Annotated in this window: 56 protein-coding genes and 1 riboswitch (2 of these 57 cut by a window edge); of the genes, 23 read left to right on the top strand and 33 right to left on the bottom strand. The window is 44.5% G+C overall.

Features of this window, described 5'->3' with window-relative positions:
* The 4 genes from L1D15_RS06100 to L1D15_RS06115 form a co-directional block, all read left to right on the top strand.
* A protein-coding gene (locus L1D15_RS06100; protein WP_239835791.1) for a DCC1-like thiol-disulfide oxidoreductase family protein crosses the window boundary here: on the top strand, positions 1-43 show its 3' end. 344 nt of this gene lie to the left of the window's left edge; the window shows 43 of its 387 coding nt (coding positions 345-387); the start codon falls outside the window, past its left edge; the stop codon is at positions 41-43.
* 233 nt (positions 44-276) lie between these two features.
* Positions 277-1,938, top strand: coding sequence for a methyl-accepting chemotaxis protein (locus L1D15_RS06105; protein ID WP_239869584.1), 1,662 nt, complete (start codon positions 277-279; stop codon positions 1,936-1,938).
* A 431-nt stretch (positions 1,939-2,369) separates the two neighbouring features.
* Positions 2,370-3,950, top strand: a complete 1,581-nt coding sequence (locus L1D15_RS06110; RefSeq protein WP_239875011.1) for a S8 family peptidase — start codon at positions 2,370-2,372, stop codon at positions 3,948-3,950.
* Positions 3,951-4,175: 225 nt separating this feature from the next.
* Positions 4,176-5,606: an amidohydrolase gene (locus L1D15_RS06115; protein ID WP_239875012.1), complete on the top strand. Its 1,431-nt coding sequence runs from the start codon at positions 4,176-4,178 to the stop codon at positions 5,604-5,606.
* A 63-nt stretch (positions 5,607-5,669) separates the two neighbouring features.
* Here the strand turns inward: L1D15_RS06115 and L1D15_RS06120 are convergent, their stop codons facing one another.
* Entirely contained in the window at positions 5,670-6,200 is a 531-nt protein-coding gene (locus L1D15_RS06120; RefSeq protein WP_239875013.1) for an AAA family ATPase, read from the bottom strand.
* Positions 6,201-6,403: 203 nt separating this feature from the next.
* On the opposite strand from L1D15_RS06120, the gene L1D15_RS06125 reads away from it, so the two are divergent.
* The 5 genes from L1D15_RS06125 to guaD all read left to right on the top strand — a co-directional run bounded on the left by L1D15_RS06125 (position 6,404) and on the right by guaD (position 13,533).
* Entirely contained in the window at positions 6,404-7,135 is a 732-nt protein-coding gene (locus tag L1D15_RS06125; RefSeq protein WP_043009752.1) for a GntR family transcriptional regulator, read from the top strand.
* 312 nt (positions 7,136-7,447) lie between these two features.
* Complete coding sequence (gene xdhA, locus L1D15_RS06130; protein WP_275658288.1) at positions 7,448-8,893, top strand: xanthine dehydrogenase small subunit; 1,446 nt, start codon at positions 7,448-7,450, stop codon at positions 8,891-8,893.
* Positions 8,886-11,276 carry a xanthine dehydrogenase molybdopterin binding subunit gene (gene xdhB / locus L1D15_RS06135; RefSeq protein WP_239875014.1) on the top strand — a complete coding sequence of 797 codons (2,391 nt, stop codon included), beginning with the start codon at positions 8,886-8,888 and terminating at the stop codon, positions 11,274-11,276. Before xdhA ends, xdhB begins: the two co-directional genes overlap by 8 nt.
* A 37-nt stretch (positions 11,277-11,313) precedes the next feature.
* Positions 11,314-12,165 carry a xanthine dehydrogenase accessory protein XdhC gene (gene xdhC / locus L1D15_RS06140; protein WP_239875015.1) on the top strand — a complete coding sequence of 284 codons (852 nt, stop codon included), beginning with the start codon at positions 11,314-11,316 and terminating at the stop codon, positions 12,163-12,165.
* A gap of 30 nt (positions 12,166-12,195) precedes the next feature.
* The gene (guaD, locus tag L1D15_RS06145; RefSeq protein WP_239875016.1) at positions 12,196-13,533 is read left to right on the top strand and encodes a guanine deaminase; all 1,338 of its coding nucleotides are present in this window, start codon (positions 12,196-12,198) and stop codon (positions 13,531-13,533) included.
* Between the two features lie 39 nt (positions 13,534-13,572).
* Here guaD and L1D15_RS06150 read toward each other — a convergent pair whose 3' ends face one another.
* From L1D15_RS06150 to L1D15_RS06165, 4 genes are all read right to left on the bottom strand, one after another.
* On the bottom strand, positions 13,573-15,678 hold the full coding sequence (locus L1D15_RS06150; protein ID WP_239875017.1) for an ATP-binding protein: 2,106 nt from the start codon (positions 15,676-15,678) through the stop codon (positions 13,573-13,575).
* A gap of 5 nt (positions 15,679-15,683) precedes the next feature.
* Positions 15,684-16,184 carry a hypothetical protein gene (locus L1D15_RS06155; protein ID WP_239875018.1) on the bottom strand — a complete coding sequence of 167 codons (501 nt, stop codon included), beginning with the start codon at positions 16,182-16,184 and terminating at the stop codon, positions 15,684-15,686.
* A 235-nt stretch (positions 16,185-16,419) separates the two neighbouring features.
* Entirely contained in the window at positions 16,420-18,543 is a 2,124-nt protein-coding gene (locus tag L1D15_RS06160; protein WP_239875133.1) for a TonB-dependent siderophore receptor, read from the bottom strand.
* Between the two features lie 139 nt (positions 18,544-18,682).
* A complete protein-coding gene (locus L1D15_RS06165; protein ID WP_239869503.1) occupies positions 18,683-19,615 on the bottom strand; it encodes an AraC family transcriptional regulator in 933 nt (310 codons plus the stop codon).
* Between the two features lie 419 nt (positions 19,616-20,034).
* Here L1D15_RS06165 and L1D15_RS06170 point away from each other — a divergent pair, with 419 nt between their 5' ends.
* Positions 20,035-21,192 (top strand): hypothetical protein, encoded by a 1,158-nt coding sequence (locus tag L1D15_RS06170; RefSeq protein ID WP_239875019.1) that lies wholly within the window; start codon positions 20,035-20,037, stop codon positions 21,190-21,192.
* 187 nt (positions 21,193-21,379) lie between these two features.
* Positions 21,380-22,813, top strand: a complete 1,434-nt coding sequence (gene nhaD / locus L1D15_RS06175) for a sodium:proton antiporter NhaD (RefSeq protein ID WP_239875020.1) — start codon at positions 21,380-21,382, stop codon at positions 22,811-22,813.
* Between the two features lie 62 nt (positions 22,814-22,875).
* Here nhaD and L1D15_RS06180 read toward each other — a convergent pair whose 3' ends face one another.
* Genes L1D15_RS06180 through L1D15_RS06190 form a run of 3 tightly spaced genes read right to left on the bottom strand, consistent with a single transcriptional unit; the run spans position 22,876 to position 25,084 of the window.
* Positions 22,876-23,241: a hypothetical protein gene (locus L1D15_RS06180; protein ID WP_239835777.1), complete on the bottom strand. Its 366-nt coding sequence runs from the start codon at positions 23,239-23,241 to the stop codon at positions 22,876-22,878.
* Positions 23,232-23,723 carry a methylated-DNA--[protein]-cysteine S-methyltransferase gene (locus L1D15_RS06185; RefSeq protein WP_239869479.1) on the bottom strand — a complete coding sequence of 164 codons (492 nt, stop codon included), beginning with the start codon at positions 23,721-23,723 and terminating at the stop codon, positions 23,232-23,234. Before L1D15_RS06185 ends, L1D15_RS06180 begins: the two co-directional genes overlap by 10 nt.
* Positions 23,720-25,084: an AlkA N-terminal domain-containing protein gene (locus L1D15_RS06190; RefSeq protein WP_239875021.1), complete on the bottom strand. Its 1,365-nt coding sequence runs from the start codon at positions 25,082-25,084 to the stop codon at positions 23,720-23,722. Before L1D15_RS06190 ends, L1D15_RS06185 begins: the two co-directional genes overlap by 4 nt.
* Before the next feature lie 154 nt (positions 25,085-25,238).
* On the opposite strand from L1D15_RS06190, the gene L1D15_RS06195 reads away from it, so the two are divergent.
* On the top strand, positions 25,239-25,442 hold the full coding sequence (locus L1D15_RS06195; RefSeq protein WP_239835774.1) for a hypothetical protein: 204 nt from the start codon (positions 25,239-25,241) through the stop codon (positions 25,440-25,442).
* Between the two features lie 60 nt (positions 25,443-25,502).
* On the opposite strand, the gene L1D15_RS06200 is transcribed toward L1D15_RS06195, so the two are convergent.
* Positions 25,503-26,396 carry a LysR family transcriptional regulator gene (locus tag L1D15_RS06200; protein WP_239869469.1) on the bottom strand — a complete coding sequence of 298 codons (894 nt, stop codon included), beginning with the start codon at positions 26,394-26,396 and terminating at the stop codon, positions 25,503-25,505.
* Between the two features lie 192 nt (positions 26,397-26,588).
* Between L1D15_RS06200 and L1D15_RS06205 the strand changes: the two genes are divergently transcribed.
* Positions 26,589-26,945, top strand: a complete 357-nt coding sequence (locus L1D15_RS06205; protein ID WP_239875022.1) for a DUF413 domain-containing protein — start codon at positions 26,589-26,591, stop codon at positions 26,943-26,945.
* Between the two features lie 46 nt (positions 26,946-26,991).
* Here the strand turns inward: L1D15_RS06205 and L1D15_RS06210 are convergent, their stop codons facing one another.
* The 7 genes from L1D15_RS06210 to L1D15_RS06240 all read right to left on the bottom strand — a co-directional run bounded on the left by L1D15_RS06210 (position 26,992) and on the right by L1D15_RS06240 (position 32,142).
* Positions 26,992-27,243: a DUF3081 domain-containing protein gene (locus tag L1D15_RS06210; RefSeq protein WP_019277322.1), complete on the bottom strand. Its 252-nt coding sequence runs from the start codon at positions 27,241-27,243 to the stop codon at positions 26,992-26,994.
* A gap of 243 nt (positions 27,244-27,486) precedes the next feature.
* The gene (locus L1D15_RS06215) at positions 27,487-28,875 is read right to left on the bottom strand and encodes a DASS family sodium-coupled anion symporter (protein WP_239875023.1); all 1,389 of its coding nucleotides are present in this window, start codon (positions 28,873-28,875) and stop codon (positions 27,487-27,489) included.
* A gap of 161 nt (positions 28,876-29,036) precedes the next feature.
* Positions 29,037-29,885 carry an alpha/beta hydrolase gene (locus L1D15_RS06220; protein WP_239869451.1) on the bottom strand — a complete coding sequence of 283 codons (849 nt, stop codon included), beginning with the start codon at positions 29,883-29,885 and terminating at the stop codon, positions 29,037-29,039.
* A gap of 118 nt (positions 29,886-30,003) precedes the next feature.
* Positions 30,004-30,591 (bottom strand): TetR/AcrR family transcriptional regulator, encoded by a 588-nt coding sequence (locus L1D15_RS06225; protein ID WP_239869644.1) that lies wholly within the window; start codon positions 30,589-30,591, stop codon positions 30,004-30,006.
* A 231-nt stretch (positions 30,592-30,822) separates the two neighbouring features.
* A complete protein-coding gene (locus L1D15_RS06230) occupies positions 30,823-31,347 on the bottom strand; it encodes a DNA mismatch repair protein (RefSeq protein WP_239869642.1) in 525 nt (174 codons plus the stop codon).
* The gene (locus L1D15_RS06235) at positions 31,347-31,733 is read right to left on the bottom strand and encodes an MAPEG family protein (RefSeq protein WP_239875024.1); all 387 of its coding nucleotides are present in this window, start codon (positions 31,731-31,733) and stop codon (positions 31,347-31,349) included. The genes L1D15_RS06230 and L1D15_RS06235 overlap by 1 nt, the downstream gene beginning before the upstream one ends.
* Positions 31,734-31,830: 97 nt before the next feature.
* Positions 31,831-32,142, bottom strand: coding sequence for a metalloregulator ArsR/SmtB family transcription factor (locus tag L1D15_RS06240; protein WP_239875025.1), 312 nt, complete (start codon positions 32,140-32,142; stop codon positions 31,831-31,833).
* Positions 32,143-32,384: 242 nt separating this feature from the next.
* Here L1D15_RS06240 and L1D15_RS06245 point away from each other — a divergent pair, with 242 nt between their 5' ends.
* Positions 32,385-32,525, top strand: a complete 141-nt coding sequence (locus L1D15_RS06245; protein ID WP_239875026.1) for an entericidin EcnAB — start codon at positions 32,385-32,387, stop codon at positions 32,523-32,525.
* Between the two features lie 76 nt (positions 32,526-32,601).
* Here L1D15_RS06245 and L1D15_RS06250 read toward each other — a convergent pair whose 3' ends face one another.
* Entirely contained in the window at positions 32,602-33,507 is a 906-nt protein-coding gene (locus L1D15_RS06250; RefSeq protein WP_239875027.1) for an EamA family transporter, read from the bottom strand.
* Between the two features lie 549 nt (positions 33,508-34,056).
* On the opposite strand from L1D15_RS06250, the gene L1D15_RS06255 reads away from it, so the two are divergent.
* Positions 34,057-35,322: a RidA family protein gene (locus L1D15_RS06255; protein ID WP_239875028.1), complete on the top strand. Its 1,266-nt coding sequence runs from the start codon at positions 34,057-34,059 to the stop codon at positions 35,320-35,322.
* Positions 35,323-35,382: 60 nt separating this feature from the next.
* Here L1D15_RS06255 and L1D15_RS06260 read toward each other — a convergent pair whose 3' ends face one another.
* Positions 35,383-36,327, bottom strand: coding sequence for an NADP-dependent oxidoreductase (locus L1D15_RS06260; protein ID WP_239875029.1), 945 nt, complete (start codon positions 36,325-36,327; stop codon positions 35,383-35,385).
* A gap of 107 nt (positions 36,328-36,434) precedes the next feature.
* Here L1D15_RS06260 and L1D15_RS06265 point away from each other — a divergent pair, with 107 nt between their 5' ends.
* Positions 36,435-37,367 carry a LysR family transcriptional regulator gene (locus tag L1D15_RS06265; RefSeq protein ID WP_239875030.1) on the top strand — a complete coding sequence of 311 codons (933 nt, stop codon included), beginning with the start codon at positions 36,435-36,437 and terminating at the stop codon, positions 37,365-37,367.
* 68 nt (positions 37,368-37,435) lie between these two features.
* On the opposite strand, the gene L1D15_RS06270 is transcribed toward L1D15_RS06265, so the two are convergent.
* Positions 37,436-37,807 carry a nuclear transport factor 2 family protein gene (locus L1D15_RS06270; protein WP_006960034.1) on the bottom strand — a complete coding sequence of 124 codons (372 nt, stop codon included), beginning with the start codon at positions 37,805-37,807 and terminating at the stop codon, positions 37,436-37,438.
* A gap of 100 nt (positions 37,808-37,907) precedes the next feature.
* Between L1D15_RS06270 and L1D15_RS06275 the strand changes: the two genes are divergently transcribed.
* From L1D15_RS06275 to L1D15_RS06285, 3 genes are all read left to right on the top strand, one after another.
* On the top strand, positions 37,908-38,774 hold the full coding sequence (locus tag L1D15_RS06275) for a LysR family transcriptional regulator (protein ID WP_239875031.1): 867 nt from the start codon (positions 37,908-37,910) through the stop codon (positions 38,772-38,774).
* 103 nt (positions 38,775-38,877) lie between these two features.
* Complete coding sequence (locus tag L1D15_RS06280) at positions 38,878-39,168, top strand: hypothetical protein (RefSeq protein WP_239835753.1); 291 nt, start codon at positions 38,878-38,880, stop codon at positions 39,166-39,168.
* 24 nt (positions 39,169-39,192) lie between these two features.
* Positions 39,193-39,330 carry a hypothetical protein gene (locus L1D15_RS06285; protein WP_239875032.1) on the top strand — a complete coding sequence of 46 codons (138 nt, stop codon included), beginning with the start codon at positions 39,193-39,195 and terminating at the stop codon, positions 39,328-39,330.
* 81 nt (positions 39,331-39,411) lie between these two features.
* Here L1D15_RS06285 and L1D15_RS06290 read toward each other — a convergent pair whose 3' ends face one another.
* The 3 genes from L1D15_RS06290 to L1D15_RS06300 all read right to left on the bottom strand — a co-directional run bounded on the left by L1D15_RS06290 (position 39,412) and on the right by L1D15_RS06300 (position 42,973).
* Positions 39,412-40,656 (bottom strand): hypothetical protein, encoded by a 1,245-nt coding sequence (locus L1D15_RS06290; RefSeq protein WP_239875033.1) that lies wholly within the window; start codon positions 40,654-40,656, stop codon positions 39,412-39,414.
* Positions 40,657-40,892: 236 nt separating this feature from the next.
* On the bottom strand, positions 40,893-41,636 hold the full coding sequence (locus L1D15_RS06295) for a phosphatase PAP2 family protein (RefSeq protein WP_239875034.1): 744 nt from the start codon (positions 41,634-41,636) through the stop codon (positions 40,893-40,895).
* A 488-nt stretch (positions 41,637-42,124) separates the two neighbouring features.
* On the bottom strand, positions 42,125-42,973 hold the full coding sequence (locus tag L1D15_RS06300) for an NAD(P)H-binding protein (RefSeq protein WP_239835749.1): 849 nt from the start codon (positions 42,971-42,973) through the stop codon (positions 42,125-42,127).
* Positions 42,974-43,071: 98 nt separating this feature from the next.
* Here L1D15_RS06300 and L1D15_RS06305 point away from each other — a divergent pair, with 98 nt between their 5' ends.
* Positions 43,072-43,983, top strand: a complete 912-nt coding sequence (locus L1D15_RS06305; RefSeq protein ID WP_239875035.1) for a LysR family transcriptional regulator — start codon at positions 43,072-43,074, stop codon at positions 43,981-43,983.
* Between the two features lie 69 nt (positions 43,984-44,052).
* Here the strand turns inward: L1D15_RS06305 and L1D15_RS06310 are convergent, their stop codons facing one another.
* Positions 44,053-44,865 (bottom strand): helix-turn-helix transcriptional regulator, encoded by an 813-nt coding sequence (locus L1D15_RS06310; RefSeq protein WP_239869314.1) that lies wholly within the window; start codon positions 44,863-44,865, stop codon positions 44,053-44,055.
* 105 nt (positions 44,866-44,970) lie between these two features.
* Between L1D15_RS06310 and L1D15_RS06315 the strand changes: the two genes are divergently transcribed.
* A complete protein-coding gene (locus L1D15_RS06315) occupies positions 44,971-45,777 on the top strand; it encodes a sulfite exporter TauE/SafE family protein (protein ID WP_239869640.1) in 807 nt (268 codons plus the stop codon).
* Positions 45,778-46,143: 366 nt separating this feature from the next.
* Here L1D15_RS06315 and L1D15_RS06320 read toward each other — a convergent pair whose 3' ends face one another.
* The 6 genes from L1D15_RS06320 to L1D15_RS06345 form a co-directional block, all read right to left on the bottom strand.
* Positions 46,144-46,758, bottom strand: coding sequence for a YopT-type cysteine protease domain-containing protein (locus L1D15_RS06320; protein WP_239869312.1), 615 nt, complete (start codon positions 46,756-46,758; stop codon positions 46,144-46,146).
* A 151-nt stretch (positions 46,759-46,909) separates the two neighbouring features.
* Positions 46,910-47,572 (bottom strand): thiaminase II, encoded by a 663-nt coding sequence (gene tenA, locus L1D15_RS06325; RefSeq protein ID WP_239835745.1) that lies wholly within the window; start codon positions 47,570-47,572, stop codon positions 46,910-46,912.
* 36 nt (positions 47,573-47,608) lie between these two features.
* Positions 47,609-48,439, bottom strand: coding sequence for a bifunctional hydroxymethylpyrimidine kinase/phosphomethylpyrimidine kinase (gene thiD / locus L1D15_RS06330; RefSeq protein ID WP_239875036.1), 831 nt, complete (start codon positions 48,437-48,439; stop codon positions 47,609-47,611).
* Between the two features lie 109 nt (positions 48,440-48,548).
* A riboswitch (TPP riboswitch) is annotated at positions 48,549-48,646 on the bottom strand.
* 65 nt (positions 48,647-48,711) lie between these two features.
* Positions 48,712-49,515 carry a 2,5-didehydrogluconate reductase DkgB gene (gene dkgB, locus L1D15_RS06335; protein ID WP_239875037.1) on the bottom strand — a complete coding sequence of 268 codons (804 nt, stop codon included), beginning with the start codon at positions 49,513-49,515 and terminating at the stop codon, positions 48,712-48,714.
* A gap of 108 nt (positions 49,516-49,623) precedes the next feature.
* Positions 49,624-50,610, bottom strand: coding sequence for a zinc-binding dehydrogenase (locus tag L1D15_RS06340; protein ID WP_239875038.1), 987 nt, complete (start codon positions 50,608-50,610; stop codon positions 49,624-49,626).
* 58 nt (positions 50,611-50,668) lie between these two features.
* The gene (locus L1D15_RS06345; RefSeq protein WP_239835743.1) at positions 50,669-51,172 is read right to left on the bottom strand and encodes a lactoylglutathione lyase family protein; all 504 of its coding nucleotides are present in this window, start codon (positions 51,170-51,172) and stop codon (positions 50,669-50,671) included.
* Between the two features lie 215 nt (positions 51,173-51,387).
* Here L1D15_RS06345 and L1D15_RS06350 point away from each other — a divergent pair, with 215 nt between their 5' ends.
* Both L1D15_RS06350 and L1D15_RS06355 read left to right on the top strand, forming a co-directional pair.
* Positions 51,388-52,218 (top strand): HDOD domain-containing protein, encoded by an 831-nt coding sequence (locus L1D15_RS06350; RefSeq protein WP_239875039.1) that lies wholly within the window; start codon positions 51,388-51,390, stop codon positions 52,216-52,218.
* A gap of 105 nt (positions 52,219-52,323) precedes the next feature.
* On the top strand, positions 52,324-53,217 hold the full coding sequence (locus L1D15_RS06355) for a LysR family transcriptional regulator (protein WP_239875040.1): 894 nt from the start codon (positions 52,324-52,326) through the stop codon (positions 53,215-53,217).
* On the opposite strand, the gene L1D15_RS06360 is transcribed toward L1D15_RS06355, so the two are convergent.
* The 4 genes from L1D15_RS06360 to L1D15_RS06375 all read right to left on the bottom strand — a co-directional run.
* Positions 53,214-53,732 (bottom strand): VCBS domain-containing protein, encoded by a 519-nt coding sequence (locus L1D15_RS06360; protein ID WP_239875041.1) that lies wholly within the window; start codon positions 53,730-53,732, stop codon positions 53,214-53,216. The genes L1D15_RS06355 and L1D15_RS06360 overlap by 4 nt on opposite strands.
* A 365-nt stretch (positions 53,733-54,097) precedes the next feature.
* A complete protein-coding gene (locus L1D15_RS06365; protein WP_239869667.1) occupies positions 54,098-54,256 on the bottom strand; it encodes a hypothetical protein in 159 nt (52 codons plus the stop codon).
* 395 nt (positions 54,257-54,651) lie between these two features.
* Entirely contained in the window at positions 54,652-56,529 is a 1,878-nt protein-coding gene (locus tag L1D15_RS06370) for a PhoX family phosphatase (protein ID WP_239875042.1), read from the bottom strand.
* Positions 56,530-57,180: 651 nt separating this feature from the next.
* A protein-coding gene (locus L1D15_RS06375; RefSeq protein WP_239875043.1) for an arginase family protein crosses the window boundary here: on the bottom strand, positions 57,181-57,671 show its 3' portion. Its footprint extends 337 nt past the window's final position; only the last 491 of its 828 coding nucleotides appear in the window; its start codon lies off the right edge, out of view; the stop codon is at positions 57,181-57,183.

Raw genomic sequence — 57,671 nt, forward strand, 5'->3', positions numbered from 1 at the left:
GACTGGAAAGCGGAAATGCGATTCCGGTCAATGTTTCAGATAAAACATAACGAATACCAAGCATTAAACACTAATTAACCTATCAAGATTCACAGTCCTGCGTCGATAAATTGGCTAGTCTTAAAGAATAAACGTTTGGGCGAATACGCTTCTTCTGCTTGTTAATAAGCGTGATTTAGCGTGTATAGCCCAAATTAATAACAACAGGCGTTTCATGCCAGATGCAGCTCTGACAATGTAAAAACGCCAAAGACCTTTCAGAGACAGGATGTTTGTATGAGTCTAACGATTAGAAGTCGCCTATATATTTTGGCGCTTGTTCCTTTACTGGTCATCGCAATAGGCATGCTTGGATTTACTTATGTAAAAACCAGTGAACTCAATGATCAGCAAATCGAAGTTACCCGCACCAACATGATGAACATGAAGAAAGCGGAACTGAGAAACTATCTCCAAATGGCGAAATCTGCCGTTCAACCTTTTCTCGACAGAGGTGCCAGCTTAGAAGAAGCGTACCCGACTCTAAAAACATTAGAATACGGTAAAACTGGCTATGTATTTGGTTATGACTCTAAAGGTATCCGTAGAGTACAAGGTCAAAGTTCTAAAGGTATTGGTGATAGCTTCTGGAACCTACAGGACAAACAAGGTAATTACCTAATTCAAGATCTCATCCGTAACGCTAAAACAGGTGAGTTTACCACTTACTACTTCCCTAAACCGGGAGAAACCGAAGCATTACCTAAGCTGAGTTACTCTATATTTATTCCTGAATGGGATTTGATGCTAGGTACAGGTTTCTATACCGACGACATCGATGCCATTGTGGCTGAAATGGAGAATGCGACCACGGAAGCGCTACAGGAAACCCTTTCTGCCATCATTTTGTTCTGTATCGTGATCGCGGGTATCGTTGCCGCCTTCGCCGTGGCCGTGAACCGAACCATCCTGAAACCACTAGAACTGTTCGATGCTTCGATCAGTTCTTTTGCCAGCGGAGACGCTGACCTCACCGCCCGCATGGAAGACTTCAAAGCACCAGAGTTTTCCCAGCTTAGTAACAACTTCAATGCATTTGTTGCCAGCTTACAAACCATCATTCGCAGCGTGAGTGATGTCGGTCAGCAAGTCGTTGCAGAAACAAGCAACATGTCTAGCCGGGCCGCTAAAGTGGACGAGTTAGCATCAGGCCAACGTGAAGAAACCGAGCAAGTCGCCACCGCAATGACTGAAATGACGACAACGGCATCCGAAATCTCAAACAATGCTAGCCAAGCGGCACACTCTGCTAAAGAGGCCGATGACAACGCGAAAGAAGCTCAGGGAATAGTGAACTCTGCCGCGCAATCTGTTGAAGCCCTTGCCGAAGAAGTATCTCAGGCGAATGGTGTCATTTCACGTCTTGAAGGCGATGTGCAGAATATTTCCTCATCTCTTGAGGTGATTCAAGATATTGCCGAGCAAACCAACCTATTGGCACTCAATGCTGCAATTGAAGCCGCACGTGCTGGTGAGCAAGGTCGTGGCTTTGCCGTCGTCGCTGATGAAGTGCGTAAGTTAGCCAGTCGTACCCAAGACAGTACTGGTGAGATCCACCAAATGATTGAGCAATTGAAAGCGGCATCAGATGACGCAGTCAGAGCGATGGAGTCAAGCCAGAAAAGAGGGGCAAGCACCGTTGAAGAAGCGAACGCTGCGGCACGAGCACTGGTTCAAATTCAGGAGTCCATTGGAACCATCATGGATATGAACTCTTTGATCGCAACCGCAACCGAAGAGCAAAGCTTGGTTGGTCAGGAAATTTCACAGCGCATAGTGGTGATTTCCGACCAGAGCTCACAATCGGCTGAACTGGCCAACGAAAACCGCTCAGGCAGCCAAGAGTTGAATCAACGCGCCAACGAACTGTACGAATTGGTAGACCGATTTAAGGTGTAACTCAACAAACTAATTGCTTTATCAAAGCCAGTAGGGCCATCCTGCTGGCTTTTTCTTTTTGTACCACTTTCTACCATAAAACATCCAATTACCTACGCCCTAATCCCACTCTTACCACGCGCTCACCCTTATCTATGCAAAATAAATCACTATTGCCTTAGCACGTAGATCCCACCTGATAGAGCAAAAGCTCTCATTTATGACTCCTATCCCACCATTCAAGAAATAGTAATAAGTCAATTTCAATAATTTTATAAACCACACGCAGATTTCTAGATTAACTAAAACAACAATATGCAACAACATGAATAAATGCATAGTTTGAAAATTGTAATCAGGTTCTCTTCGAACCATGAGAACCCATTTTGCATGCTTGTAGTTTGTAGTAGGCCATGTTCAACACTCTCTTTTACAATTCAAAGGAAGACAATATGTTTAAGAAATTATTAAGTTGTTGTATCGCCTCGACTCTTACAGTGATCTCAACCTCGGGGCTAGCACAACAAAACGAGGGAGGAGCCATCACATCAGACAACCACATGCTCGCGCCTTTAGTCACAGCGTCAGCAAAGACCGCAATTAAAAACCAATACATCGTCGTGCTCAAGCAGCCGATGACGCTCAGCAATGACGCCCAAGCACTTCAACAGTTCACTCAGCAAACCGTTTCTGGTTTAGCCAGCCAACACGCTTTAAAGATCGATAAAGTCTATGATCGTTCTTTAAGCGGTTTTGTTGCAACCCTATCAGCTGAGCAATTGAAAGCCCTTCGTGCTGATCAACAAGTTGATTTTATTGAGCAAGACCAAGTCATCTCACTTGACCCAGTTGTCTCTGCCAATGCCACTCAAACCAATCCAGTTTGGGGGTTAGACCGAATCGATCAGCGTGATTTGCCACTCAGCAACAGCTACACCTACAACTACGATGGTTCAGGTGTGACCGCTTATGTGATCGATACCGGTGTGACCAACACTCACGTCGAGTTCGGTGGCCGCGCGAGTTCCGGTTATGACTTCGTTGACAATGACAATGATTCCACCGACTGTAATGGCCACGGTACTCATGTAGCGGGAACGATTGGTGGTTCACAATACGGTGTGGCGAAAAACGTCAATATCGTAGGTGTGCGCGTACTGAGTTGTAGTGGCTCAGGTACGACTTCAGGCGTCATTGGCGGTGTGGATTGGGTAGCGGCAAACGCTTCTGGCCCATCGGTCGCTAACATGAGCTTGGGTGGTGGTGTCTCAACCGCGCTTGATCAAGCAGTTGCCAGCGCTGTTCAATCAGGCATCAGCTTTATGCTCGCAGCAGGTAACTCCAACGCTGACGCTTGTAACTCCTCACCGGCTCGCGAACCTAGCGGTGTGACTGTAGGCTCAACCACCAGCAGCGATAGTCGTTCAAGTTTCTCCAACTGGGGGAGCTGTGTCGACGTATTTGCACCGGGTTCAAACATTAAATCCGCTTGGTACGATGGCGGATACCGCACCATCAGTGGTACATCCATGGCAACGCCTCACGTAGCAGGTGTCGCAGCTCTGTATCTACAAGAAAACAACTCACTGTCACCTGCTCAAGTATCAACACTGATCAGCGAACGTGCGAGCGTAAACAAAGTCAGTGATACTAAAGGTACCGTGAATAAGCTGCTATACAGCCAAACTGACAGTGGTTGTGAACCAGATTGTGGTACGCCTTCTCCAGATGGTGAACTGACTAACGGCACACCAGTGACTGGTATCAGCGGTAGCCGCGGTGAGCAGAAGCATTACTACATCGACGTGACCGCCGGTCAGACATTGACTGTCACCACTAGCGGTGGCACAGGTGATGCCGATCTCTACGTTCGCTTTGGCGCCAAACCAACGACTAGCTCTTGGGACTGCCGCCCATATCGCTACGGCAACAGTGAGACGTGTACAGTGTCTAGCACTCAAAACGGTCGCTACTACGTGATGCTTAATGGCTACACTAGCTTTAGCGGCGTCAGTGTCCAAGCTAACTACTAATTCAGCACCTCAACACATAAATGCCAGTCAGTGTTTGCTGACTGGCATTTTTTGATCCGATACATGGACAAGTCTGTTATTTTTAAGCAATGATAATTTACTTAATTCGGTAACCGCACTGACTTAAAACTGTCATATTTCAGTGTTAGGCTGGCGCGCTTTTTTACACACAGATAATTTTTCTCTTACTATCGATACGTTTCGAAAAGAGGTTTCAGGGCATCCATGAAAAAGCAAACACTCTCGATTGCTGTCGCAGCAACTCTTCTCTCTGGCTGTGCTCAATTAACACCAGAAAACCAAGTGGATCTGATGATCACCAACGGTCAAGTTTTGACCATTAACGCCGATATGGACGTGATCGACAATGGTGTCGTTGTCATTAAAGATGACACCATTGTGGCGATTGGTGGGCAGGAACTAATTGAACAATACCAAGCAAAACAAACTATTGATGCAGACGACGGTATTGTACTACCTGGTTTTATTAATGCTCATAACCATTTGCCAATGATAGCCTTTCGTGGCCTTGGCGAAGAAGGGATTTCCAATCGTCTGTTTGCCTACTTCTTCCCATTAGAAGGCGAAAAACTCAGCCGTGAATTGATTTATAACGCCACAAAACTCGGCACTATCGATCTCGCTCAAAGTGGCGTAACGACCTACGCCGACATGTATTACCATATGGATGAAATGGCCAAAGCGACCAAAGAAGTGGGGCTGCGCGCGGTATTAGGTGAGACAGTGATAAAGTTTCCCGTCGTTGATGCCAAAGAACCCTATGGTGGCATCGAATACGCGGAACACTTTATCGATACATACAAAAACGATCCACTGATCACTCCAGCTTACGCACCTCACGCCGTTTACACGGTCAGCAAAGAAAAGCTGCAACAAATCAATCAGCTGTCAAAACAACATGATGTTCCTGTACTAATCCATGTTGCCGAGTTCCCGAATGAGCAGGAGCGCATCAAAGAGGAGCACAACGCCAAGTCTCCGGTTGATTACTTGGCACAGATTGGCGCACTGGATGAACGCACCGTTCTGGCTCACGCCATCCACCTATCAGAACAAGATCAACAACTGATCAAACAGGCTGATGCAGGTGTGTCATACAACCCAATGGCCAACGCCAAAGGTGCAACAGGTATTGCCCCAGCATGGGAGATGTATCGATCTGGTATACGTATGGGGCTGGGTACAGACGGGCCAATGAGCTCCAATCAAGTCGATCTATGGCATACGCTCAGCTATTCCGCCAACATGCAAAGGCTGAAGCATAACGACCGTACCATCATGATTCCCCAACAAACCATTGAGCTGGCTACCATCGGCGGCGCAAGAGCCCTACATATGGAAGACCAAATCGGTTCATTGGAGAAAGGTAAAAAAGCGGACATTATTATTGTAGAAACACAGTCTGCGAACATGATGCCAAACTATGACCCGTACGCGACTTTGGTATACCAAGCTAACCCAAGCAATGTTTCAACTACCATCGTCAACGGACAGGTCGTCATGCATGAAGGTGAAATGGAAACCGTTCAGTTGGACGACATTCGCCATAGCGTTGAAGCCTTCGAAGCCGATATCAGTGAATTTGCTAAAGAACTGGCCAAGAAAGCGATTAAATCAAAAAGTTTAATGGACTAAATGTACTGGCAGGGCTTTGCGTAAGCCCTGCCCAAATCGAAATGAATTGATTCCTTTCGATGCTCAACTTAATTGCTGCAAAAACCGTTTTGCATGTCGAGGGCTAGTCAGACGAATAAAACGAATATGCTGGTAACGCGGGTTTGTCATATCTGCGAGATAGCGTTGGCGATTAGAATGGTACGTTTTCAATGTCCATAGAATGATTGAATCACGGCTGAAAAAGGATTTCACAATACTCTCGGTATTCCCTGTCCCGGGCCACAGCTCTTTTTGCGTCAAGCAGCGATACACTGCTCGTGTCACTGCTTGATACAGCGTTCTTAACCTTGAGTAATCAACCCAGATAACCGTGTCCACCTCTTTCCACTTTATTTCACGGCTACGATTGTAATTACCGTCCAGCACCCAATACGGCTGCTGAGTGGCCTCCTCTATCTGAGCAAAAAACTCATCATCACTCGACTCTTGCCAGTCGGCTTTCCAAAATAATCGGTCCATTTCGATGTACGGATAATTCAGTGTTTGTGCTAGTTGACGGCTGAAAGTTGACTTGCCGCTGCCACTGGTTCCCACAACATTTATCTTGTGCATAGCAACTCCCTGAATATCAGTTTCAAAAAAGGGGCGCGAGTAAAACACTTTATTAACAATCGCGCAAGAAAAATGGTTAGAATTTTGCGCCTTATACTTCACTTCTGTGGTTATCGACCTTGCCAATGCTAGCCACGTGTATACAAAGTGCAGTATCATTGTTTTATTAGGGAAATAAATAGGTTGAGGGTGACAAGCCGCCTATGGCAAATCTAAAAAATTCTGTGGCGAAAAACATTAAAACAAAAGTCGCCGGTCAAACGCAGGATGACGTGGTCTATTGCCACATCTTCGATGCGATACTTGAGCAACGGTTGCCACCAGCAACCAAACTGAATGAAGAAGCTTTAGCAGAGATCTTCAGCGTGAGTCGAACCATCATACGCCGAGCCTTGCTCCGATTGTCGATGGAACAGGTGGTCAGTATCAGGCCGAATCGCGGTGCGATGGTGTCTGCACCGACCAAAGAAGAAGCAAAACAAATCATCAAAGCGCGTGAAGTCATGGAGCTTGCCATTATTGAGCTTGCCGTTGAACATGCCACCAGCGCGAAGATAGAAGAGTGCCGACGCTTGGTAGAAAAAGAAAACGAGGCTTTCGATAACGGTGATTACGGTAAAGGACTTCGACTATCTGGGGAGTTCCACATTAAGCTGGCTGAGATGGCAAACAACGCCCCATTGCTCGCATTCCAGAGAAGCTTAGTGTCGCAAACATCACTGCTGATTGCCCAGTATGAAACTGGCAACCATTCAAACTGCTCTCAGGACGAGCATACCCAGTTGCTAGATACGATTGAATCTGGCGATACTGAGCAAGCTATCAGCCTGATGGAAGAGCACTTATCTCATATCCGTTCCAAGCTAAACCTTGATAGTAATGCTGCTTCAAACGACCTACATGTCGTCTTTTCGGATCTATTGAAGAACAAATAAGCAGCTAATTTTGCATTATCTAAGTCCGGCGCCTTGCCGGACTTTTTGTTTCTCACCATCAAGATTGTACACAAAATAAAATACAATATTAAATTTCTTTACGTTAAAATTTTTTACGTCAAAATAAACTTTAACATCATTAAATTCATAGACTTACTTTGCCACCACTCTTGTTAATGACACCTTTACCGGTCATCTAATGTTGCAATATTGTAAAATTAAAGTTGACCTTACAGTCAAATTATCCAATTATTGACCCAAAGGTCAGAAAATTATTATTGGAACAATAGTGTCAATGCACAAGGAGGTCTCTTGATTACTTTCCTACTCAATCAAGAACTCAGACAAGAGAGTGAGCTGTCACCAAATATGACAGTGCTGCAGTACCTGAGAACACATGTACAAAAAACAGGTACTAAAGAAGGCTGTGGCTCAGGTGACTGTGGTGCCTGTACCGTAGTACTAGGCGAAGTGATCGAAGGCCAACTTCAGTATCGCTCGGTGAATTCCTGTCTGACGTTCGTATCCGCACTACATGGTAAGCAGCTGATTACCGTTGAAGACTTGCAGAACAAAAACAAGCTTCATCCGACTCAGCAGGCGATGGTCGATTTCCACGGTTCTCAATGTGGTTACTGTACTCCAGGTTTTATCATGTCGATGTTTGCTCTGAGCAAGAACAAACCTGCGGCGAACAAGGAAGATGTCATGGAGTCTCTGGCGGGTAACTTATGTCGCTGTACCGGATACCGCCCTATTGTTGACGCCGCTTTGTCTCTGGCTTCTGATAAACCTTTGATGGACCAGTTTGTTGAGCTGGAAAAAGAGACCATTGCTCGACTAGAAGTTCTTCAAGGGCAACCCGCCAGTCTGAGCCAAGGCAACCTAACAGCCTATATCCCTCGTAGCATTGACGAACTGGCTCAAATTTACACTGCAAATCCAAAGGCCAAGCTGGTTGCTGGCGGTACTGATTTGGCTCTTGAAGTCACTCAATTCCACCGCGAGATTGAAACGTTGATCAGCGTAAATCTGGTTGAAGACATGAAAGTGTGTGAAGAAAGTGACGATGCTCTACACATTGGTGCTAACGTTGCGATCAGCGATGCCTACCAACTTCTGACTCAACATTTCTCTGATTTTGGTGAGCTGCTGCATCGCTTTGCTTCTCTTCAAGTCCGTAATCAGGGCACATTGGGTGGCAACATTGGTAACGCCTCCCCTATCGGTGATGCGCCGCCGCTTTTGATTGCACTGAATGCACAAGTGAAATTGCGCCGTGGTAAGCAGACCAGAATCTTGCCGATTGAAGACTACTTCATCAGCTATAAAGTCACCGCTCAGCAGGAAAGTGAATTTATCGAGCAAGTGATTATTCCTAAATCAAAAGCGAACGAAACCTTCCGTGCTTACAAGCTTTCCAAGCGTCTAGACGATGATATTTCTGCGGTTTGTGGCGCATTCAATATTGAGATTGAAGATAATAAAGTCATCAATGCCCGCATCGCTTTCGGTGGTATGGCGGCAACGCCAAAACGTGCAACGCACTGTGAAAATGCGCTATTAGGAAAAGAATGGACACAAGCAACCATTGATGCCGCGATGGCTAAAATCCATAACGATTTTGAGCCACTGAGCGACTTCCGTGCCAGCAAAGAGTACCGCTCAATGACAGCAGCGAACATGCTGCGTCGCTTCTACATCGAGCAGACTCATCACAACAACCAGATCGAAACAAGGGTAACGTCTTATGTCTAACGCACATCATCAGACCATGACTCAAGAAGAGATGGTCGCCATCGTAAAGCAGGATCTGAAAACCGGCGTTGGTAAAAGCGTAAAACACGACAGCGCTCCGAAGCAGGTCACAGGTGAAGCGGTTTACATTGATGACCGCTTAGAATTCCCTAACCAGTTGCACGTGTATGCACGTCTGAGTACGCAAGCTCACGCAAAAATCACCAAGTTGGACGTCTCGCCGTGTTACGAATTTGAGGGTGTTGCGATTGCCATCACCCACGAAGACGTACCGGGCCAGTTGGATATCGGTGCCATTCTACCGGGTGATCCTCTGCTTGCTGACGGTCTGGTTCAATACTACGGTCAGCCCGTACTTGCCGTTGCCGCGGATGATATGGAAACGGCACGCAAAGCCGCGCAAGCCGCCATTGTTGAGTACGAAGCCCTACCACCAGTACTCGACGTAAAAGAAGCGCTTGAGAAAGAGCTGTTTGTTACTGAAAGCCACCAGCAAAAACGCGGTGACTCAGCAGCGGCACTCGCCAAAGCAAAACACGTGATTGAAGGCGATCTGGAGATTGGTGGTCAGGAACACTTCTACCTTGAGACTCAGGTCAGCAGCGTGATGCCAACCGAAGATGGTGGCATGATCGTTTATACCTCGACACAAAACCCAACTGAAGTACAAAAGCTGGTCGCCGAAGTACTTGGGGTTTCGATGCACAAAGTCGTGATCGATATGCGTCGTATGGGCGGCGGTTTCGGGGGTAAAGAAACGCAAGCAGCAGCGCCGGCGTGTATGGCCGCAGTCATTGCGCACCTAACTAAACGCCCAACTAAGATGCGTCTACCTCGCATGGAAGACATGACCATGACGGGCAAGCGTCACCCATTTTATAACCAGTACAAAATAGGATTTAACGATGATGGCGTCATTGAAGGGGCTGACATCATCGTAGCGGGTAACTGTGGTTACTCTCCGGATCTGTCGAGCTCGATTGTCGACCGTGCCATGTTCCACTCAGACAACGCGTATTATCTGGGTGATGCTACAGTGACAGGTCACCGCTGCAAAACCAACACGGCGTCGAATACGGCTTACCGTGGATTTGGTGGCCCGCAGGGGATGATGACCATTGAGCATATCATGGATGAAATTGCCCGCTATCTGGGTAAAGATCCACTCGAAGTCCGTAAAGCGAATTACTACGGTGGTGAGGGGCGTAACGTCACTCATTACTACCAGACAGTTGAAGATAACTTCCTGCCAGAAATCACTGAGCAACTTGAACAAAGTAGTGACTATCACGCCCGTCGTAAAGCCATCGCTGAGTTCAACAAGCAAAGCCCGATCCTTAAGAAAGGTCTGGCGATCACACCAGTGAAATTTGGTATTTCTTTCACTGCGACTTTCCTGAATCAGGCTGGTGCGCTCATCCATATTTACACCGATGGCAGTATTCATTTGAATCACGGTGGTACGGAAATGGGTCAGGGTCTGAACATCAAGGTGGCGCAAATCGTTGCTGAGGAGTTCCAAGTAGATGTTGAACGTATCCAAATCACCGCTACCAACACAGACAAAGTACCGAACACATCACCAACCGCGGCCTCATCGGGCGCCGACCTCAACGGTAAGGCCGCCCAGAACGCCGCACTGACCATTAAACAGCGTCTGATCGACTTCGCAGCCAGTCACTACAAAGTGTCAGCAGAAGAAGTGGTGTTTAAAAACGGTATGGTCATGATTCGTGAAGAAATTCTGACCTTCGAAGCCTTTGTTCAGCTGGCCTATTTCAACCAAGTATCGCTATCGAGCACTGGTTTCTACCGCACACCAAAAATCTACTATGACCATGAAAAAGCGCGTGGCCGTCCGTTCTACTACTTCGCGTACGGTGCCTCTTGTTCAGAAGTCATTGTGGATACCCTGACAGGCGAATACAAAATTCTGCGCGCAGACATTCTGCACGATGTAGGGGCTTCTCTTAACCCAGCAATTGATATTGGTCAGGTCGAGGGTGGCTTCCTGCAAGGTGTAGGCTGGCTGACCACAGAAGAGCTGATCTGGAACGAACAAGGTCGTCTGATGACCAACGGGCCTGCCAGCTACAAGATTCCGGCGATCGCCGATATGCCTATCGAGTTCCACACTCACCTTCTGGAAAATCGAGCCAACCCAGAAGATACCGTGTTTAACTCCAAAGCTGTCGGTGAGCCGCCATTCATGCTCGGCATGTCAGTGTGGAGTGCACTGAAAGATGCCATTGCCTCAGTTGCCGTTGAAGGTGCTATACCTAAATTAGATACGCCAGCAACACCAGAGCGTGTGTTGATGGCAATCAATGAGGTAACGCAAACGCAACAACAAGTGGCAAAACAGAACACGCAAGAGGTTTAAGCGGTTATTCAAGGGGTTACCGTTCAAGGAGAGACGTATGTTTAAGGACAATTGGATTCATGAACTGGCACAGCTAGAGAAAAACAGTGAACCTTGCGTGATGGTGACCGTATTGGAAGACCGTGGCTCAGTGCCACGGGATGCGGGCACAAAAATGTTGGTCACTCGCGACCGTTTGATTGCCACCATTGGTGGTGGTCATCTGGAGCACATCGCCACCAAAATGGCGCGTGAAATGCTGCTCGCGGGTGAACGTTCACTGAAAGTAGAGCGCTTTAATCTCGGGGCTCGCTTAGGTCAGTGTTGTGGCGGAATGGCAACACTGAGCTTCGAGCCAATTGGCACCGCGCAAAAACATCTAGTGGTATTCGGTGCTGGCCATGTTGCCAAAGCCCTTTTACATATCGTCTCGACGCTCCCTTTCCGTGTCACTTGGATTGATGAGCGTGAAGACGTATTCCCTGACGAGATCCCTCGCAACGTAACCAAGTTGGTGAGCGATGATCCTGTCGCTGAAGTACGCGACATGTCACCAAATAGCTACTATCTGGTCATGACGCACAATCATCAACTCGATTTTGAGTTGGCAAAAGCCATCATCGATCGCGACGACAGCGCGTATTTCGGCATGATAGGTTCGCTGACCAAACGTAAAAAATTCGACATGCGTTTGGCGCAGCGCGGCTATAACCAGCAACAAATAAATACGATGATTTGCCCAATTGGAATCAGTATGGTGAATGGAAAACATCCTGCTGAAATTGCGGTATCGGTTGCGGGTGAATTAATCGCACACTATCAGGGAATTTCGCTTGAAGAAAAACGCCCTACGCCACACAGTAAAGAAGAACAACTGAGCGATTCATCATTGGAAGAGAAAATCGCCTAGCCCCAAAGAGGGCCTTTAAAGGAAGTAAACATGACAACTCAACGTAAAGCTTATCGTGCAAGCCTTCTGCACAGTATTGCTGACCCAAAAGACGTCGGACTGGAAAACTCGTATCAGTTTTTCGACGACGGTCTTCTCGTGGTAGAAGACGGCCACGTCGTCGATATCGGTGAGACAGAAGAGGTGCTTAAAAGGCAACCAAAGAACCTCAACATCACCGAATATGAAGACAAGCTGATCACATCAGGTTTTATTGACACCCATATTCATTATCCGCAAACAGGCATGATCGCCTCCTACGGTGAGCAACTGCTCGACTGGTTAGAAAACTACACCTTTCCAGAAGAAAGGCGTTTCAAAAATCCGGTTTACGCGCATAAAGTCGCGAAGCTATTCTTCAATGAGCTAGCGAGTAACGGCACCACCACAGCACTCGTGTTTGGTACGGTACATAAAGAGTCGGTCGACGTGTTCTTTGAAGAGGCAGAGCGCCGCAACTTGCGTATGATCGCAGGGAAAGTCCTAATGGATCGCAACGCACCACACTACCTGACCGATACGCCAGAATCTGGTTATGAAGCGTCTAAAGAGCTGATTGAAAAATGGCACAACAAAGGCCGACTGCTTTATGCGGTTACGCCCCGTTTCGCTCCAACCAGCACACCGGAACAGCTGGCGACTGTAGGTAAACTTCTGGAAGAATATCCAGATGTGTACATGCATACCCACCTTTCAGAGAACAAGAAAGAGATTGAATGGGTACTTGAGCTGTTCCCAGAGCGCGACTCTTATCTGGATGTCTACGACCATTACGGACTGCTGCATAAGCGCTCTGTGTTTGCTCACGGCATTCATCTCTCTGATTGTGAATGTCAGCGTTTGGCAGAAACTGAATCGGCAATTGCCTTCTGTCCAACATCGAATCTGTTCCTTGGTTCTGGTCTGTTCAAACTACCTAAACTGGAAGAACATGGGGTTCGCGTCGGTATGGGCACCGATGTCGGCGCTGGTACCAGCTTCTCGATTCTTGAGACAATGAGTGAAGCGTATAAGATCATGCAGCTTCAACAGGAGAAACTGCATCCATTGAAATCCCTGTTCTTAGCAACACTGGGCGGCGCACGTTCACTCCACCTTGAAGACAAAATTGGTAACCTTGAAATGGGTAAAGAAGCGGACTTTGTCGTGCTGGATTTACATGCAACTCAACTGATGCGTTTCCGAATGGAGCAGGCCAAAACCTTGGAAGAGAAGCTGTTTGTGCTGATGAGCCTTGGCGATGACCGCACTGTTTCTAAGACGTACATCTATGGCGAGAAAGCCTATGACGCAGAGGGACGTATCGACGCAAAAAAGTTCGCTAGTTAGCCTTTAGCGCCTCTGTGCCACAGAGGCGCTTACCATTCCTTATGCGTATCTCTCTAACATCCCCTTCAACCACTCCAACTTAAATGGTTTAGAAAGCACATTATCAAACCCTTGCTCTAAATAGTTTTGTACATCACTATCAAATGTATTGGCGGTCAAAGCAATAATCGCAGTGTCTGGAGCCAGGTTATCCTGCTTTATCTGTTTAAGAGCTTCTAACCCATCCATTATCGGCATTTGTATGTCCATGAATATTATGTCAAACCGCTCTCGGCTCAATAAATCGATGCACTCTTGGCCGTTATTAACGGTAGTCACATCGGCTTGTAAGGTCGCCAACATTTTTTGAGCAACAATTTGGTTCATGCGAATATCTTCAACCAACATGACGGATACCCCCGAAGCATTTTCCTCAGGTATCGTATTCTTTTGTGGTAGCAAATCCGCTTGATCAAGTACAGGGAGACTATGAAGCAAACTGAACAAGTCATAAGGTTTACTTAATAGGGTCATGTTTTTTCTCGTGGGCAGCGTTACATCAATGTTGCCATACACAATAAGCTTTGCGTCATCAGGGCAATTTGTGTGCTTCAATGTTGTTTCCAGCGTGTCATTTGAGCTCAGATAACACAACACCGTCGACCCTTGAGGATCGTACAACCCTGCCCTATTTAACTCTTCGATAATAAAATCAGCCGCATCATCGTTATCCGCAATCACTCTCACTGTCCCCGTTGCTCGGTTATCTTCTAATAGCGGAGTTGACTCAATGACATCAACGGGGATTTCCACCTTAAACTCACTGCCTTTCCCTAACGAACTCTCTACACTGATTTCCCCCCCTAATAAAGAAACTAGGGACTGGCATATTGGCAACCCAAGCCCCGTGCCTCCGTACTTTCGGGTAATAGAGTCATCAGCTTGAGTAAACTCTTGAAACACTTTGTCTAACTGCTCTTGGTTCATACCAATCCCAGTATCTCTGACAACAATATTCAATTTCTCAGCTTGCGAATTAAGGGATATTTGAATATCAACATGGCCTGACTCCGTAAACTTGAGCGCGTTGTAGCCGAGGTTGTTGATGATTTGTACAAGCTTGGTTTTATCCGACCTTATTTTGTAGTTTCGCTCTGAAAATGCTGAGAAAAATACATCCACACCTTGCTGCTTATCGAAGTTAATGAATACCGTTTTGGACACATCTATCAGTTCACTAATAAAGAACTCATCGCTTTCTAGCTTGGACTTCCCTTGCTCTATCTTGCTCAGGTCTAGAACGTTATTAATCAGCTTGAGGAGGTGCTCTCCCGAGCTATTAATCATTGAGAGAAAGTGTTGGGTTTGCTCATCAGAAGCTTGGTAGTATTCTTTCTGACTCAAACCGATAATCGCATTCAAGGGAGTGCGCATTTCATGTGACATGTTGGCAAGAAATCGTGCTTTAGCCATAGAACTCTGCTCAGCATTGCGCTTCGCTTCTTCCATAACCTTGGTTCTTTCCTCTAAATCTTTAGCTAGCTGAGTCTGACTCAAATACATCCTAGAAATAACACCAATTATCAGCATAGAGCATAAGAAAATGATGCCTAAGTAGACATATTGTTTGTTATAGAAAGACTCTTTGAAATCGAGAAACTCAATCTGCTGACGTTGTACCTCAGCAACAAAATCTGCTAGGTAAATGTTCAAGCGTGAATAGGTACTATCAATTTGTTCCACGACTTGATCCGTACCCTCGCCGCTTGCCTGCGTTAGTTTGTCGATAGCATCAAAGACAGATGTAATCTCAGCAATGACTTGCTGAAGTTCCTCTAAGTTACCAAACTTGGCATGCACTCTCTGTGTTCTCTCCGCGAGAAGATCCTGTAGGATACTCGACTTATAAACTCTGGATGTAAACTTGAGCTTTGACAGGCTTTTCTTATTTTTTAGTGCCGAGAAAGACAGTACTTCAGATTTGACAAATAATAGCTTTGTTTTAGCAGAGATGTTGTTGTTAATGATGGTGACATAAGGTTCAGAGGCAATGTTTTTGATCTCTGAAACAGAATAGAAAACGTAGCCGATAACCACGATAAGCACAGCGCACAGCGCTGCAACAACCACAACAAAATGGCGCCCTCTATTCCAAAACCTCTCCATATGGGTCACTCAATAACAATCTCTCGAACCTGCCACACGGATAAACTGTAAAACAGATCCGTTTGTATTTCGGGATGGTCGGTGAAGGGAAAAACAACAAAAAATGGGCCTTTGTCATCAATGGTCATTTTAGTACCATCTTCGTGTGTCGCGAGCAAGACACCATACTTCTTGATGTCTGATACTGGAATACTGACAACGTATTCATCCCAAGCTATCACTTTTACTGTCGAGCCTTGCGCTCCGACATAATCCAGTAAGGCGCTCAATGTTGGCCCTTGGTATTCAACAACATTAGACACAACATGGTTACTGGTCTTAATCACCCCATGCTCAAGTTGCTTTATCATTGCAGAATCAAATTCCACACCATCAGCAGTATTGGACTGAGTTATATCTCCAGAGACCCAAAGTATAGGGTCACCTTCCGGCACGGGTAGCGCATAAACCGTACTGGCTAACACCACTCCAATAACCAAAATGCTGAACCGTGTTGCCTTGCGCATAGAGCCCCCTTACCTATTCTTTTTAGCCATTCATACTATTTATCAGTATTCAGGTTCAGTATAGACAAGGATTGATTAAATGCCTCTTCAAGCCTTTGAAGTAGCGACAGAACTTAGAACTTGATGAGGAAAAAGCGACCTAAGTCAGAGCCGCTTACTATGCGCCAAACTCGGTACCATTTGCTAAAAGCAACTTTAGTGGTAGGAGTGAACCATTAAGACTAAATAATGGTCATTAGAACTCGTATTTGACGTTCACTTCAACAGACTGCTCTGCACCAAACCAACAGTTATATTGGTTGTAGCAAGAGTAGTATTCTTTATCAAATACGTTGTTCACGATTAAGTTCGCCGTTGCTCCAGCCAAGGATTCACTTGCATGACCTAAATCATACCCAACTGACATATCTACCGCAGTGTACGATGGAACTTTGCCCTGAGTGTTGGCCGCATTCATTTCCATTTCTCCCACATAACGGGCACCGCCACTGATACGAGTACCCGCAAGTAGACCAGTAAACACCTTGTAGTTGGCCCAGATATTCGCACTGTGCTCTGGTACGTAGATTGGCGTGTTACCTTCTAGGTCATTGCCTGAGTCTTTGGTAATTTCCATATCAAGATAGGTATAGGATGCTGCAATATCTAGACTCTCGGATGCAAACCAACGGCCTTCTAACTCTATTCCTTGAGACACCGCTTCACCGACTTGAATACGAGGACCATATACGTTGCTTGGATCCGTCATCAACATGTTCTTCTTGGTGATATGGAACAATGAGGCCGTTGCTGTTTTGAACATATCCGCTGACATGTATTTCACACCCACTTCCACTTGTTCGCCCGTTTCAGGGTCAAAAGCTCTATTGTTTTTATCTACACCGGGCGCAGGTTCAAAACTGGTCGCGTAGCTTGCAAACGGTGACAGGCCATTCTCTAACTCATACAGCACACCGACACGATACGTGAAATGATTGTGATCAGACTTTGTCGAGTAGTACACGCTTTCTGATTCATACTGATCGAAGCGACCACCACCAATCAGTACCAGTTGATCAAGTCGAACCTGATCTTGGAAGTAAATACCTAGCTGTTTCGATTCGCTATCATCTAAATATTCACTTGTTTTAGTCAGATCATCTCGATCCAACAAATTATTGTTTGGATTGAGCGGTTCAAACTTCCCGAACCCACTTGAAGCATCAACACCATACTCGGAATAAACCGTGTTCCCGTCCATAGACTGGTAATCAATGCCAAATAACAGATTATTTTCAATGCCCGCTATGTCAACGATACCAGACACTTGATTATCAATAACAAACCCTTTTAGCTCTTCATCTGTCGAGTAAGGAGTGCGAGTGAGCGTTCCATCAGAATTCAGTCCCGCTGTGTGGTAGGTGTTCTCTTGATACAAACTTGCATCAATGAAACGAGCGTTTTGTAGCAACGTCCAGTTTGAATTGAATTCGTGGTTGATTTTATAACCCACCATTAAAACTTCACGTTCAAGCTTACTCCAGTTCACATCCCCCATCGACACGGAAGGAGCGCTCTTTTCTAACACCTCTAATGGCATAGAAGAGTTAATGCCCATTGAAGGGTCATTCTGATAGTAAACATTAAAGTTAACCAAAGTTTTGTCTGTTGCCTGCCAATCCAAGCTCGGAGCCAACACATAACGCTCTTCTTCGGCATTATCAACTTGGCTGTCTTGTTTACGTGCCAGCGCAATTAAGCGATATGAAAAGTCACTGTCACCAATTTGACCTGTCGTATCAATCGAGGCTCGCATCAGATTTCTTGAACCGGTGGCAACACCCACTTTGGTTGACGCTTCTTCTTGAGGTGTTTTGGCTATCATATTGACCATACCACCAGGAGGCATCGCACCATACAGTACAGAGGTGGGACCTTTAAAGATCTCCACTTGCTGGAGCGCGATAGGATCTACCTGAGGTTGCAAGTTCCAGCCTGTTAGGTGGAGCATCGACAGACCGTCATAGTAATTGAGGTTTTTTGTCTGGAAACCACGTATGGTGAAATCATCAAACATGGTTACCGAGCTACCTCGGTTCTCAGTCGCGACACCCGGTACGTATCGCAATGCTTGATTGATAGAAGTGACACCACGCTGTTCAAGCTGCTCTCCTTCAATAATCGAGATACTTTGTGGTGTTTCTTCAGGTTCTAACGATGTTTTGGTTGCCGTATTGCGATAGGCTTTGCCCATCACAGTGATGGTTTCTAGTTCAGTTGTATCTTGACTGACTTCATCCGCAGCCATTATGGGGGCTGAAAAGGCGGTAAGCAGCGCTAAAGTAAGTGTTGAGCGCTTAAAATTTTTTGGAGTTGTCATGTGTCCCTCAAGTACCAATGCTTTCTTATCAAGAATAAATCTCATTTGCATTCTACAAACCTGAGAAACAGGAAAGTTAACAATTTGGTGCATCTTACGCGAAATAATTTAGTTAACTATCAGTAGGTCGTTCATTTGATCATTGAGACAAGCGTTCAACAGGAATCCAATATTCCATAACTGCATCGGTATCATGTTGATTGTAATTGGCGGGATAGCATTCGAGTTCATAACCATCTATGCCGCGATAGCCAGAATTAGGTAGCCAATTAAGCAGAAACCACTCCAGCGTTTTTGGCAAATGCACCACCGGGCCACAATGTTTAACAACCGCGTACGTTTGTGCGGGCACCACCAAGGTGCTCAGTTCAGAAGAGATGACAGAAGGCAATTGAGGCAGAAGCAGGTCATCGGTTAACTCCACCCCTGCCCAATATTCCATATTACTGCCGTCAAAATGGCTTTGGGTGACATCAATGACGCCTGTCAAAGCAAGCTGCCGCTCAGTTTCGTCTGGGATGGTTTGCTCTAACCGGCGCCACAGTGCAGGGACTTTTTGCTGAAAGTCAGGATTGATTGCGAATAAGCCATTAATTTCACCATGAAGCCCTTTTAGGAAAAACTCACTTTTGAATTCCACTTTCACTTCAACGAAAAGAGGACAGGCCTCTTCAGCCGTGCGTTGAGAGACCTGAATGGGTTTACGTAACCCCGTTCTGAGACCTTGTTTACGATAAGCTCTGGGACTGAGGCCAAACACTTGCTTGAACGAGCGACTGAAGCTGATTTCTGAGCTAAAGCCAAGCTCCAGAGCGATATCAATCACCCTATCAGAAGTGTCTATCAACCTTTCAGCTGCCTGACTGAGTTTGAGCTCTCGAACATAAGTGGCCACAGCCATGCCTGTTTCTGTCTGAAATACGCGCTGCAGTTGCCAGCGTGACCAACAGCTTTGGCGGGCAATATCATCCAGTGATAGCGGTTCACTGATGTGCTGATGAATAAACGACAGTACCTTGCTTATCCGACTAAACGCGTTAGAAGGCTGTTCTATGGATTTGCCTGTCGTCATGCTGTATCTCAATTAAAATTGATAGGAATTCCGCTTACTTTAACAAACATGCAAATGAGAATTAATAACAATTGTAAATATCACCAATGACGGAAACCTGAAATTGAATTTTAACCCAAAAATAACAGATAAAAATTCAACTTAAGTTACAAAGATAAAAGAAAATAAGCCAAGATAAAATCCATAAAACTCACTGCTTTTTATAGACTAAAAGTAGAAACGCCTGTACATGGTTGAGAGTCCAGTAAAGGCAAGGCATTCAAAAATTATATTTGATTAAGCAATCATTAATTATAAATAAGAATGTACGCAACAAAACATTAATCATAATTTAATATTTGAGAAACAAACATGAGTATTTAACGATGATGGAGGTTAACTAACCAATGAAGTTCATATAAAACACAAGGAAGAACACAATGAAAATGCTCGGTGTTGCTATCGCTATTGCACCTTTTATCTCTTCATTCGCTATGGCGAATTATCAGGTTCAAACGACAGAACCAAATCGCATCTCTTTTGAATTTAAAAAAGTCGCAGATATTCCCGACTTCCCAAAAGTCGTGAGTGAGAGTAATCAGGTTATTGGTTTTGTAGACCCAAATTCCACTTGGCCAGATTTACCTGACTTTTCCTCACGAGCGATGTATCGCTGGAGTGAAAGTAAAGGCGTCGAATGGCTTATTACAGAAGACATCATTAGCTCAGATCCAAAGGATATTAACAATAATGGTGACGCCACCGCTAAAGTCTGTGATGCCAACTCTTGCTACTCTGCAATTTGGACAAACAAAGGCGACATCCAAAGTTTACAAGATGAAGTTGATCTACCAATCCAACAGTTTATTGAAGAAAATGAACTGGGGTCAGCGCAACAAATGGGGCAGGATAACATTAATATCAACGAGAATGGGCAGCTTGTAGGAACAGCAGTCTTTCCTGGTCCAGCAGGGGAGCGTGCCACACTGGCTTGGCGTTGGGATAAGAAATCAGGTTTAGAGATCCTAGAAAATGCGTCTGAGAATGTCATTTCTGAAGCCACTGATAATAACAACAAAGGCACAGTGGTTGGTAGTAGTTATAGCGATGAAATCAACAATGAAACCGCCACTTACTGGGATAAAAAAGGTCAAAAAAACCAAATCATACTCGAGCAGAGTGATTACCCTTGGGGCACACTCGCAACCGCAGTAAACAACTCCGGTCTTATTGCAGGCGTTGATCGTGTCAGCTATGCGAGCCCTTGGAGATATAGCATCAGCTCACAGCAAAGACTGCCTATGGAAGAGTCGACCTATGGTGGAACAAGAACCACTCATGTTCTAGAGAATGACTACATTGCAGGGGCAACTTCATCCAACTTCCCAGATGGGGACGACTTATTCCTAAGACCGGTACTTTGGGACAGTAAAGGTAACATTTATGACCTTAATGATGAATTCAATGATCCTGAAAATTACTTGGCAGGCTGGTTTGGTATTAACACAAGTTTGTTGATGGCTACACCGCTGCGTCCGAAAAGCGGAGGCTACTATGAAGGCGCTGCTGTGTATCAGTTAGTCGTAGTTCAAAAGTAAATACTAATCCCCCTCAACATACGTGTTGAGGGGCTCCAAGAGCTTTGCCAACTCAATGGCTAGAGTGCCTTTTTGAGAGAAACTGGCGATAATTCAAGCAGATCAAACCTATCTCACATACCAATAATCAAAACCTCTTTAGAATAGAGCCACCATAACAACGCACTTCTTTTCAAGGAATGAAAGTATGAAATTGCAGTGGTCCGCTTTTGTCGCCCTTTTATTGCTTCCCTTTTCGACTTTTGCAGCCAACAACACACATGAACCCTTACCATTAACTCAATCAACCATTGGCTATGTGGCTATTCTGATTTTCACCTGTGCATATGCATTGGTGATGTTAGAAGAATACCTGTCATTGAGGAAATCTAAACCTGTCCTACTTGCCGCTGGTTTAATATGGGCCATGATTGGCTATGTGTACTCGCAACACGGGCAAATCGAAGTTGCCAAATCAGCCCTCGAACATAACCTATTGGAATACGCTGAACTGTTGCTCTTCCTACTCGTCGCCATGACCTATATCAGCGCTATGGAAGAGAGGCGGCTGTTTGACGCACTGCAAGCTTGGATGGTCGGAAAAGGCTTTAATTACAAGTCGCTATTCTGGCTAACAGGTATTCTGGCATTTTTTATTTCCCCCATTGCCGATAACCTCACAACAGCTTTATTGATGTGCGCTGTGGTCATGAAAGTCGCGGGTAATAACCCCAAGTTCATCAACCTAGCGTGTATCAATATCGTTATCGCTGCCAATGCTGGTGGAGCATTTAGTCCATTTGGAGACATTACGACATTGATGGTGTGGCAAGCCGGCTATGTTTCTTTCTCTGAGTTTATGCCCTTATTCTTACCTTCCGTTGCTAATTATCTCGTGCCTGCGATTATTATGTCGATGTTTGTGCCGAGCACCACACCGGATGTTGTCCACCAGCACGTAGAACTTAAACGCGGGGCACGCCGAATTGTGGGATTATTCATTCTAACTATTGCCACCGCTGTCGCTTTCCACGCCGTACTGCACTTCCCACCAGTGATTGGGATGATGATGGGCTTAGCCTACCTTCAATTCTTTGGCTTCTTCCTACGTAAAACACTCAAAGCTTCTCTGCATAAAAAAGCCGCACTTGCGATTGCAAACCGAGATGATCTTGCCTTAAAAAGACTGGGGTCTGTTGTACCATTTGATGTATTCAGAAGAGTATCTCATGCAGAGTGGGATACGTTACTTTTCTTCTATGGTGTCGTCATGTGTGTTGGAGGATTAAGTTTACTCGGTTATTTAGGCCTAGTGTCAGAAGTCATGTACAGCCAATGGGATCCAATTTGGGCCAACGTCATGGTCGGGATCCTGTCTGCCATCGTCGATAATATTCCCGTCATGTTCGCTGTTTTAACCATGGAGCCAGAAATGTCAATGGGCAACTGGTTACTGGTAACCCTAACTGCGGGTGTCGGTGGTAGCTTACTCTCGATTGGTTCTGCTGCGGGTGTCGCTCTGATGGGCGCCGCACATGGTAAGTATACTTTCTTTGGTCACCTCAAATGGGCTCCCGTAATAGGTATTGGTTATGCTGCAAGTATCGCGCTGCACCTCATGCTCAACTCAGCACTCTTTTAACGATAGTGTTTACCAAAGAAGGGCAGCTAATATGCTGCCCTTCTGGGGTTTTACCTTAACGATCAATCCAACCGGCGCTGCCAGACACTCGCCAATTGATACTTCGCACATACACTGCACGTTAATGCTTCTTTATCCCCATGGATACGCATAACGATATCGTCTCTCTTTTCCTTTGAGCTATTACGCATCGTAATAGTGAGAAAATTATCCTCGACTGAGAAAGGTTTCGTAATTTCTGGAGCCCCCACACGACTAATGGTGACCATTGCATCTTTGAACAACAGCAAATCTTGTGAGTATAAATTTTCATATACTCCTTCAAACTCATAGGTTTGCTGATTGATCATTCGTTCAAGTTTTTCTTCAAAACATCCTTGCAGCATGAACATTGCTAGCAAGGAGACTATTCCTTGTTTTAACCGCATTCCTCAGGTTCCCAATGCTCTATTTTCAACAATGCTGCTTTCCTTTCCAGCCCGCCCGCGTAGCCCGTTAACTTACCACTTTTACCTATCACTCTATGGCAAGGCACAATCACCGAAATAGGGTTCTTGCCGTTTGCCAACCCCACGGCCCTAACCGCTTTTGGGTTGCCTATCGCATCGGCAAGCTGCTGATAACTCCATGTTTCACCAAACGGTATTGTGGTTAATGCTTCCCACACCTGTTGCTGAAATATAGTCCCTTCTGCTGCTAATGGTAGCTCAAATTCCTTACGACTACCGGAAAAATACTCTTGTAACTGTTTGATTGCTTTAATAAGTATAGGATGATCTTTATCGTTTTTGCCTAACTCTTCAGGTTGTGTGGTCTGAGTCTCAAACCAAGCGCCCAACAAACCTTGCTCATTCGCCTGAAGAGTCATTTGTCCTAATGGCGTCTTAAAAGTGGTGTAGCTTTTGTTCATGCGTGGCTCCAGCAATGGAATGTGGCGTAACTCCCCCATGGAGATACACTTTCAACGTTCAGTTCAGGAAATTGATTCAGGGCTTTTTTCACGACTAAGTCTCCATCAAGGAAGCAGTTGGCCTCTGATTCTCCTCTTAGCCTCGCATAGTTGACTGTCCATGGCCCAATCCCTTTGACATCCAGCCATTGTTCTAAGTTTGCTTGTGGTTGTTCAACCATAAACTGTGCAAAGCTCGCTAATGTTTCTTTACGACTGTGCGGCATACGCAAAAAAGAAAGGTCCGCTAAGGCGACTTCTTGTGGAGTAGGAAAATGCGTCACCTCTTCAGGCTGTAAGGTTTTAACCAGCAAATTCAACTGCCCAATCGCAGCCTTGATCGATACCTGTTGGCCGAGAATCGCCCTGATTCCACCTTCCCAAGTGCTCCAAACTCCCGGAATACGAATTCCACTCCGTATTATCAAGTTAGGGCTAATCGAGTTCAGTTTTTGTTCTATAGTTAAAATATCCGTATCTAAGTCAAACATTCTGCGTAACTGGTTAACTAACGCCTTCAAGCGACGGGTATCAGATAACTCAAATTCGACCCGCATAACTCCGGGCTTATGATACCGAATCGAAAACCAGCCTCTCGTACCTTCGAGATCAAATTTTCTCTGGTAGCTTTCATGACTCACCCGCTCTAAGCCTTCAATGGCTCTCATACGGTAAAAATCCAACATATGCTGCCAATCCAAAGGGCCTTTGAAAGCCAAATCGATATAACTATTTTCCACTGGCATCACCGTTTGCTCTTTTCTCACTTGTGTGGGCGTTAGTTTAATGACCTGCTTAAATGCATCATTAAATCGCCGCACACTTTTAAAACCACTTGCAAAAGCAATATCTGTGACAGACATAGAGCTGGAGTGAAGCAGTTGCTTGGCGAACATCAATTGATGGTATAGCGCGTATTGCTTAGGCGCCATTCCAAGGTGGTCTTGGAAAAGCTGCCTCAAGTAACGATCGCTGATACCAAGCCGCCCCGCCAATTCACTCAGGCTGTGATTTTGCAGTTCACCATGCTCAATCATTTTCAACGCCCGAAGAAAAGTAGTCTCTACCCCTTTCCATGCCCAAGAACTAGGCGCGCTGTCAGGGCGGCAGCGCAAACAAGGTCTATAACCCGCTTGAAGCGCTTGTGCCTTCTCTACAAAATACTCGACATTTTCTTCTTTGGGCAGATTTGCTGGGCAGATAGGACGACAGAAAATGCCTGTCGTTTTGACTGCAACATAAAAGCGTCCATCAAAGCGCGCATCCCTTGCCTGACGAGCACTTTGACACTCTTGCAGTGTTATTGATGGAAGTCCATTCACACTCTCATTCCTACTATCTTTCAAACCCTTAACAAGAGTCTAATTGGCTCACAATTTAATACTAGCCATTTTCGGAAGTTAATCGAATTTACTATCAGTTTAAAATCTTCTAGAGTTAGATTTGCAGATCAAATAAATAATAAGGAAGTTGGCTATGAACCTGCACACATGCACAATAGTGCTAAAAGATAATCTCACCCTTACGTATGATAGCGTCGAGCAAAGCCTCAACGTGATCGAACAACACGGTGCATCCAGCATCAACAATATTTTGATTGATGCAACCGATGGCCAAACCATACGTTCTTATCACAACCTATCAGTTGAAGAGTCGATTGAAAGCTTGATGGATTTGTAAATCCTCACTTTGCAACGAGTCTATAAAGGTAAAGGCCTCGGTATACCGAGGCCTTGTTTATTATTCATCAAGTGGCAAGTCAGCCATTTGCTGTAAAGAGTAGGCTGTTATAGGGTCGATATCTTTGACTAACTCCTCAACCTGTCTGATCGCTTCTACGGATGAACTCGCCTTGCGATAACTTAAGTAGATAGGTCGGTGCCAATCCTCAACACCCGCTACTTTATATAGCTGACCACTTGTAATAAACGGCTCAACTAACGATACAGGTAAGTAAGCACTTCCTCCCTTTTCAAGGATGAAATCCATTGCAATACGTGCTGTTGATGTTCTTAGATAAGGCGCAGGAATTTTAGGATGTCGCTCAGCGTGCTCTGACGCAAACTTGGTTCCCCAATCAACATAAGCATATTTATCCTCAAATACACTTTGTAATGTATGTTCCTCCGTTGACACCAATACCAAAACGATATCAGCCACCTTTTTACAATGCAGCTCATCTGCTTTTATCTGGTCAAATGCAAATGCCATATCAAGGGTTCTTTCTTGCAAGCTGCGATTGAGAGCTTCGCGTCCCATCACTTCAGCGATAAAGCCGTAACCACCGAAAGAGTCTGTCACAATGCTCAAGCAGTTCTGCAAATAGGCATCCCAAATATTTGGCGTCCCGCCCATCGTCAGTTGTAATGCTTTTCCATTTTCCAGTGATAGTTCTAACTTTGCTTGCTGCAGTGTCGTTACCATGACGTCTGCATAACTCACCAGACGCTCACCCGATGACGTTAATTTAATGTTGTTTCGATCGCGAATAAACAGCTGGGTATCAAAATAGTTTTCTAACTGTTTAATGCGTGCACTCACTGCCGCCTGTGTGATGTACAGGTTCTCGGCCGCACGTCCGAAGTGACGTACATTGGCCAGTTCTAAAAATGTTTTAAAGACTTTGACGTCCATCGAAATACCTCAGTTAAGGGCGATAAAGGCTAACCATAATGGATTTCACTTATTTTCCCATTAAACAAACTGTTACCTAACGTTCATAAAAGTGTTTAATTGAAACGATAAAAAGGTTTTGTTTTTCTTTTGTTAAATTTACGCCTACTTTTCGTTTTAGTTCAACCCAGTAGGTTTATAGAGGCTACCAAAATGTCTGACACTCTATTTCGTCACGGCAAAAAACGTTTTTATGACAACACAAAATTTCCACGCGGCTTTGCCAAGTCTGGAGATTTTACGCTTGCAGAAGAGGAAATCCTAATGCTTTATGGGGATACCATGCAGGGTTTGGAAATGGGGATACTTGAACCTGAAAATGCGGAAGAAAAGCATTTTCTTAAGGTGATAGAAAACCCAGGTAAAGCGAAGTCAAAACTGGAGCGAGTCTGGCTGAAGTACGTGCAGTTAGCACGTGGTCGAAAGCGCTTCCACACCCTCAATGGTCGTAATAAGCCTGATGCCAGTGAGGATTATTCTGAAGAGGTCAGCTTGGCCGAAGAAGATTAACAATAAACAAAGCCCCATTCCTCGGGGCTTTCATTTAACTAAGACATTATTTCGCGAGTGTGGCGACTTTCTTGAGGAAAGTGTCTCGCAAGTGCTCCTGATCGTATTCCAAATGATAAGTATTGTGGAAGCCAATCTTAAGCTCAACGCCATTACCACGCAGATACACACTGTACCCATCGTAGTCCGAGAAGGCTTCTACTCCTTCGTACATCTTGCCGTATTCAGTCGGCGTCCCATTTGCCATCACCGTCTCGTACGCGTGAAGTATTTTGGTCGGGTCGAGTTCGTTTTTCATCACTTGCTCTCCGTGGTTATACCTCTTAAGTATGGGTAACACATCTACTTTTCGCCATTGTAGACCTTGAGCAAGGTCAAAAGTTCAGCAATTTATCTTTCAGCGTATAGCCCAAAAATATTTACTGGTTAGGTCAATAATTTGTACTATCCAAGTCAATAAAACCGATCCCCCCAAGGGAAGATTAGGCTAAAGAAAAGCTTTATCAGGTGCAGTAAAGGGAGCCTTTAGCTCCCTTATGCGTTACGCCCAGAATGCCATAGCGATAAAGGTAAGTGCCACAATACATGCGATATTGAGGATCAGGCCGACGCGCATCATTTCACTTTGCTGAACATGCCCGGAGCCAAACACAATGGCATTAGGCGGGGTGGCAACAGGCAACATAAAGGCACAAGAAGCCGCCACGGCGATCAATACAGACAGCACCACTGGCGATAATCCAAATGCTTCCGCTACGCTGGCAAATACAGGGATAAGCAGCGCTGCACTGGCGGTGTTACTGGCAAACTCGGTCAGGAAGACTACAAATACAGCGATCACCGCAACGATGAAGAAGATGCCTAGGTGTGAAATCAACTCACTCAAGCCGTTGGCTAAGAAAACGCTGGTACCGGTTGCTTTAAGCACGTTGCTCAGGCAGATACCACCACCAAACAACAACAGCACTCCCCAGTCTGCCGTCTTCTCGATATCTTTCCAATGCACCACGCGAGCAAAGTTAACCGCAACAATCGCACCCAAAGCGACAACCGTATCGAACTTAGCATACCCGCCAATCAACGCATTGATTGGCTTACTGAAAATCCACAGGCAAACCGTTACAGCAAAAATACCCAAGGTGACAATTTTGCCTTTGTCCCAGTTTACTGGTTCATTGTTAAGTTCAAACTGACCTTTCAGGTCTGGCTTAAGCACCATAAACAACACAGCCACAGCGATAGGCAGCAAGATGATGGCAGTCGGCAGGCCAAAACTCATCCAGTCTGTAAAGCTCAGCCCCACTTCTGCTGCTGCAATGGCGTTTGGTGGGCTGCCAACGATGGTCGCGATACCGCCGATACTGGCGCTGTAAGCGATCCCGAGCAGGACAAACACATAAGTTTTGTGGCCACTTTCGGAATTCACTTTGCTCAAGACACCCAGCACTAACGGCAACATCATCGCGGTGGTCGCGGTATTACTAATCCACATTGACAGCGCAGCAGTCACACCAAACAGCATAAATACGGCAACGCTCATCTTGCCTTTAGCGATGATCAGCACTTTATCAGCAATGACTTTATCTAACCCCTGACGGTGCATCGCTGCAGCCAATGCAAAACCACCAAGAAACAGAAAGATGATGGAATTGGCAAAATTATTTAAGGCGGTTTGAGTATCAAACACACCAAACAAAACGGCCATAACAGGCACCAAAATAGCGGTAACAGTTACGTGCAGCGCTTCAGTGAGCCAGAGAATGGCGATAAACGTTAACATGCTCAGACCAAGAACGACCTGAGGTTCGAAGGGCAGTGTAAAGTAGAGGGTCGCGAATAAGGCGACATTAGCAAGAACAATCAGGCTGTTGCGGTTTAACAGCCACTCCCGAGTGTTTGTGGGCAATGGAACACTATCATTTCTATTCATTATTATATTTCCTCATGAGGGCCAGATGGCAATGCAAATGGTCCCACATAAGCTCATGAGGAAATATTTTTCATTTCGAAATTGTTAACCATATCAAAAACGAGGTTAACCCTGTTAACACAATGAAATAAATGGAGTTTTATTTATAGCCAATTTGTCTATTATGCAATCAATTCATCAAAACTTTGCATAACTTGAGGGCATTTCATTACTCTGCCATGGCCTTGTCCCTGAGTCGCGACCAAGGTGACATTTTCCATGTCCTGTGCCGCCTTCTGCGATACAGAGAACTTAGTAAATTTATCCCCTTCGTCATGCACTATGATGGTTTTCGACTGGCGTAATTTCAGTTTGTTGTAGGGGTCAATCGACTGAATCGGGTAGCGGTATTGCTCCTCCACTTCAGAGACTACCGCACTAAACAAACGCATTGAGTAGCCTGAGCGAGCGACGCTGCCAAACAGGTTATCAAGGTAATCCAACACCGGAGCGATAAGCAGTAATGGCTTGTCGACCAGTTTCTGATGATGGCACTCAATTGCTGAAGCAGTTCCCATACTGTGGCCCACTAAACCTGCCACTTCATCAACGCTATCAAGAATTGCCTCCAAACCGTGTACAAACGCCGGAATATGCCCATATAAGCCGCCGCTTTCACCATGCCCGGGATGATCATACGCCAGTGCGGTATAGCCCTGTGAAGCGATATGCTCCATCAATGGGAAGAACTGGCTCGCTGTACCAGACCAACCATGAGTGAGCACCCAAACCGGGCCTTGACCGAGTTGATAGGTCTTAAGCGGCCCTTCTTTAGATTGAACTTCGCCCATGACTAAGCCTTCCGGTTGAACATTCTTTGGTTTCGTTCTCGCTGGCGTCAGCAGCAATTTGCGAGCCGTCTGCTTTGCATGACTCGGTGCCAACGTATGATGCAAGCGTGTCGTCAGGTTAACCAAACTCTTCTTAACGCTAAACTTGTTCGAGGTATTAAAATAAATCTTCTCACTCATGGTCGCTATCCTTTTTCGGGTTCGTCTCACTAAAAAAACGAACGACCGTGCTATTTTTAGTTAAATTATTGGCTGAACCTAGTTCTCATTCAGACTAATGGCTCAGCCAGCTAAATGCTTATTTCCAGCTTGTCATCATGCGTTCAACGCCTTGCCAGAAATGTTGGTAACTCTCTTGCTCCCCGTGAATCGAATAGAACAAGTGGGCACTTAAATACAAACCATACAACTCAAACGTGGCCTGCTTCGGGTCAAGATCTTGGCGAAACTCACCATTTTCTACCCCTTTTGCGACCTGAATTCTCAAGTACTCGACCCAAGTCGCGATGGTTTTTTTCAATGCTTGTTGCGTTGGGTTCGCTTCTGGATTGGTCTCTTTCCATGCATCCAAAAACATGCAGCTGCCCTGAAATGAATGATTCCAACCAAGCCAATTATCCAGCAGAGTACGAATCTTTTGCTCCTGACGAAGAGCGCTTTGCTCTCTCGCTGGTGCAATCACCCGTTGGGTAAAAATCAGATTCGCATGCTCCAAAACCGCGATCTGTAAGTTATCTTTGGAGTTAAAATGAGCAAACAAACCACTTTTCGACATACCGCATTGCTTGGCCAACTCACCGATCGTCAGGCTTTCCAACCCGTTCTCGCTCGCCAATTCAAATGCCTTACTCAGGATATTGTCTCGGGTTACTTTACCTTTGCTCATCATGCTCTCACTTATTCACTCTTGTTATTTTTAGCACGTTCGTACTTTTTTGCAATCTATAAATATCTACACAAACAAAAATTCACCGTAAGAATGTAATATATGTAGAGCCGAGACCTTACTAGCTCAATATCCCGTGAAAGCCCAAGTTGTTTGACCTAGGAGCCGTCTATGAATTTTGATGATAAATATCACTGGATTGATGGCCATAATGGAGGCGCTTTTGTTTAATCAGGGTTTTCTGGCCAAGTCTCGCGCCAGAATCAAAGTCAGGCCAAAGACTTGTAAAAACAAACCGATGTTTTTGTACCAAGCAATTTTTTCATTTAATTCTGCCATGACTTCAGAAAGACCAAGGTTTTTCAAATAGTACTCATCTATTTGATTACGATAGCTCTTTTGAGCCTGATTAATTTGCATCATTAATGGACTCAGATTTTCGCGGCTGATCGGCGGAACGCTTCCACCTAACCAAGCACTGAGTTGGCCTCGCAGCGCAGTTTGTAAGGCGTCATCTATCTTTTTTTCGCCAACCTGACTGAGGTGCAGCAAAATCGCTTCGCGTTTACGCTCCAAAGTTTCGACACTGTTCCACGCGAGTTGAATCGAATAGAGGTTGTCGTCTTTCTGCTCTGAAAGCGCCGCGATCTGTGCACTCAACCTATCCAACACCACACTCGACATAACTATTGCGAGTATGTTGAGAATAAGACCTACCAGAACTAACAACCATGCTGGTGGAACTTTGAAAGGCACTACCATAATTTTCCAAATGGCAGATAAACGAGGTTAAGGATGATAAGCACGGCCATCACCAAAAAGGTCAGCTTCATACCGGTAATTCGACCTTTGAGCTTCTCAGCTAATACCGCCTTAGCGTGCATAACCCTGCCAATCACAAATACAATCCCAGCCAAGTGGATCATCCAAGGGCTAGCACCGTTAAACTCAACCATCGCCATTAAAAACAAAGTGATTGGGATATAGTCCATCGCATTGCCTTGAGCACTGCGAGCCACCTGCAGGGCACTCACTCCGCCATCTGCATAAGCAACCTTAGAACTGCGACGCTGCTTGATTACCTGTATCGATAGCCATATCATCAATGCAGCTAATATCGATGCGTAAAGCGCTGTAATCATAAGTATTTCTCCCTGTAACTCTGATTATTGTAGAGAATAATTTCAGAAGTTATGGAGAAAATCTATTAAAAAGCACTGATAAATAGGCTAGATGAGCTCAAGTTTTAAAACCTGGCTCGCAACGTTCATCAGCACAGCACTCATCTTGTAAGAAGCTAATCACACCTTCAAGGCACTGATACTCTGCTACACAATAAAGCGTTCTACCTTCACGACGCTGGCGAATTAAATTCGCCGACGCCAAGCTAGAGATATGATGAGATAACGTTGAACCTGGAATAGCCAACTCCTCTTGGATAGCGCCAACAGCAATTCCCTGATACCCTGCTTTGACCACTCTTTTATAGATAGACAGGCGCGTTGGGTGGCCCAATTCTTTCAACGCCTTTGCAACAACTCCCAGCTCCATTACTCCCCCTACACAAAAGCACAAAAGTTATATTTCTAAAATAATCGAAATATGCGCATTTTTCAACGCTCGCCATCTCCTTAGAAAGGCCAATCTACTTTTGTGTGGTTACACTTTCATCGACCTGCACAAAGTTCGTTCATTCACTTCGTTTTCGGGAAGGAAATCTGATATTGAGTTCCCCCTTACTCTGCTCATTTTTGATATAGTCATACAATAATGTGTTCATTAAGGGATAAAAAATGAAAGTTTCATTGATTGCGACAGTGATGGTACTACTGATTGGTGGTTGTTCTAACACATGGCAAGGTGTAAAAGAGGATTCATCGCAAGTATGGGATGACACTAAGCAAGCCATTCACGAAGCCACCGCTGAAGAGTAAATCGACATCCTTTCTCAAAGCCAGCGCTCAGAGGCACTGTCTGATACAAGAATAGAAATGTTATGCCCTAGGGGAGTTAAAGCCGCTGTGTCACTCCCTTTAATTTTATGCGCTGGGATATGAAGGTATAAAGCCGAGAGCCTAACACTGAAGCTGATAAACCAAATAAAATCAGTGCCCCTCCTAGCATTTCTAAGTTACTCAATTGTTCATTCAAAAGTAGGCTTGAGCCGACAATACCCACTACAGGTATCAATAACGCAAAAGGTGTAACAACTGCGGTTGGGTAGTTTTTCAGTAGCCAGCCCCACAAAGCAAAAGCAGCCAAAGTTGAGATATAGCTAACGTATAGCAAAGACAACCAAGATTTTTCTGTCGTTGCTAATAACAGCGATACAGGTTGGTTTGTTTCGAAATGCCAAGAAACGAAGAACAGCGGAATTGGAGGAATCAAACTCACCCAAACCATGAAATGCAGTAAGTTCACATCGCCCATTCGTTTCATGATCAGATTGGAGACTGACCAAAATCCAGCGGCACATAGAATAAGCGTTATCCCTAATGCCGTTGCATTGCCTCCCGCGGTGTAGAAAAAGAAACTAAATCCAATACAAGCGAGTACCATACCGAATAATTGAAACCGATTTAGTGACTCTTTCCACAGCAATACACTGAGCAAAATGGTGAACACAACCTGAGCTTGCAGTAATAGCGAGGAAAGCCCCGCAGAAACATCAGACTCCATTGCCACAAATAGAAAGCTAAACTTAAGGACACCTAAAAATACGCCGACACCAAGCACATTCCAAATTGAGGTTTTAGGGAATGGGATAAACAATACCGCAGGTATAGCAACCACAAGAAACCGCAGTCCAGAAAATAAAATCGGTGGGATTTCTTCGAGGCCGAACTTAATAACAGAAAAGTTTACCCCCCAAATCAACACAACTAAAACCACACCAATCAGACTTTTGAAATCCATTCCCACCTCTGTCGTTTCTTATTATTCTGCCAACCGTTAATATACGCCCAGTTTATCTTTTTATCTCAGATTTTCTATCGAACCCCATCAAATACAGAGCCTCCACCTCCATTGTCGTAACCTCCAAGCGATTCCATGACAGCTTTATTCAGCACTCTTGAATAGTATTTATGCATCTATTTGGGAATAAACAATACCCTCAAAATAGCTAAAGGGGCTCGAAAGCAAGATTCTTGTGAGCTCACTACCAGAACAGAGAGAAATGTCGACTCCTAAATAATTTTAAAACGGATTAGCTATTCACTGGGGTTGAAACATTTCAGTTAAAACCAGAGTCACTCCCAGCAGGAATAATTATTTCTGGATAATTAATCGATTAGCGAATAAATATCCTATTTTTTAATTTCCTGGTCGGCAAAGTGGATTTTGATTTTTATCACAATTACCCACTGACTATTCACCTACTATCTCGTCACTTTCATCCAACAACATTAACCCTGCCAAAGATACAAAGATATCTATGGACAACCTAAAAGGATAGAAATTGACATGACTGGCGGTATTATTAAAGTTTCCAAAAACACCGAGCGTGCACCCATCAATGCACATTCTTCACAAACCGTGGCCTTTTCTCACTACAACAACTTATCGGCCCAATTACCCATCATTCCAGAAACTGGGGACGTTGTTACAGGTAGCATCAAAGAGCAGGCGAAGCAGTGTCTTGAAAACATTAAAGCCATCGTTGAAAGTATCGATCACAGTATGGAAGATGTGGTCAAAATCAACATATTCCTCAAAAGCATGGACGACCTAGACGTTGTCAATGAAGTTTACGCCAGTTACTTTAAGCAATCACTGCCAGCTCGTACGGCACTGGCTGTTTCAGACTTGCCCTTGAGTGATGCCCTTATTCAGATGGACGCCCTCATTTCAAACGGAGAAGGTACCGCTCCGCAAGCCCCATGCGACCTTGTTAAGTTATCAAGAAACACCGAAGTCGCTCCACTGAGTCCTTATTCGACTCATACCGTGGCCTTTTCTCATTACAATAACCTGTCAGCCCAATTACCTGTCGATCCAACAACAGGCAGCTTAGTGTCTGGAGGAATAAAGCCGCAGGCACAGCAATGTTTGAAGAACCTAAAAGCCGTAATGGAAAACATCGATGTGCCGTTTGATGATATCGTCAATGTTCGAGTCTATCTGACCAACTTGGCCGATCTCGACGCCATCGATGACGTTTACACAACCTTCTTCCCTGACTCAGCGATTGCCCGTAGTGTGGCTTATATGCCAGCCAGAACCATTGTTTCTGCAACTTCTTTACCAATGGGGGCTCTGGTTCAGATGGATGTGGTGGTTTCCCATGGAGACGGCACCCCACCGCAAGAAGTTGAAGACAGACATGGTATTGTCATTCGAGCACACAATACTGACGGCGCTCCTTTCAATGCACTACATACTCACACAGTGGCGTTTTCTCACTACAACCACATTGCGGCTCAGTTGCCTGTCAATCCTACAACAAACCAGTTGGTTGCGGGTGGTATTGAGGAACAAACACAGCAATGCTTGACCAACATTAAAGCCATTATTGAAAGTATTGATCATGTGATGGATGACATTGTAAAAGTAAATATTCAGTTACGTCACATCAAAGATCTGCACCTTATAGACGACATTTACTCGTCGTTTTTTGAAAGAGAGCTACCAGCAAGAACCGTCATTGGCGTTTCAGACATCGCGATGAATGCCGATGTGCAGATCGACGTCGTCGTTTCTAACGGAGAAGGGACGCCCCCTCGAAGTTAAACAATAAGATAAACGATGATTGGAAAGCCGACTGAGACCGTCGGCTTTCTTACGTTCGAGTCAATATTTCAGCTTAGAGTCCACCGTCAGAACAATCTTTCCTACAGCTTTGTATTGCTCAGAGCGTTTATGAGCGAGCTGAATGTCCTCAAGTGGATAAACCGTATCTATCGGGATAGTTAATTGATGCTCATTGAACAGAGCAAGTACCTTATTAAGATCATCAGCGTTGTTTTCAACCCACATTCTTGTGAACGTTGCACCATTGGTGCCAACATCACTTTCAGAGAGTTCATCAAACGTTGAAACAATTCGGCCACCCGCCTTCACACAGGGCACCGTTCGATGAAGCAAATCCATACCCCCCTTAGCAACAAAGGCGATATCGTACCTCATCGAAGAGTGCCAATCCTTTTGTGCTTCGCTATACACTTCATCTGCCCCTAGGGACTTTACATATTCCAATTTAATGTCGGAGGCTGTCGCCACAACATGGGCGCCTGCTGCTTTTGCGATTTGTACAGCGAATGATCCGACACCACCTGAAGCATTATGAATGAGAACCATTTGTCCTTGCTTAATGCCAGCATGGGTATGCAAACCTTGCCATGCCGTCACAGAAGCCAATGGTAAAGCCGCGGCTTGGATGAAGCTCATCCGCTCAGGCTTTAGTACGACCAAATCCGCGTTCACAGCGACGTATTCCGCATTAGTACCCTGCTCAGCAATAGGCGTAAATGACAGCACTTTATCGCCCAGCTCCAAGCCATCAACCTCTGCCCCAACCTGCGCAACAACCCCAGAACAATCCCAACCTAGAATCAGTGGAAGGGTGTGAGCACCAGAGTCTGCCATCATGCCGTTACGTATATGAAAATCCACAGGGTTGACTCCAGAAGCCGCGACTTTTATCAATACCTGATTCGCTGAAATTTCTGGTTGATCCAACTGACCAATGTTGAGTTTTACCGCGTCTCCATATTGTTTGATGAATGCTGCTTTCATAACTTTTTTCCTTATCTGTGATGAGTACAGCTTCAGTATTCAACGAATAAGCTATTTCTTCTAATTGATAGTTGATATAAAAGTTATTCCAATTAGGAATGAATTGTATGGCCAAAATTGATTTAAATCTGATTGTCATTTTTGATGCAATCATGCGCGAGCAGTCTATCACTATTGCAGCAGAGCAATTAGCGATGACCCAGCCTTCAGTGTCTAAAGCGGTATCACGAATGCGTTATGCATGGAAAGATCCTCTGTTTGTCAAACATGGACGAGGAGTCACCCCTACCCCTTATGCAAGGCAGCTATGGCGAGATGTCGCCGACCCGCTCAGTAAGATAAGTCATACCATCTCTCCCCCTAAGTTCGATCCGATGACTTCTTCAACTCAGCTTAGGGTCGCGTTAACCGATGGTATCAGCTGTCTTTTCTGGCCACGGTTACGTACGATTATTGAAGACAGAGCGCAAGCGATTGATCTGTATGCAGTTCCATTTAAGGGGGATGGACAAAAGCTATTACTGGAAGCTGAGGTGGATCTGGTGCTGGATTACTACCCAACAGCGCATGAGCAAATTTCAGTTCGCCACTTATATGACAATCACTTCACCTGCGTAATGCGCCCCGATCACCTACTGGCTGATGAAACACTCTCTCTGGATACGTTTTGCGGCGCTGATCATTTATTGGTCTCACTCTCCGGTGACCCAAGCGGCGCGGTAGACAGCTGCTTGGCACTCAAAGGACTACAGCGACGCGTCGCCATGACCGTCAATAGCTTTTCATCAGCTATGGACTTACTGGAAGAGTCCAACCTCATAAGCGTTATGCCTTTCACTGTGGCCAGCAAAGCAATACAGACAGGACGACTGATTCAAAAGCCGATTCCTATCTCCGTTCCTTCCCCCACCATTTCCATTGCTTGGCACCGAAGACATCAGCATAACCAAGCGTTGAAATGGCTAGTCAAAGAGATCGAAACGATTGTTGCAGCAGAACCTAACGTGTTTTCAAATCAAGGAGAGCTACATAAAGCCTGAGCGCCTACTTTCACTTCAGACATTAATTAAGAAGAAAAGGGGAAACGCCATGCGTATCCCCTTTTTTATTATCGTTCGCCCAGCACTTCGAATTCATCGTAAGTTAAGCGAGCTTTACCATCTTCCTGCAATGTCCACACTTCTTTATGTACCACACCGAATGCTTTGTTCATCGTCCACTTTGACGACAAGATATAGTTATTGTCATCGACTTTTTCCCATGTCGTATCTGTGTAAGATACATCGCTAAAGCCTTGGTCAATGATGTTTTGCCAAAACGCCTGAATTTGCTCGCGACCTTCAAACGTACCAAATGGCTTCGCGATCATGGTTGTGCCTTCGGCGTATTGCTCTGCACACCCTTTTGCATCCTGACGATTAAATGCTGCTTTCCACGCTTCGATACCTGCCTGGCACGCTTCTAATACTGATTGACTCATTGTGTTTCTCCTTCTTGTCTGATGGGGAGAAGTTTAGGTCTAGGATTAACCAAGAAAAACAGATAAATTAGAAATCACTGTTTGGATAAAGAGAACAATAATGAATAAACACAAACAAATGATGATCTTCAAAGCGATAGTCGAGGCAGGCTCGATTTCGAAGGCTGCTGACAAATTGGAGTTGTCAAAATCAGTCCTGAGTACTCACCTTAAACAACTAGAGAGTGAGCTCGCGACCGATTTGTTAAAGCGCACCACTCGTAAACAGTCACTCACTCCTGCGGGCGAAAGGTTCTATCAACATTGCATCACAATGAGCGACGTTATGTCGACAGCCTGGGATGACATTCGCCAATTAAAAAAAGAGCCCAGCGGCAAGCTATCTATCACCGCGCCCATTGCGTTAATGGAGAGTATTGTTGTTCCTGCCCTGAGTGATGCTTTTGCTCCTTTTCCCAATGTATCACTGAACTTAGTCGCTGAAGATAAGCAGTTAGACTTAATGCAACACGACATTGATTTAGCCATTCGAGTTGGCGAGTCGCCGGACAGTAATGTAAAACAAAAGCGTATTGGTCAATTTCGCGATGTGTTATGCCAGTCAGTTGAAAGTCGCCAATCGCCTGAAACCGCTAAGTACATCGCCAACAACTGGCAGCCAAAAACCATCACACACCTTTTTCACGATACCAACAGCGACAATGCAACTGAGCTTAGCTACCTCACCCATCATAAAGTCAACACGGTCAGCCAAGTCGCTAGCCTTATTCGGCAAGATATGGGGATTGGTTTGCTTCCAGACTTTATGCTCAGCCAATATCCAGACTTGCGACCCTGTTTTAAACAAAAACAGCTGATGCACAATAATGTCTACGCTCTTCACCCTTATTCTAAATCCCCACCCACATCGGTCATTCGAACCATAGAAGCGATCGAAAAAAGACTGAAATCCGTGACGGATTTTTGAACAAGCGTTTAACCAAGATCAAGCTTCATGATTATTTCACCTATTGTTCAAACTCTGTGTCCTACAATTGTAAAACGCGTTGGCTAACCACAAGGAGCACAGCATGATTTCAACATTCAGGGATTACGAATTGCCAGATCAAAACCACTTCCATGCTCATATTGAAGTCAATCCAGTAGGGTTGTTAGATGTTGATATTATAGAAAAAAATGAGCATCACCAAACGGAACTCTGTGATATTAGTTTTGAGAAACTTAACGGTAAGACACGTATTAAAGGAAAGGAAGCACAGAACCAATGGCAATTGGATCTGGATGATAAAGATGCCACTGAATTACATCACCTGATCTCAGAAGCCAATGAGGAATATGAGATTTTAATGCGCGATTTATAAAACTCATTAGTCAGGAAAAGTGCTATGTTCTGGCGCACTTTTCCTGATGTATTTGCTCATCCAATCATCTCGAGTAATGCCTCAATCGAGATATTTTTAGCGGATTTGGCCGACCACAACGCCGATTTTCTTACTGCTAAGAGTCGCTCACCAAGTGTCTAAATCATTCAATGGCGATGCTCGCTACTTTTCCCATCCAAATCGCGCAAAACGGATCAATGACCCGTTTTTTATCGGTTATAACTAAGGTGTAGTAGGTACTGGCGTCGCAGACTGCACTACAAACTCGTGTCCATCAAGCAAGCCTTTACCTTTCTTCAATTCATTCAACCGCGCATTGACCACACCATCTTTACTGGTGAAATCAATCTTATAACTATCAACGTATTCCTGAACATATTTACTCGATAGGGACTTCAGCTTGTCTATATAGACCACAGCCTTATCAAAATCCCCTTGCGATATCACTTCCAGTTTAGGCGTCAGAAGTTGGACAAACTTATAGGGGTGGCCGACAAAGCCACTACCCATCACCAGAGCCGCGATAATTGGCGTCGTGATCACCGCACTTTGGAACCATTCAGAGAACATCTTATGGTCATTCACTAAGCTGCCTTTAGCGGTACGATTGTTCCACTCTTTCTTAGCACGTTTAACAACTTTCGCGAGAAGGCTACGTTGAACAAAGAAGTCCACCAGTTTGATAATACGCTCAAGAATACTGGTGATTAAGCTGATCAATGAACCAACCCCTGCTGCCGCATCACCAGCGGCTTGCAAGCCAATGCCTGCCACACCCATAGTAAAATCTTTAATGCCACCCAGTGCGCCTTTCGCAGAATGGCGAGCCAGAGCGTTCGAGATAATGCTTGGATGTCCACCCAGTAAGTCGACACCTCGACCACGATAGATTTGTGAAATCAGATCTTTGGATTTTAATACCGACTTTTTCGCTGCAGAATAGAGCCCAGAAGCACTTTGCACATAGCCCCACCCAGGAATAATATTTGAGAAGGTCCCAGCAAATTCACTAGTCAGCCAAGTGCCAACTTCAGCTAGCCACTCGACACCGTGCAACAAGTCGCCATAAATGTTCTTCACTTTATCAAGCAAAGAACGAAAAAAATCAGAAAACAGCTGCATCAGTTTCGTTTTTATCGCAGATGTAACTTCACCAACTTTCTCCGCCGCCTTAGAAGCTTTCTTAGCTATTTTGCTGTTTTTCAGCTTGGTCATCGCATCGGTTTTATTAAGCAGACCCATTGCTGCACCTTTAAAATCAGCAAAGGGCTCAGTTCCAACCACAAAGGCCTCAAAAAAGTGCGCGTTCGAAATCTTCGCCACTTTAGTAATTTCAGTGTTAGCTAACATGTACATCGCCCCCATACGAGCATCTGCCATCTGTGCAACCTGAACACCTAATGCCGTATTAGTGGTTTTACCGAACATTTTGTCTTTAATCAGACGTTTTAATAGTTTTATCTGCATGCAAACCTCTGCCCAAACAGTAACGACACGTTAAATTCAATATCGAAAGTGATAATTACATAAACAAGACAAATAATAGCGAGTTTTATCAGTTATGTGGTCTGTTTTGCTACTTTAATTACAAAAAAGCATACGAAAATTAGGGATGCGTACAATATATCATCGCACAAGTAAAAGAAGCCCCGCAGGTCAGAGCATGACGTGCAGGACTAAGGCAATATCAATGAGTGATTGAATCAGGTCGTTAAATGGGACCAGCGAGAGAACAGCTTTTCAGTGATCCGATCGAATTTTGGAGCCAACATATACAACATCAGGACAAATAACACCGACCCCATCAGATCAACAGGTCGATGCATACCTAACCACAATCGGCTGTACGCCATACCAACTGCCCATACGCCTAATGCCGTAGCCAGCACGTAGCGTCGATTGTGGATAAATAACTGCCCAAAGAAAGCAAGGCAAATGGCAGCAAAGATGGTGTGACCCGATGGGAATGAATAGTCTTTCTCCCCCTGCCAATGACGTGTACGCCACGAACTCACACTGTGAGAAATGTCGTTTATCACATCTTGCTGTTGCACTGTGCTTAAATTATAGAAGTGGGATGGTTGTGGAATCAGCAGTTGATGAGTCAGAAGTTCAGTATAAGGTCGTGGACTTTCTGTCATTTGTTTAAGGCCGGTTTTGCACACAAACCCGATTAAGAGAATTAATCCAAGCTGAGCCATTTTACTCAACCACTCGATACGGTTCGGGAGCAACCGCCAAGAAATAGCGACCAAAACAAACAGAGTGATAATGGCGCCTTTCGAACCTGCAGAGTCAGTCAAGAGGGTAAAAGTTAGCCCCAGTGGGTCCGATACGGTACTCAGTAAATCAATATGGCTGGTCAATAAACTCATAGGTGCAATGAGCAAAAGAAAGGCGACTAAAAGGCCCGTACCATACTGTTTTTCGATAAGAAAATTCTTCACCGTGATATCCTGCACCGAATCTGTCAGATGCAGAATATTAGTCGACTCAAGGTGGAAAATTTATCAACTCCATGTCAATTTGATGAAAGATCGAACCGGCTTGCTCAAAGAGTCACAGTAAATCATTTTTATAGAAAATAACCAAAAAAACACACATTCACAAAAGCAATTTCACCCGTAAATTCAACTCAAAAAACAGATATGGCAGTGATTAAATCACCTTATCTTGGCGAGAGTGCTTCCACTAGTTGCTGCATGATTTTGACTACAGGCCTTTCTGTAACTCGCAGTGAATTGGGGTCAACAGAGCTGAGTACAATCTGACAGTTCAACTATATCGTGTAACTTTCCAGTTATAGCATCACTTACTTAAATTTCATATATTTCAATATTTTAAATATAAAAAACACTTCTCTGCTATTGTTCACCGCTTCGATAACAAGCGATAACAGCTCCCAATACACAGGAACTGTCATACTCAATTATCATTAGTTTACTTTTAACCAATCGGATAGTTTGGTTGAGGCCTTAAATGGGTGCTCTAAAGTGATGGGGTCTGGTTCTTCTCCAACATTCTCAGTGTACGACAGCAAATCGACAGCATCCAATAAAGTGTCATCACCCAATTCTTTGGCATACGCCCAAGCTTGGCTCTCTGTCATGTGATGCCGAGATAGGTTTTTTGTTTTTGCATAGAGATCAGCTGCTTCTGATATTGTGAAATATTCCGGCCCAAGTAAGGTTAATCGCTTATTGTATAGCCTAGGTAGTTTATAACTCTGCACAACAGCTTGGGCGTAGTCCTCAGCGCTAATCCATCGGATGGGCTTCGTTGACTCGCACATGGTAGTCACTGTCTCTTGATCAACTAATAAGTTTAGGGTCTCAAAAAACCAACTTGGCAGATATGCCATATATGGGATGCCGCTGTTTTTTAATAAGCTTTCTGCTTCTAGCTTTGCTTGTGTATCAACTCTGAAGCTGTTCTGTTCATACGCTGTCGCAGTTGAAATCATAGTTATCAATTGTATTGACGATTGATCAACGGCTCGGAGGATCTGCTTTGTTCCCTCAACATGATTCTGGAGATAAGACTCTGGGCTGCAACCACTAAGATTGATATGAACAGCTTCTACATACTTCAACGCAGCAGCTAGACTCTCGTCATCGAATAAGTCTGCTTCGACAAACTCAAACTGCGAGCCTTGAAATAACCCACGAGCTTTAGACTGGTTTCTTGAAATGACGCGAACAGTATAACCATCATTAGCAAATGCTTTCACTACAGGTGAACCAAGCATTCCGGTAGCGCCGATCACAGCAATGGTCTTGAACATAACATACTCCTTATAAATGAAGCATTCATCATAAGCGCCATTGATTAAGATTATTAGTAGGATAAAATGATTACCTGCTTACCAAAAATGGGATAACAATGGATCTTGAAGCTAGCTTATGGTTTTTAACTGTGGCTAAAACTGGCTCTTTTTCGAAAGCTGCTATCGAACTAAAGGTACCCACCAGCACCGTAAGTCGACGTATTGCTAATCTAGAAAGCCAGTTAGGGACTACGTTATTGGTTAGAAATACTCGAAATATGCAATTAACCCAATCAGGAATAGAATATTTAGCTCTAACCAAACAGCTCGAAATAAGTTATCAATCATTAAAAGATTGGCAAGACACTCAATCACAGGTATCTGGTACGTTACGTATCACCGCCCCATTACAATTTGTTGATTGGCCTCTCAGCGACTGGGCCATCGAGTTTAAATCGATCTATCCAACACTCAACATCGAACTGGTTGGCAGTAATGAAAACCTTGATTTCTTCGAAGATAGAATTGATATTGCATTTCGTCAGGGGCCCTTATTAGATTCCGATCTGAAACAAAGACGTTTGTTTGAATTGCAATACGGTATATATGCATCACCTAACTGGTTAAAAAAACAAGATGGTATCCAAGATTTGGAGTGGCTGCAGGGACATGAAGTAGTAAATATTGGAGTTAAAGGAAAAGGTTTGCCATGGCTCGTTCAGCAAGATAACAAACCGCTCACAATTTTTCCGAACTCTGGCTTGTTACTAGAATCTCCGCAGCAGGTAGTGCGAGCCGCAAAAGCAGGTTTAGGTATGATATATGTTCCGTATTTTGATGCCCATTCAGCAGTAAGAAAAGGTGAAATTGTGCCCGTGTGTAAAGCACTGTGGCCTAATTGGATCAGCTTCTACCTTGTATTCCATGAGTCGAGAACGAAATCAAAAAAGCTGTCGATGTTTATCGAGTTTATCTTCACCAAACAGAAAGAACTGCTAAAACTCCCAGGTATTCGTGAGCCGATGTAACAAAGTCAGTTTGATTAGATTGTTCTAAACTCAGTCTGGACAAAACTAACCCAAATAAAATATTCGTAACTAAATACTGCGATTCGAAAAGTAACGCGTAGGTGACTCACCATAAACCCTGCGAAACATAGCGATAAAGTTACTGGGCGTTGAATAACCTAAAGCATAGGCAACTTCTCCTACCGATACTCCTCGTGCCATCATTTCTAGCGAATGAATTAGTAATATCTGCTGCCGCCATTCACTAAAGCTAATGTTTAACTCACTTCGAATCAAGCGTCTTAGTGTTCGAGATGAAACCGCTCCTATGCTTGCCCAATACTCAATAGAGTGTTTGCTGTTTGGATCAATTAGAATCGCTTGAGTGATCTTTTGTAGCCTTGGATCTTTGGGCAATGGAAAATAAAGTGATTCGTGGGGGCTATTGCCAACTTCGTCAGAAATCACCGAAAGAATGCGCGTACACTTGGATGATAGATCCTCTGTTTTGCTCCATGTCGATACTCTAATCGACAAGACTTTTAAGACATCACTCATTTCGATCACGCAAGGCCTAATTGGAAACTGGCCACAGACTTCTGGCGTAAACAGTAATGAGCGACCTTTCAGAGAACCACAAAAATACACGCTATGCATAGCGTTTGGAGGTATCCAACCCGCGCGATGAGGCGGTAAGATCCAAGTTCCTTCATCGGTTTTAACCTGTATTAGCCCTTCATCTATACACAACAACTGACCACGATAATGCTTGTGCCAATTATGCGGCCGTTGCTCCAACTGATTGAAATCACTCCGTTCATGCTGCCATTCCTTAGCAATTAACGCAGCTCCATTTTGCCATTCACTGTAATCACAGTTTGGCATTTCTTTAGAGATGTTCAACTTTGTCCATTATTCATTATTTTATGTCCTTATAACGTTATCATGACATGATAGAGTTCGAGTAATCTTTTCGCATCGACCAGTTTTATCGAAGGCGGATCTATGATGAACGAATCTATCTTTATCTTTTATTACATCACAGCTGGATTAGGGGTTGGCTTTCTTGCCGGACTCGTTGGAGTTGGTGGAGGTGGTATGGCAGTACCTATTTTTGCGTTACTGTTTTCCATACAAGGTATAGCAGATTCTGAACTAATCCACCTAGCACTTGGGACATCGATGGCTTCGATGATCATTACAACATTGGGTAGTATGCGTGCTCACCACAAAAAAAAGAACGTTGACTTGAGCATGGTAATCAAAATGTTGGGCGGAGTTCTGATCGGCACATTTTGCGCGACCTTAATGGCATCGAATCTACAAAGCGTACACTTAGCAGGTTTTTTCAGCGTATTTATGTTGTATGTTGCTTATAAAATGTTTCGAAGCAAAGATCATAAAAACAATAAAAGTCCACATGGAAGCATCGGTAATATCACTGTCGGCTCAGTGATTGGTTTCATTTCTGCACTGGTCTCTATAAGCGGTGCCGGTCTAATAATCCCTTATCTTATCCAGCAAAACTTTGAGGTAAGACGTGCTATTGGTACATCTGCGGCAATAGGCTTCCCAATCGCACTGTCTGGCAGTTTCGGGTACATGCTAAATGGCTGGGAAAATACAGATTTGAGCAACTTAATTTTAGGATATATATACCTTCCTGCAATGGTTTGCTTCTCCATCAGTAGTTACTTAACTACTAGCCTTGGCGTGCGATGTGCTGACTATTTTCCAAGTAATATACTCAAAAAGATCGTTGGTATTTTATGTGTTGTTCTGAGTTTCAAAATGTTGGTACAGACACTGAATTAGGGACATCCGAATATAGCCAATTATAGGTTTACAGATTGATGCGGGAATAAATCTTACCTTTTACTCATCCATTTTTTGCATACCTCAATTAACTGATTATCCGCATTGTACATAGATGCATACTGCATTTCTCAGCTGAAAGTTAAGACTGATCAGTTGAATTCGTATATCAAGGTTTAGCGTTAGCAATTTGAGTCCAAACCAATACAATAAAAAGAGCCAGTTTTTCATAAAACTGGCTCCTCGCTTGCTTAACTTCTCTCGGCGACTCTAAGTAGATTCTTAGAGATTGGATGCATGCAGTAGTGAAAAATGGTAACCAGCTACACCTCACCGTGCCTTTATTAGGAAATGAACGAATACAAGTTACGCTGCTGCCACAGTCTTTACCATATGATACTGGAAAGGAGCATAGAAGTTCGCCAGTTTGGTCAACCAGCTCTCAAAATCTTTGCTAGGTACTTCAAACTCGCCAAAGTTCGGCTCAAAAATGTACACCGTATCATTGTCTGTTTTTAGGCTCCCTTGCTTTGGTGACAAGGAACGATAAAAGGCAATAGTGTGCGCACCATCAGCTCCAACAACGGTTCCAGGAAACCAGAAGGAGTAGATAAAACCTGCGTGTTGAGGTTTGGTCACGGCTTTCACAATATTTTTGATGTTAAAGTATGAATAGTCGTATAAAAGCGCCGTTTCTTTCAAACCGCGTAGTGAAATCATCATCCTATCGGCTACTTGGTAAGAAGATCCACCTTCAGACCAACGACTGGCAAACGTTTTTTGTAACACTGGGTTACCAGCCCCATCACGCACAGATAACCGCTTCATACGCTGATCCGCATTGCCTTTTTTCTCGAACATAAAACTCAGCCACTCGATACTGAAGTTATGACAAGCACCATGAGTTGCTGCTGCAGATGTCCCTTTCTTCGCCTTCATAACATCCACCTGCGAAAAATTAGCAACAATATTGTCCTTCATAGATCCTCTCCAACTTATTGTTAATAGCAATAATGCCTTTAATATTCATTCAGTTAAAAATAGCAACTAAGAGAGTAGTGACCTAATTATTTTTTAGAGTAAAAATTCAGTTTATTAGTTTGTGACCAAATTATCCGAGCCTTTATTTACGCTAGATGGCATCTAGGCCTTGTTGCCAAAACGCCACCTCCATTCTGGTCGCCGTTCTGAACACCTGAATCAGGCTCTGACCTCGTTGGCTATGCGGATTGATATCTTTTAAGAGCTGATTAAAATGCAAAGCGCTCTGCGCGACTCCATTTTGAAACGACTCACCACCATACAACTCAATCCAACTCGCATAAGGATTTCCTTCCAAAACGGTCTCCTTATTGTCTAACAAAGCACTTCCAATCACTGCATAGCCTATTGAACATGGCGCGAGCGCGGCATACAGTGCGACCAAATCCCCCATCATGCCCGTATCAAGCACATAACGCGTATAGGCGATAGTCGCAACATCTTCTGGTTCGTGTTCCAGATCTGATTCTGTCAGCCCCCACTGACCACAGTACGTCACATGATGATCTATTTCAGTTTCTAACAAGACTTGAACACTCGGTAATGCAAAGCGCATATCTTCCAATGTACGAGCTTTATAGATGGCTAAAGCATGAGCACGTACATACTGTTTAAGGAATAAGAAATCCTGCTTCAAGTAATGAAGAAAACAGTGTTGATCAAGAGTGCCGTGCGCCAGTTGCTGAACAAAATCGTGCTGCGTGTATGCCTGCCAGTCCGGCTGACAAGCTTCAATAAGATCCTGATAGTTCATTGTTTCGAATCCCCTTACTAAACATCGACTCTGCCGTTAACGAACATTGACATGCCCACAGAAAAAGTGATGGACTGGTCCATGTCCCTTGCCAACGTTGAGTTCATCAGCATGAGCGATGGCCTGGGAGATGTATTGTTTACCTAGATACACGGCTTTGTGCAGCCTATTGCCCTGCGCAAGATAAGACGCAATCGCCGACGATAGAGTACAGCCTGTTCCATGAGTGTTTCGCGTTGGAAGCCGTTTGGCACTCAGAAGCTCACTCGTTTGCGCTAAGATCAGCAAATCATTGCTGTTGTCATCTTTTTCTAGATGCCCTCCTTTCAGCAATACAGCTTTGGCACCCAAAGCACGTAATCCTTCGATCATATTGCCCATCTGATCTTCATTTTCCGGCACCGCACTATCGATCAAAGCCGCTCCTTCAGGAAGATTAGGGGTGATCAGATCCGCCATCGGGATCAACTGCTCTTTTAATGTGCTAATCGCCGACTGCTCCAGCAGAAGATCACCGCTGGTTGCGACCATCACAGGGTCAACCACCAGATGAGCAGGCTTGTACTGTCTGATTTTGTCCGCAACGACCTTAATGATCCGCGCGTCAGCCAACATCCCGACTTTAACAGCAACCACATTGAGATCCGTAAACACAGCGTCAAGCTGACTTTCAATATGCTCAAGAGGAATTGGGTGAATCGCAGTTACGCCAAGCGTATTTTGTGAGGTGATAGCAGTGATAACTGAGCAGGCGTAACTGCCCGTTGCCGACATCGCTTTAATGTCGGCCTGAATACCAGCGCCGCCGCCGCTGTCTGAGCCTGCAATGGTTAATACAATGGGTGGTGTGTCTTGTGAATGTGGCATGGATGCTCCTATTACAAGACGTACAGGAACTCTCAGCCAAACATGAAGTGATCAATAAAAGAGAAGATCGAATCATAAAAAGCGAGTGCACCAAAGCGAGAATACTCAAACATCGGTGCTAATAGTTCCCTACGTCAGTGCTAACTGAATCAGGTTCTACGGGTCTCGTAATGCGATCTCAGCCCTAAGGCTCCCCGACTATTTCCCGCTGATAATAACAGTAATTAAAAAGCGAATGCACTGTTAAATTCGCAAAAAGTGCTCGCAGTCATTCAATCCCACTCTGGAGCAAAGTCTGGATTGGCAAGACGGTGATTGCGATCTAATGTTGCAATCAATGCCATATCATCGTGGCTTAAGTGCACATTTTTCTCCTCGAGATTGCTCTCAATATTGGCCTGTCGAGTCGACGATGGAATCGTCACGAATTCATTTTGACGCATCCACGCCAACACTATTTGTGCTGCCGTTACGCCATGCTTGTTCGCCAGTTGAAGAATGATTTCATCTTTCAAAACAGCACCATACGCAAACGGCATATACCCCGTAACCAATACATCGTTGCGTTTGCAGAACTCAACCACCTTCTTGTTTTGCAGATATGGATGAACTTCTACCTGATTGGTAAAAATTTCCCCTGCTCCCAAAATAACTATCGCTTGTTCTAGCTGCTGGTTGTTGAAGTTAGAAACGCCGATATGCTTCACCAGGCCCGCCTCTTTCACCGCCTTCAACTCTGTCAGATACTCTAGCATGGATACTTTTTCATCTTTCAGCGGCCAATGAATCAATAGCAAATCAATGTATGAGGTTTGCAACTTATTCAAACTCTCTTCGACACTGGATCGGAACTCTGCTTTCGACAGTTTGTTCATCCACACTTTAGTGGTAAGAAAAATCTCATCTCGGGCAATGCCTGACGCCAACATTGCATCACCCACCGACTGCTCATTACCGTAAATCTGAGCTGTATCGATATGACGATATCCGGCTTTAAGCGCCATCATAACGGAATCAAATGCCGTCTGACCTTCCAGTCTAAATGTACCGGCACCTAGCATAGGAATGTGTTTCATGGTATTTCCTGTTTCTGAATGAGTTGAACGGTGCAATTATTGCGAGTAATTAACTGATGAAAAATGGCAAAAAACTCAAATCACTTTTGTCTTTTTTGCCATCAATGGTTACACCAATTTCGCGACAATTTTGCCCGTGGTGCGTTGATTTCGAATTTCTACCAACTTATCCCCGACCTGATCTAACGGAATCACTTGCAGTGCTGGCGTTTCGAGTATCGCCAGTTCGAACAGTTTAGAAACCGCATTACCGGCCGCAACCATATCATTGCGGCCTTTTTCACCATTTACATGGCCAGAACCTAAGCTAAGTTGATGGAATGAAAGACCTTTCAGAAAAGCATCAGGATAAAGCTCAGGCTGCACGGTTTTTACCAGTTCAACCATTTGTCCTTCAAAACCCAATACTGATGCCGCAAGCAGATCATTGTCACCACCAACACAATCTAGTGCGACGTCCACACCAAGCCCATCGGTAAGATTCATGATTTGCTCAGCGACGTCATCACTTCGGTAATCAATCACATGGGTTGCCCCGAGCTTTTTCACATAGCTGTGTTTTGCTGTTGAGGCCGTAGTAACAATTTTGCTCACTCCAAAATGTTTGGCCAGTTGAATGGCGAAGCTACCTACACCACCAGCGCCACCGGCAATGAAAATGCTACTACGAGACTCAATATTCAGCTTGTCAACCAAAGCGCGATAGGCTGTCCACGCTGCACATGGAGTTGCTGCAGCAAATTCAGCAGGAACATTAGGGTGCGCCGTGAGGGTGCGTGCATCTTGGAGCGCATATTCTGCAAACCCGCCATGCACACGGCGCATATTTCCGTGATACAGAACTCGATCACCAACAGCCCAGCCAGTTACCAGTTCACCTGTCGCAACAATTTCCCCTGATACATCCAACCCTCCAACGAAGTTGTCGTTCATATCAGGGACCATTCCATGCCAAAAATTCACTTTGGCATCGACTGGGTTTAACGCCACCGCATGGACTCTTACCAAAACGTCAAATGGTGACTGAAGATTAGGTTGCGGCAATTCGGAGACTGTGAACGTGTCTTGTTCGCGCTGGTACGTGATCGCTTTCATTGATTTGTCCTTAGTTTCAAAGAATAAAGCCACTCATAAACATGAGTGGCTGAATAGCTTACTTGTAAGCACCTGCTGAGTAATGTAGCTCGTAGCTATGAGAGTAGATTTCAAGGATGTTACCGAATGGGTCTTCCATGTAAATCATGCGGTATGGCTTCTCACCTGGGTAGTAATAGCGTGGCGCTTTCATACGCTTCTTACCACCTGCTGCAACAATCTTCTCTGCCAGCTCTTCCACATTTGGATCCTGCACACAGAAGTGGAAAATACCTGTTTTCCAATATTCGAAATTGTCTTGTGGGTTTTCCTGATTCCTAAACTCAAACAGCTCAACCCCGATACGATCACCCGTTGAAAGGTGAGCAATACGGAAACGCTCCCAACCTGCACCAAATACGTCAGTACACATTTCACCGATAGCAGAATCGTCTTCAACGATTTCGGTAGGTTCCATGATCAGGTACCAACCAAGTACTTCTGTATAAAATTTAACTGCTGCTTCTAAGTCAGGTACTGAAATACCGATATGAGAAAAATTACGTGGATATGGAGTAGACATGTAGACCTCTTCTTTGCTCTTTGTGTCGGGGACTCTCCCGCTTCGTTGAGTACATATTAGGCAAAGAATATATCGATTAAAAATTATCAATTATTCTTATTTTAATAATTTTTTGTTATTAAAATATTTTCATAACTTCTTCGTTTCCAACTTTGTATGAAACTAATTTACTGTTCTATAGTAAGAAAGCTCATAAATAAAAAAGGAGAGTGCTAATGAGTCAGGAGGCTTTAATTTCGCGTCTTAACGAGTTACCTAGGATCCAGAAAGTACTACAAGAGCTACTTGATATGGTGAATCAGGACGAGGTCGATTTTGGTGAGCTCTCGAGAAAGATCGCTACCGATCAGGTATTGAGTGCTCGATTACTTCGCATGGCGAACTCTGCCCATTTCGGTGGCAATAAAACGGTCTCTTCCGTTAACGAAGCTTTGCTTCGTGTTGGTACTGGTCCAGTAAGAACTCTGGTAGTGGCTTCCGTACTTTCTGGTGCTTTTCCTAAACTCAAAACACTGGATATGGACCAATACTGGGAAGACACCTTCGAAGTTTCGGTCATTGCCAGCAAGATTGCCGACGAAACGGGCATGGATTCCAACGAAGTATTTACCACAGGTATTCTCCATAACATTGGAGAACTGATGATTCATACTTTAGTACCTGACGCTGCAGTCAAGATCCATGAACGTGCAGAGGCAGGAGAAGACGCGATTTCAGTCCAGGAAGAAGTGCTGGATATTACCGCTCCGACACTGGGTGCTAAGTTGGCGAAGACTTGGAAGTTCCCTGACCCTATGGTGGACGCCATCGCTAATTATCATGATCCTAGAGACGCAGAGCTGTCTCCTAAAATGGCAACGACACTGCACTTTGCTCGCTCGATCCATCGCGACTGGGATAAACTAGATAGCGATGATGCGAAAGCGCGATACCTAGCTGAGCATCCAGATTCTCGCTTACTTCATGTTTCCGCCGCCTTTGCACCAACCGTCGATAAATTCCGCGGTAACGGCAGGGATCTCGCCACTCAGCTCAACGCAGCTTAGTTCTAGATGGCGAGGTAACACATCTCGCCATTCTTCTCTGACTACCAAAACTTAACGTTATCACATAAACTATTAAGCATAATTTTTTGTTATTAAACGATGACGATGCTCAACCCACTATGGCTGAAGACCTTTCAAACACTGATCGATACTGGCCACTTCACTAAAACCGCTGAAAGGCTTTTTATGACCCAACCAGGGGTTAGCCAGCACATCAAAAAGCTTGAGCAAGCATGCGGTCATGCTCTCATCGCCAGACATAACAAAACATTTGAAATTACAGAAGCCGGGCAATCTGTCTACCGCTATGCCCTAAAAATCGAACATCAACAGGCTGAACTTCTCCATTCACTCAATATAGAAGACCCGTATTCAGGCAACGTTTCCCTTTCCTGTTCAGGAGCTCTTGCGCTACACCTCTATCCACACTTACTTAATTTACAATGTAAACACCCAAACCTAGTACCAAGGATAGAGGCAGCTCCACATCATAAAATTTTGGCAGATGTACTATCTGGAGAAAGTGATATTGGGATAGTAACGCATATACCTTCCGATTCTCGCTTCGAAGCAGAGACATTAGGAATCGAACCTCTTTGTCTGATGCTACCTGCCAGTATGTCATCAAAGAAGTTAACCCCTGATGCTTTGAAATCGATTGGTTTGATTCAGCATCCCGACGCTATCCATTACCTCTCACTGTATTTCGCCGGATGTGGGGAGCCGTGCTTAGAGAATATCAACATTGATGACATTCCCGTCACTGGGTATATCAATCAGTTGAATCAGATATTGTTACCAGTTGCCAATGGACTGGGATTTACCGTTTTGCCGAAAAGTGCCCTCGATTCATTTTCAGGCAAAGACGATATTGCTATTTATCAGTCACAGAGTGAGGTTGTAGAAACTTTGTTTTGTCTGACTAAAAAACACCGCCAGTTACCGCAGCGATTTACGACCATAATGAAAGAGATCTCTTCTCACTTTCATCGCAATTAACCAACGGTCACTTCAGTCGCTAGCTCTTCAATCACTGCCCCGCCCTCTACACCAATCAATGTGAGGCTAATAGTAATGGGATCACCAGACTCCGAATATAGTGAGAAGCTTTCAATCTTACGCTCACCATGCTGAAGAAACTGCATTTTGATGTTATAAACCGAATAATCCCAGAACCCATCTTTATCAATGCTTAAAGAACCTATCGTTCCCTTTGCTGCAACGATACTATTGGGGTCAAATCGCGTCTGGCGTCGGTGGCTGCCTGAAATGAGAAGTCGTCCAGAATCTATCAACAATGGTGACAATTCCCATTCTATAGCCTGGCTTGTCTCCTTACTGAGCATTTGACTGGCTCTTTCTCTTATTCCTTCAGTATGGCTTCGCAATAGTGAAATCGACGTAGAACGTAATAAACTTAGACTTGCAGAAGGATTGACATCGGTAGACAAAGCGTAGGTTTCTGTACGATTAACAGCGCTTTCAGGATGGTGTGAGTTGATTGAGTGAGCCATAACCTTCTCCTATTTCCTCTAATTGCACTTGTCAAAAACGAACACATTTTTTATCAAGTGAGGTACAGTCAACAATGCAAGCTGTGCGCCAAAAAGATCGAAAAACAAATACGCATAAAAGTGCATATAATTCATTATGATAGAAATGAGAAAAAGACAACCGCATATAGATTTTCAATATGAGAAGCAAAACACAACAAGCTTCAGGCTCTATTTTCAATTTGCCAATAGGACATTTAATCATTCTATTCACCACACAGTGACTTAACTCAAACGTGATAAATAGGGACAGAATTGAATCGATAGAGACAAAAAAGGAGCCGTTATGCAAGCGGCTCCTTTCCTCTACCCAATACCAATGCAATTTATGCTTCTAATACATCTTTTCCCGCGGCTTCTGCAAGGAGAAGCTGATCCGTTTCATCTAGCTGCATACCCAAAAACGGCAAACCGTGCTGGCATATCCAGCAGGCAAAGAAAACAATGATACCCAGAGCCACTAAACTCAAAACGATCATAGCCAAACCTCCTCCTTGGTTATCAACACATGTACCGATAACTCAGGTGCAGCTTCGAAAAGCTTGGACAACTATAAGGCCTTTGTAAATACTTTATTCTTTGGCGTTTTCGATTCACTCTCAGCGGCATTTCACTGAGCCTTGTGTCTCGTATTCGTTCAGTTTTTCGTATTAACTCTGAGAGCTTACTCGGGTCTCTACACCTTTAAATTATGTGGGCACTCTTTCACTATAGTTATACCGTATACTCGGAGCAACTACATTTAGTGGTTAACAGCCAAAGGATCACAATTTTTATGCTTACTTACGCATATTTATCCCACTTGGTATTCTTAGAGGATCAAAAAAGGGGCAAACAGCCCCTTGAGTAGTGCAAATATCCCCAATGGGAATGTTTAATTTTATGCGCCGATCACTCCACCATCTTCACGAGTGATAGCAACAATGGTTGAACGTGGTTTGCTATTACCACCCGCAGGGAAGTGCGAAGGTGCCCCTTTCTCACCTGGGTGCTGAACACCGACAAACATCGTTTTGTAGTCTTCGGAGAAAGTCAAACCAGTGATTTCACAAGCGACAGGCCCCGTTAAGAAGCGACGCACCTCACCAGTCATTGGATCACCACACAGCATCTGGTTGTTCCCTTGACCTGCAAAGTCTCCCTTGTTTGAGTAGTCACCATCGGTTTGGATCCACAAACGACCCGCCTTATCAAAACCAATACCATCAGGGCTGTTGAACATATTATTTTCATTGATGTTCTCACTACCTGCGTATAGGTTACCTTTATGCACAGTTGGGTTTCCTGCAATCAGATAAAGATCCCACTCGAACCCTTCACTGGTGTGGTCGCCATTCTGTGGCACCCAGCGAACAATCTGCCCGTAATGGTTTTCTTTACGTGGGTTTGGACCACCCACAGGTTGACCTTCCTTGACGCCACGGTTTTTATTGTTGGTCAACGTGCAGAAAACATGTTGGTTGTCTGGATGCACCGCAACCCACTCTGGACGATCCATAGTAGTCGCCCCAACCTGAGTCGCTGCTCGACGGGCAAACGTCACGACTTCCGCTTGGTCATGGAAACCGTTCTCTTTGGTCAAACCATTCTTACCATACGTCAGTTCTAGCCACTGACCTTTGCCTTTTAGCTCAGCATCATCCATCTCGAATTTAGCCACATACAGCGTGCCTTCTTCGAGTAGATTGCGGTTTGCTTTGTCATTGCCAGGCTGGTATTTGTTCTTAGAAACAAACTTGTAAAGGTGCTCACCACGCTCGTCGTCACCTAAATAGACGACTACATGCCCATCGTCATTGATAACCAGCGCCGCATTTTCGTGCTTAAATCGACCTAGAGCAGTACGTTTAAGCGGTGTTGATGTTGGATCATGCGGGTCAATTTCAACCACCCAGCCAAAACGATGAGGTTCATTCGGATGCTTGGCTAAGTCAAAACGCTCATCAGTGTCATGCCATTGATATTTGCTCTTCTCTGCAACAATGCCATAGCGTGCATGATCATCTGATAAGTCAGCATCACTGCTGGTACCAAAGTAGCCATTAAAGTTTTCTTCACAAGTCAGGTAAGTCCCCCAAGGAGTCTGGCCATTGGCACAGTTGTTGAACGTACCCAAAGGCTTCATACCAGTTGGATCAAGCTTAGTCTTCATCAAATCGTGACCTGCAGCTGGGCCTGTCAGCTGCATTTCTGTTACCGCTGTGATGCGACGATTGCGCTTACCATTTTTGTCCAGTTTCCATTCACCACCCGACTTGACGATTTCAAACACAGTCACGCCATGAGCTGCTTGTGCTTTCAATACATCATCTGCGGTCATCGCTTTGCCGCCATGATCAAATAAGTACTCATAATTGGTGTACTCATTATTGACTGCGATTACCGCACGATCCTTAGTGATCGGGAACAAGCTCATACCATCGGTATTATCACCAAACTGGCTGAGCTGAGCCTTAGAGTCTTGCTTACCACTCGGATAGAATTCAGGCGCATCAGCAAATATCGGATCACCCCAAGATAACAAAGGCGTTGCTTTATAGCCTTTTGGCACAATAATCGCATCGGATGTAGAGGCCGGAACAGCGTCAAAATTTAGTAACGTACTTTTCTTGTCTGCGGCGAATGCCTTAGTGATAGGGTTAAGTGACAGAAACGCGCCTGCACCTACTGCTGCGGTACCAGCCAAGAAACGGCGACGAGATAAGCCCGCCTCGATCATTTGGCTAAATTGAGAATCTTGCTCATCGCGATTCCACATTGCTGACTCCTTGCTCGAGTATGTTTTTTATTAATAGCGAGCGATAATAGACAGTAAAAATGACAATCTCGTTAAGGTATTGTTTCTCTTAAATAAAGACGATATTACAGTTTAGTTCGAATTACATTGCACTCCCATGAAAGTGAACCTACCTTCACTTTTTACAAGTAAGACGTAATGGATATGCAAAAAAATGTGATCTAGAACCTAGCGTTATTTTGATTTGGTCGCTACATTAAATCTTGTTCATGAGGAACTTGATTCACATATGCTCAATGACGAGCAAGTCATTAAAAAGTGAGGGAATATCATGAAGAAAATGAGAAAAGCACAACTTCACCGTGTCAGAATCCAATATTGGAAAGACGCCAATAAAGACACAAACAAGAAGTAACCCGCATCCTTTCAACCTGCTCTAACAGGTATCAACGACTAAGCTGGCAATTCATTGCCAGCTTTTGAATTTCTCAACCCTACAAATCTATTTATCGTAAAATTTGTCTATCAACACATAGATCATGACATAAACATTACGAGATCAGCCTCAACAATCACCGCTCTTACCTATTGGATCATATGGCGTCTTAAGCAGCATTACGCACACACTATCCATGCTCACAGTTGGCAGTTCACATTTAGTATTCGACCCAATTACGCCACTAAAGGACTTGATGGATATAAACCCGCCAGTTGGCGTAATATACTTTGTGTTTCTTTGGAATAGAGGTGTTTATCTTTATACCCAGTCAGATGAATACAACGCACCTGAGAAGAAATGAGTACTTGGCGCAGGATTCGATTAACCATGGTCACTTCGAGAGTATGGCCTGTATCTAAGTGTGATGGCGGATAAAGACAATCAAGATCCAAGCAAATAATGAGATCATCACAATGGGAAAGAAAACTGGCAATTTGCTGCTTAACCTGAAACCGGTGACCGAAACTACACTCAGGGAGTGTTAACCAATCACATCCCAGATCTTCAGCGTATTCGCATACTTTATCGTTGTGGCTTTGTTCAGCAATTCCCAAAAAGAACACTCGACATTGCGCATAGCGAGATAAAGCAAAGTGGTATACCGAGCCTCTTTGTACACCCAAGTCCGGATTAAGCTCAAAGTCTCGGCCAATATGGATAATCC

Origin of the sequence: Vibrio sp. Isolate25 (genome assembly GCF_022398025.1) — a bacterium.
GTDB classification, from domain to species: domain Bacteria; phylum Pseudomonadota; class Gammaproteobacteria; order Enterobacterales; family Vibrionaceae; genus Vibrio; species Vibrio coralliilyticus_A.

Bases quoted from the DNA above. Each gene is read 5' to 3' on its own strand.
- L1D15_RS06155 (WP_239875018.1), bottom strand. From the start codon at position 16,184: ATGCGCAAGGCAACACGGTTCAGCATTTTGGTTATTGGAGTGGTGTTA.
- L1D15_RS06280 (WP_239835753.1), top strand. From the start codon at position 38,878: ATGATTTCAACATTCAGGGATTACGAATTGCCAGATCAAAACCACTTC.
- L1D15_RS06350 (WP_239875039.1), top strand. From the start codon at position 51,388: ATGAGTCAGGAGGCTTTAATTTCGCGTCTTAACGAGTTACCTAGGATC.
- L1D15_RS06270 (WP_006960034.1), bottom strand. From the start codon at position 37,807: ATGAGTCAATCAGTATTAGAAGCGTGCCAGGCAGGTATCGAAGCGTGG.
- L1D15_RS06200 (WP_239869469.1), bottom strand. From the start codon at position 26,396: ATGGACGTCAAAGTCTTTAAAACATTTTTAGAACTGGCCAATGTACGT.
- L1D15_RS06165 (WP_239869503.1), bottom strand. From the start codon at position 19,615: ATGACGACAGGCAAATCCATAGAACAGCCTTCTAACGCGTTTAGTCGG.
- L1D15_RS06355 (WP_239875040.1), top strand. From the start codon at position 52,324: ATGCTCAACCCACTATGGCTGAAGACCTTTCAAACACTGATCGATACT.
- L1D15_RS06170 (WP_239875019.1), top strand. From the start codon at position 20,035: ATGAAAATGCTCGGTGTTGCTATCGCTATTGCACCTTTTATCTCTTCA.
- L1D15_RS06160 (WP_239875133.1), bottom strand. From the start codon at position 18,543: ATGACAACTCCAAAAAATTTTAAGCGCTCAACACTTACTTTAGCGCTG.
- L1D15_RS06150 (WP_239875017.1), bottom strand. From the start codon at position 15,678: ATGGAGAGGTTTTGGAATAGAGGGCGCCATTTTGTTGTGGTTGTTGCA.
- L1D15_RS06370 (WP_239875042.1), bottom strand. From the start codon at position 56,529: ATGTGGAATCGCGATGAGCAAGATTCTCAATTTAGCCAAATGATCGAG.
- dkgB (WP_239875037.1), bottom strand. From the start codon at position 49,515: ATGAAACACATTCCTATGCTAGGTGCCGGTACATTTAGACTGGAAGGT.
- L1D15_RS06250 (WP_239875027.1), bottom strand. From the start codon at position 33,507: ATGGATTTCAAAAGTCTGATTGGTGTGGTTTTAGTTGTGTTGATTTGG.
- L1D15_RS06245 (WP_239875026.1), top strand. From the start codon at position 32,385: ATGAAAGTTTCATTGATTGCGACAGTGATGGTACTACTGATTGGTGGT.
- L1D15_RS06340 (WP_239875038.1), bottom strand. From the start codon at position 50,610: ATGAAAGCGATCACGTACCAGCGCGAACAAGACACGTTCACAGTCTCC.
- L1D15_RS06210 (WP_019277322.1), bottom strand. From the start codon at position 27,243: ATGAAAAACGAACTCGACCCGACCAAAATACTTCACGCGTACGAGACG.
- thiD (WP_239875036.1), bottom strand. From the start codon at position 48,439: ATGCCACATTCACAAGACACACCACCCATTGTATTAACCATTGCAGGC.
- xdhB (WP_239875014.1), top strand. From the start codon at position 8,886: ATGTCTAACGCACATCATCAGACCATGACTCAAGAAGAGATGGTCGCC.
- L1D15_RS06120 (WP_239875013.1), bottom strand. From the start codon at position 6,200: ATGCACAAGATAAATGTTGTGGGAACCAGTGGCAGCGGCAAGTCAACT.
- L1D15_RS06275 (WP_239875031.1), top strand. From the start codon at position 37,908: ATGAATAAACACAAACAAATGATGATCTTCAAAGCGATAGTCGAGGCA.
- guaD (WP_239875016.1), top strand. From the start codon at position 12,196: ATGACAACTCAACGTAAAGCTTATCGTGCAAGCCTTCTGCACAGTATT.
- L1D15_RS06225 (WP_239869644.1), bottom strand. From the start codon at position 30,591: ATGAGCAAAGGTAAAGTAACCCGAGACAATATCCTGAGTAAGGCATTT.
- L1D15_RS06260 (WP_239875029.1), bottom strand. From the start codon at position 36,327: ATGAAAGCAGCATTCATCAAACAATATGGAGACGCGGTAAAACTCAAC.
- L1D15_RS06205 (WP_239875022.1), top strand. From the start codon at position 26,589: ATGTCTGACACTCTATTTCGTCACGGCAAAAAACGTTTTTATGACAAC.
- L1D15_RS06345 (WP_239835743.1), bottom strand. From the start codon at position 51,172: ATGTCTACTCCATATCCACGTAATTTTTCTCATATCGGTATTTCAGTA.
- L1D15_RS06300 (WP_239835749.1), bottom strand. From the start codon at position 42,973: ATGTTCAAGACCATTGCTGTGATCGGCGCTACCGGAATGCTTGGTTCA.
- L1D15_RS06220 (WP_239869451.1), bottom strand. From the start codon at position 29,885: ATGAGTGAGAAGATTTATTTTAATACCTCGAACAAGTTTAGCGTTAAG.
- L1D15_RS06195 (WP_239835774.1), top strand. From the start codon at position 25,239: ATGAACCTGCACACATGCACAATAGTGCTAAAAGATAATCTCACCCTT.
- L1D15_RS06255 (WP_239875028.1), top strand. From the start codon at position 34,057: ATGACTGGCGGTATTATTAAAGTTTCCAAAAACACCGAGCGTGCACCC.
- L1D15_RS06240 (WP_239875025.1), bottom strand. From the start codon at position 32,142: ATGGAGCTGGGAGTTGTTGCAAAGGCGTTGAAAGAATTGGGCCACCCA.
- L1D15_RS06315 (WP_239869640.1), top strand. From the start codon at position 44,971: ATGAACGAATCTATCTTTATCTTTTATTACATCACAGCTGGATTAGGG.
- L1D15_RS06305 (WP_239875035.1), top strand. From the start codon at position 43,072: ATGGATCTTGAAGCTAGCTTATGGTTTTTAACTGTGGCTAAAACTGGC.
- L1D15_RS06285 (WP_239875032.1), top strand. From the start codon at position 39,193: ATGTTCTGGCGCACTTTTCCTGATGTATTTGCTCATCCAATCATCTCG.
- nhaD (WP_239875020.1), top strand. From the start codon at position 21,380: ATGAAATTGCAGTGGTCCGCTTTTGTCGCCCTTTTATTGCTTCCCTTT.
- L1D15_RS06215 (WP_239875023.1), bottom strand. From the start codon at position 28,875: ATGAATAGAAATGATAGTGTTCCATTGCCCACAAACACTCGGGAGTGG.
- L1D15_RS06320 (WP_239869312.1), bottom strand. From the start codon at position 46,758: ATGAAGGACAATATTGTTGCTAATTTTTCGCAGGTGGATGTTATGAAG.
- L1D15_RS06290 (WP_239875033.1), bottom strand. From the start codon at position 40,656: ATGCAGATAAAACTATTAAAACGTCTGATTAAAGACAAAATGTTCGGT.
- L1D15_RS06105 (WP_239869584.1), top strand. From the start codon at position 277: ATGAGTCTAACGATTAGAAGTCGCCTATATATTTTGGCGCTTGTTCCT.
- L1D15_RS06235 (WP_239875024.1), bottom strand. From the start codon at position 31,733: ATGATTACAGCGCTTTACGCATCGATATTAGCTGCATTGATGATATGG.
- xdhC (WP_239875015.1), top strand. From the start codon at position 11,314: ATGTTTAAGGACAATTGGATTCATGAACTGGCACAGCTAGAGAAAAAC.
- L1D15_RS06115 (WP_239875012.1), top strand. From the start codon at position 4,176: ATGAAAAAGCAAACACTCTCGATTGCTGTCGCAGCAACTCTTCTCTCT.
- L1D15_RS06360 (WP_239875041.1), bottom strand. From the start codon at position 53,732: ATGGCTCACTCAATCAACTCACACCATCCTGAAAGCGCTGTTAATCGT.
- L1D15_RS06265 (WP_239875030.1), top strand. From the start codon at position 36,435: ATGGCCAAAATTGATTTAAATCTGATTGTCATTTTTGATGCAATCATG.
- L1D15_RS06125 (WP_043009752.1), top strand. From the start codon at position 6,404: ATGGCAAATCTAAAAAATTCTGTGGCGAAAAACATTAAAACAAAAGTC.
- L1D15_RS06185 (WP_239869479.1), bottom strand. From the start codon at position 23,723: ATGAACAAAAGCTACACCACTTTTAAGACGCCATTAGGACAAATGACT.
- L1D15_RS06110 (WP_239875011.1), top strand. From the start codon at position 2,370: ATGTTTAAGAAATTATTAAGTTGTTGTATCGCCTCGACTCTTACAGTG.
- L1D15_RS06180 (WP_239835777.1), bottom strand. From the start codon at position 23,241: ATGCGGTTAAAACAAGGAATAGTCTCCTTGCTAGCAATGTTCATGCTG.
- tenA (WP_239835745.1), bottom strand. From the start codon at position 47,572: ATGAACTATCAGGATCTTATTGAAGCTTGTCAGCCGGACTGGCAGGCA.